Source organism: Sphingobacterium zeae (genome assembly GCF_030818895.1).
Classification (GTDB): Bacteria; Bacteroidota; Bacteroidia; order Sphingobacteriales; family Sphingobacteriaceae; genus Sphingobacterium; species Sphingobacterium zeae.
Map to the genome: position 1 here is coordinate 807,403 of NZ_JAUTBA010000001.1, position 57,671 is coordinate 865,073.

Below are 57,671 nucleotides of genomic sequence, written 5' to 3' on the forward strand. Positions count from 1 at the left end.
GTGTATAATGCTGCAAGTCCAAGCGCGGTATGTTTACTAAAGCCATACAGTGTTGATATTTGTTTAGGACAAAGTTAACGGAATTAATTTTGATTATTATATAAAGGTTGTTAATAAAAGTTTTTAGTTTTACTGTATCGTTCTGTATGTCAGTATTTAAAAGTTTTCCACATTTCAGTAAAGTCCTTACTTTCGCTTAACCTATAAATCGTCATCATGCTGACGAATATATGACAAAATTTATAGTTCGGATCTTGCTATTCTAATTCCTAACGAGTATATTTGTTATGCAAGCATAATAAATAGCTTGAGAGTGCGCTTATGAACCAAAATCAGACAATCGATTATTTTTTAAAAACAGGCTGGCAGACCATAGCCAATAAATACAATCAAATCGCTTCGCAGTATGGATTTACGCAGGCAGCAGGTTATATTTTGATAAATATCCATAAAGAAGGTACTCCTGTTTCTCAGATTGCAAATCTGACGGGAGTTAAAACAACTAGTTTGTCTCGGGTGTTGAATAATTTGGAGTCATTGGGATTTATTTACCGGGAGACTAGCGAAACGGATAAAAGATCTGTCAAAGTATATTTGACAGAACTAGGTCGTGAAAAAAGGAGAATTGCTAAAGATGTCGTGCGCAATTTCAATCAATATCTGGCGGATAATTTTTCAGAAAATGAGCGTGAACAATTGATTGCTTCGCTAGCGAAACTAAATGATCTTGCAAATAACTACAAGGAAGAAGTAATCGTCTAGAATTTAAACCAAATGTACAGAAGTGCATACTAAATATGTTATGATGAACAAAAATATTAGAAAAGTGGCAGTTCTCGGTTCGGGTGTTATGGGCTCGCGAATTGCTTGTCATTTTGCTAACATTGGTGTTGAAGTTTTACTGTTGGATATCGTTCCGCGTGAGCTTCTCCCAGCGGAAGAAGCCAAGGGCCTCACGTTGGAGAGCAAGATCGTCCGAGATCGTATTGTTAATAGTTCTTTAGAAACGGCTTTAAAAACAAATCCATCGCCAATTTATAGCAAGTCTTTTGTAAAACGAATCAAAACAGGAAACTTTGATGATAATCTTAAAGATATTGCCCACGTGGATTGGATTATCGAGGTTGTCGTTGAGCGACTTGATGTTAAACAATCTGTTTTCGAGCGTGTTGAGCAATTTAGAAAACCTGGAACATTAATTACTTCCAATACTTCTGGTATCCCTATTCATTTAATGACAGAAGGGCGAAGTGAGGATTTTAAAGATCATTTCTGCGGCACACACTTCTTCAATCCGCCGCGCTATCTCCCTTTATTGGAAGTTATTCCAACACCGCATACCAAGCCCGAGGTTGTTGACTTTATACTTCACTTTGGTGACAAAATGTTGGGTAAATCGGTTGTGTTATGTAAAGACACTCCGGCGTTTATTGGTAATCGTATCGGTGTTTATTCGATGTTGGCGGTTACTCATTTAGTGGAACCTCTTGGATTGACCGTTGAGGAGGTCGACAAATATACTGGTCCTGCAATGGGGCATCCCAAATCGGCGACTTTTCGTACGGCTGATGTTGTAGGGCTTGATACCCTGGTGAATGTTGCCAATGGCCTGGCGCAAAATGCGCCAGAAGATGAAGCGAAAGGGGTATTCGAACTTCCTCCATTCATCATTAAGATGGTAGAAAATAAATGGTTGGGTGAGAAAACCAAAAAAGGATTCTATGAAAAAGTAAAAGCTGATGATGGTAGTTCAGAGATTTTGTCTCTAAATCTAAAAACACTGGAATTTGGCTCACAGCAAAAAGTGAAATCAGCAACTTTGGAAGCCACAAAACCTGTAGAAGATATCCGTAAGCGGATGAAAGTATACGAACAGGGAACCGATAAAGCCGCAGAACTTTTCCGTGCCATGCATTATCCATTGTTTGAATATGTATCCCGCCGTGTTCCCGAAATTACAGATGACTTCTTCCGCATTGATGATGCTATGCGTGCTGGATTTGGTTGGGAGTTAGGACCATTTGAAGTATGGGATGTGCTAGGTGTCCGGGAGACCTTGGCTAAAATTAAGGCCGAAGAAAAACGACTTCCGGGTCAGGATGGGGAGGTTGCTTCCTGGGTACACGAGATGTTGGAAGCCGGATGTGAATCATTCTATAAAATAGAAAATGGTGTACGTCAATATTATGATATTGCAACCAAATCTTATAAAGCTATTCCCGGAACGGAAGATCTGATCGTATTGGATCACATCCGGGAAAGTAAAACAATCTGGAAAAACACAGGTGTTTCTATTATTGATCTAGGCGACGGTATCATCAACTGTGAATTTCATACCAAGATGAATACCATCGGCGGAGATGTTATCCAGGGCTTGAATAAAGCGATTGATCTCGCTGAAAAGGAATATCGTGGTTTAGTGGTGTCCAATGATGGGAAAAACTTTTCTGCTGGCGCCAACATTGGAATGATTTTCATGATGGCCGTAGAACAGGATTTTGATGAATTGAATATGGCCGTTCGTGCATTTCAAAATACATCCATGAGGTTACGCTATTCGTCAATACCTGTAGTTGTTGCGCCATTTCAAATGACCCTTGGTGGGGGCTGTGAATTCTCCATGCATGCCGATTTTGTTCAGGCTCACGCCGAAACCTATATGGGATTGGTTGAACTGGGGGTTGGTGTTATCCCCGGTGGCGGTGGAACCAAAGAATTTACACTACGGGCCTCGGAGGAATTTAAGGAGGATCAGATTGTTCAGAACACCTTAAAAGATAAATTCCTGACCATTGGGCAAGCGAAAGTTTCGACTTCTGCTTATGAAGCCTATGAACTCGGCTATTTGCAGAAAGATAAATTTGCAATCACCATGAACCGTGCCCGCCTTTTGGCAGATGCCAAAGCAAAGGCACTGGAACTGGCTGATGAGGGTTATGTTCAGCCTGCTCCACGCAATGATATCAAGGTTTTAGGAAACCAAGGATTAGGGATCGTATATGTGGGGGCTTCATCGATGCGTGAAGGTAATTATATTTCTGATTATGATCGAAAGATCTCAGAAAAACTAGGCTGGGTGATGTGTGGTGGAAATTTATCGTCACCGACCGAAGTGTCTGAACAATATCTATTGGATCTAGAGCGTAAAACTTTCCTCGAGCTTTGTGCCGAACGCAAAACGCTTGAAAGAATTCAATTTATGCTGACCAAGGGTAAGCCTTTACGGAACTAAAAATCACTACTCACGAAAAAATTAAAAATAATGGAAGCATATATAGTAGCAGGATTTCGTACAGCAGTAGGCAAAGCGCCGCGGGGAGTATTCCGCTTTATGCGGGCGGATGATTTAGCCACGGATGTTATTAAACATCTTGTATCCACTGTGCCAAATTTAAATAAAGAAGATATAGACGATGTCATCGTTGGGAATGCCATGCCGGAAGCGGAGCAGGGACTCAATATGGCGCGTTTCATTTCACTGATGGGATTGGATACGGATAAGGTCCCGGGAGTAACCGTCAATCGATACTGTGCATCAGGCCTAGAAACGATTGCAACCGCGGTAGCAAAGATTAAGACTGGGATGGCAGATGTTATCATTGCCGGTGGGGTAGAGGTGATGTCCGGAATGCCCTTTGGAGGTTGGAAAATTGTGCCTAATCCTGTCGTGGCAAAAGAGCATCCCGATTGGTATTGGGGTATGGGATTGACTGCCGAAGCTGTAGCCAAAGATTACAATGTGTCACGTGAAGATCAGGATGCTTTTGCCCTTAAATCAAATCAAAAGGCAGTTGCAGCCATTCAAAATGGTCATTTGAAAGATGGTATTGTGCCGATCACTGTAAAAGAAAATTATCTGAAAGACGGTAAGATTGCAACGCGCGAATATATTGTTGATACAGATGAAGGTCCTCGGGCGGATACTTCCCTGGAAGCTTTAGGGAAATTAAAACCAGTTTTTGCAGCGAATGGTTCGGTGACAGCAGGGAATTCCTCACAAACTTCTGATGGAGCAGCATTTGTCTTGGTCATGTCTGAAGCAAAGGTGAAAGAGCTTGGGGTAAAACCGATAGCAAAGCTTGTTAGTTTTGCTGTGGCGGGTGTTCCACCGCGCATTATGGGTATCGGACCTATCTATGCCATACCCAAGGCTTTGGCGAGGGCTGGGCTTAAAAAAGAAGATATTGATCTATTTGAACTGAATGAAGCTTTTGCATCTCAATCGTTAGCCGTTATTCGCGAACTTGGATTGGATGAAGAGAAAGTAAATGTCAATGGCGGTGCCATCGCTTTAGGGCATCCTCTTGGATGTACAGGAGCTAAATTGACGGTCCAAGTCTTAAACGAGTTGAAACGCAGAGGCAAAAGATATGGCATGGTGACGATGTGTGTGGGAACTGGCCAGGGAGCAGCAGGTATTTTTGAGTTACTGGACTAAAATTAGTCGAGTAGAATACCACTGTGAACAGCATATGGATTTCTGATCGCATAGCTGATAGAAGTATTAAAAAAACATGGTGGACCGTAAAATCACTTAACTGGAATTTGCGCGTCCATATAAATCTAAAAGACAATGAGCGAAAATAAAGCAATTAAAGGCGGAGAGTTCGTGATTAGAGAAACTCCCTACACAGCAGTTTTTATTCCGGAAGAGTTTGATGAAGAAGCTAAAATGATTCGACAGACCTGCTTAGATTTCTTGGATACCGAAGTATTAAATAAGCTGGACCGTATCGATGCACAAGAGGAAGGTCTAATGCCCAGTTTGATGGATAAGGCCGGTGAACTTGGCATGCTGGGAGTTTCTATTCCCGAAGAATATGGTGGTTTTGGAAAGAATTTCAACACGTCTATGCTTGTTGCTGATGCGGTAGGTGGCGGGTTTTCTTTTGCTGTCGCATTGTCTGCTCATACGGGTATCGGTACGTTGCCTATATTGTATTATGGTAATGATGCCCAAAAGGCAAAATATATTCCAAAGCTTGCTACTGGTGAATGGAAGGCATCGTATTGTTTGACAGAGCCCAATGCGGGATCGGATGCAAATTCGGGTCGTACCTCCGCAAAATTAAATGCCGAGGGAACACATTATTTGATCAACGGACAAAAAATGTGGATTACAAACGGCGGTTTTGCAGACATCTTCATCGTATTTGCAAAAATCGATGAAGATAAAAACCTAACGGCATTTATTGTCGAGAAAGACTTTGGTGGTATTACGATGAATCCTGAAGAACATAAATTGGGTATTAAGGGATCTTCAACACGTCAGATCTTTTTCAATGATTGCGCCGTTCCTGTAGAGAATATGCTTTCTGATCGTGAAAATGGATTTAAGATTGCTGTAAATATCCTGAATATTGGTCGTATAAAACTAGGCGCTGCCACGATCGGTTCGGCACGAATGGTGATCAACCATGCGGTGCAATATGCCAATGAACGTGTGCAGTTTAATCTGCCGATTTCCAAATTTGGCGCCATTCGTTATAAGCTGGCTGAGATGGCAACACGTTTGTTTGCTGTGGAGTCGGCATCGTATCGTGCCGGTCAAAATATTGATGATGCCTACGATGCATTGATTGCTGGCGGTATGGATGAAGCAAAAGCAAAGTTGAAGTCTGTGGAGCAGTTTGCAATTGAGTGCGCTATCATCAAAGTATGGTGCTCGGAGATGTTGGATTATGTGGTTGACGAAGGCGTGCAGATTTATGGTGGAATGGGTTACTCGGCAGATGCGCCAATGGAACGTGCTTATCGGGATTCACGGATCAACAGGATCTTTGAAGGTACCAATGAAGTGAATCGATTACTTGTGGTTGACATGCTGTTAAAACGGGCCATGAAAGGTGAATTGGATCTAATGGGACCTGCGCAAGCCGTAGCTGGAGAGCTTCTCGCTATTCCAGATTTTGGTGAAGAGGACGACGCACCTTTTGCTGCAGAAAAGAAAATTGTGGCAAACCTTAAAAAAGCAGGCCTATTGATTGCCGGAGCAGCAGTGCAAAAATTGATGATGTCTCTTTCGAAAGAAGAGGAAATCCTCATGAATATTGCGGATATTATCGGGTATGTTTATATCACCGAGTCGGTCTTGTTACGTGCAGAAAAATTGCTGCATACAGGATCAGCTAAAGCAGATTATGCAAAAGATATGGCTAAGATCTACCTGTATGGTGCTATTGATAAAATCAGCGCTGCCGGTAAAGAAGCATTATATTCTTTTGGTGAAGGTGATGAACTGAATATGATGTTGGTTGGTTTGCGCAGATTCACAAAAGCACAGCCATTTAATGTGAAAGATGCCCGTCAGCGAATCGCTAAGAAATTGATAGATGAGAATAAATATTGTTTTTGATTGATAATAGATTATTGGTTTTGGTTAATGGCCGGAGAGAAATCTTCGGCCATTTTTGTGTTACAATCCTAGAAAGTCACTGTAATTATATTAAATTTAACCTTTTAAACCCTAACCATTATATGACATCTTCAAGATCATTTACATTTACAGAAGACTGGGTAGTCGTCATTTTGGGGATCGCTACCATATTTCTCGCACTCTCAGGAGTTGTTGCGCCGGTACCTAGTTTTTCGTGGAGTAATTCCGCCGAACTCGTCGCAACAGTTTTCGAACCGACAAATTTAATGAAGCTTTTTGAGCAATTTATTTTTGTATTCGTTACCGCGATATTGGGCGCCTTTCTTTTGGGGAAATCTATAAAATATTTATTCGTTGTATTTCCTGTTGTATTTATCCTTACCGTATTTGCATTGGTGCTGGCAGGGAATGCAACCGTTAAAGAATACAATCTCGAAGCTGTAATTTTTAGTTTGGTTATCGGTTTAGTCATCAGCAATTGCTTTAAACTGCCTAATTGGTTTAAAGAGGCGCTCAGTACGGAGCTCTATGTCAAGATAGGCCTAATTCTGCTCGGAACCACCGTGATTTTCGGGGATATCCTCAAAGCGGGATCCTTGGGGCTTGTTCAAGCACTGGCTGTCGTACTGTCTGTTTGGTACTTTGCGTTCTGGATCTGTAAAAAGTTAAAGATTGATAAAGAGATGGCCTTGATGTTATCGAGTGCAGTATCCATTTGTGGTGTTTCCGCAGCGATAGCAACTTCGGGAGCAATTAGAGGCGATAGCAAAAAGCTTTCTTATGTCATTTCATTGGTCCTTATTACAGCGATTCCAATGATGATTTTCATGCCTTATATGGCGGAGTGGATGGGCTTGTCGCAAGAAGTTACCGGTGCTTGGCTCGGCGGGAGTATTGATACCACAGGTGCTGTTGTGGCATCGGGTTCCCTGGTAGGAGAAGAAGCGCTAAAAATCAGTACCATTGTGAAATTTTCCCAAAATGTATTGCTGGGGTTAGCTGCTTTTGCTATCAGTATTTATTGGACTTATGCGAAATCTGTTGATGATGAAACAAAACGGGATAAACCTACGCTGAAAATTATATGGGAACGTTTTCCGAAGTTTGTGCTGGGATTTGTATTTGCATCGTTGCTATTTTCTTTCGTAATATCCCCCGAAAAGATTGATGCGGTGAAAGGAAGCTTGAAGAACTTACAAGGACTCTGGTTTACCCTTGCATTTACATCCATTGGTTTGGAAACGAACTTTAAGGACCTATTTGTGCAAGATAATAAGAAGCCACTATATGCCTTTCTGATCGCCCAGACTTTTAATGTTATTATTACCTTATTGATTGCCCTGGTGCTCTTTAGCTAAGTCGGTAAGTGTTTCAATGTAAAATCGACCGTTATATGTGACTATTAAGATGGCCGTCCAAACCAGGACGGCCTTTTTTATGCTTTTCATCTTGAGCTTATGAATAGCGTTTCTTTTTCTGATTCGTAGCACAGATCTTCGTTTTTTATAAAATCGTTTACTTCTTGATTCTCGCTGGATAGTTGGGGAGTAGGGTGGTTACCTTCTTGATTTTTTGATGCTGAAAGAAATTCGAACCGCTTATTTTTGCTTTAACTGTCTTATAATAAAGGTTTAATGGGTTTTTAAAAAAAAAATATTATTAAATCTATCAAATTAGTAGTCTTTTAAAAAATATTTATATATTTGTATCGTTATCTGATTTACAGGTAAATAGCAAGGCGAGCAAAAAGGACTGACTTGATTGTGAATCGAACTAGCAATAGCATTTGATCTTTCAATAGATATAAGTGTTATTCACTTTTTAAAATTGCAGCGCGGTAGGCCTATACAACTCAATCGTGTATGGAAAAGGTAAATAAAAGAAAATAACAAGATAAAAAGAATGGAACAAAATTACTCTTCAAAAACAAGTTTATTGGTTGCTTCGGTAGAAGGATCTGTTGTTGGCCTAGAAAGTTGCCAAAAACGAATGTGTTGTTAAAATTTCTCTCTTACACGCTCTTATATTAGAAAAGGGAAGCCTTGGCTTCCCTTTTACCAAGTTTTAACAATGAAGCAAGTATCGATTGGCGTTGGCACTTGTTTTAAATTCACCATTAAACTGAATAAATTTATGAAAAAAAATGCTATTTTTCGAATTAGCGTCATTTTTAGCTTGCTTTTAACAGGTGCTTACCATACTTATGCGCAAGTAGAAAATCCTAAACCTATTATAAATGCCTCATTAACAGGTACCGTAATTGATGCCGTAACGAAAGAGCCTTTGCAAGGTGTGACCGTTCAACTTGAGGCTGTTACACACCAGGTGAAAACGGACAGTAAAGGCGTTTTTCAGTTTGTAACTGGACAAAAATTACCTTTTTCATTAATTGTATCTATTGTTGGTTATCAAACCCGTCATATTGTTATTGATCAATCTCCTGCAATAATTGAGCTTACCCCGCGGTTGGAAGCATTGGATCAAGTGGTGGTCACTGCACGTCGTCGGAAAGAGCAATTGCAGGACGTGCCTATTCCCGTATCAATTATTCGTGGCGCTGCATTGGAGGATGCAGGGGCATTTAATGTCAATCGACTAAAAGAGCTTGTGCCTACCGTTCAGTTATATGCATCGAATGCACGTAATACAACGCTTAATATCCGGGGACTGGGCTCAACTTATGGCCTCACCAATGATGGGATCGATCCTGGTGTAGGATTTTATCTTGATGGTGTATATATTGCCCGCCCCGCCGCAACTTGGCTGGACTTTATTGATATCGACCAGATAGAGGTATTGCGTGGCCCACAGGGTACGCTGTTTGGAAAAAATACAACCGCAGGTGCATTCAATATAACCTCACGTCTACCACAATTCACACCAGAAGCCAATGTGGAAGTGAGTTATGGAAACCAGGGTTTTATTCAGGCGAAGACTTCAATCTCAGGGCCATTGGCCAAAAACCTGGCTGCTAGAGCTTCTTTCTCTGGCACCCAACGGGATGGAAACTTGTTTAATGTACATACCAATAGGAAGATCAATGATATTAACAACCTGGGGTTTAGGGGACAATTGCTCTTTACTCCATCTGATAATATCAAACTGGTGCTCTCGGGTGATGTGTCATCGCAAAAACCTGATGGTTATGGTTGGGCGGTTGCCGGAGTTGTAAAAACACAGCGTGCAGACTACAGACAATTTGATGCAATTATTAAAGATCTTGGCTACGAGCTACCCTATAAAAGTGCTTTCGAGCGTAAGATAGATTTGGATACACAATCTAAAGCTGATAATAAATTGGGTGGGGTCGCCTTGAATGCCGATATCAAGATTGGAGAAGGGACACTGACCTCAACTTCTGCGTGGCGGACATGGACATGGGTTCCGCTCAATGACCGCGATTACTTGGGACTTCCGGTATACACCGTTTCAGCAGGTAATTCTGTCCATAACCAGTGGTCGCAGGAGTTCAGATATTCTGGAAAAATCAGTGAAAAGGTCAGCGGGGTTGTTGGTTTATTTGGCCTTTGGCAGGATCTAAGTACAGATCCCGTACATACCGAAGAAACAGGATCTGCCTTTTGGCGTTTTCAAAAAAGCTCTACCAGTGCTTTGTGGCAGACACCGGGATTATTTGATAATTTTGGAATCAAGACCGTTTACGGCATCAAGAGTACGAGTTTAGCCGCCTATACGCAGATCGATTGGGCTGTTACGCCTAAATTACACATCCTCCCAGGGCTGCGCTACAATTATGATAAAAAGGTGGCTAACTACGATAGGCAGACCTATGGTGGTTTGCAGACCTCAGACCCCGCACTGCTTGCCTTAAAGAACGGTGTATATACCAATCAGACTTTTGATGTCAATGCGGATGCGGACAATTTCTCTGGTCAACTCTCGGCAAGATATCGTTTCAATCCGAAGATAAATGCTTACGCAACGTATTCCATCAGCTATAAACCTGTCGGTATCAACGTTGGCGGATTGCCGACAGCCAATGGAGCAGTGTTGCTGGATCTCGCTGAAGTAAAACCTGAGGCAGTCCGCCATAAGGAAATTGGTGTGAAGACGAATCCAACACGCAATTCACTGCTCAATCTGACCGTCTACCAAACGGATATCAAAGACTATCAGACCCAAGTGCAGACACCTGAACCGGGGGTAAACCGTGGTTATCTGGCCAATGCCGAAAAGGTGCGTGTAAAGGGAGTTGAATTGGATGGAAACATCAACATCGGACATTTTCTCCGGTTGAATGGAGCACTGGCCTATACAGATGCCAAGTATGTCAAATTTACCAATGCACCTGTCCCTTTAGAAGAGGTTGGCGGAGCTCAGGCTTTTAAAGATATCTCTGGCGGCGCCCTTCCTGGTGTTTCCAAATGGTCTTGGTCGCTGGGTGGCGAAGCGAATAAAAGCGGTAAGCTGATTGGGATTAATGGATCTTACTTTTTGGGTGCAGACCTATTTCACCGTTCTAAATTTTCGTCCAGTTCTTCACCATCCCAATACCTAAATATTGATGCCTATTCGGTCTTGAATGCCAGGCTAGGATTCAGGGGATCGAATGGTATTTCGGTGTTTGTGTGGAGTAGAAATCTAACCAATAAAGATTATTACGAACAGTTGTTGGCAGCACCTGGAAGTTATGGACAGTACGCTGGGGTAGTTGCCGATCCGCGGACTTATGGCGTGACACTGCGATACAATTGGAAACAAGGGAATTAAATCCGTAATTCATAGTATATTCTTATCGACCGTCTCCATTTCATCATGGGGACGGTTTTTGTTTTTTCGGTAATTTTCAATGGCTCCTTTTTTTATATATGGAAATTTGTATATTAAATCATCATTAAGGTGAATGATTTGCGCATGAACGAAAAAGAGCTTTTACAACACTATAAAACAAGCGGTAACTTGTCTACACTGGGGAAACTATATTCGCCCTATATGTCTTTGCTTTATGGTGTGTGCTTTAAATACTTACAGGATCCCGATCGTAGTCAGGATGCGGTGATGCAGATATTTGAAGAACTGATACCGAAGCTTCGTCAATATGAAGTCTATAATTTTAAGAGCTGGTTACACGTTTACAGTAAAAATTATTGCCTTATGCAATTACGTAAGGATAAGCGGACGACGCAGGTTGATATTGAAAACAATTTGTTTGAAAGCGAACAAAAGCTAAATGATACCAGTGAAGCGAAGTGGGAAGAAAAGGATTTCGAGAAACTGGAAGGCTGTATGCAAACTTTAAACCGCGAACAAGAGGAATGTGTACGTTTGTTCTATCTCGAGCAAAAATGTTATAAAGATATTGCAGATTTGACTGGATATGATTTGAATAAGGTCAAAAGTGCTATTCAAAATGGAAAGCGCAATCTGAAAATATGTATGGAAAGGAAAGAAAATGGAAAATAATTATCAATTATCACGGATCCATAATTACATCCATGGTTTGATGAGTAAGGAGGAGATGTTTCAGTTGGAGCGTGAGGCCTTGGAAGACCCCTTTTTACAAGATGCTATCGACGGTTACCGATTGCAAAATGGAGTAGATACGCGTCAATTGAGCCTGCTGCAACAACGTCTCAATCGTAGGGTGGAAGATACCGTTGCAACACGGCACGCCCAATATTTCACATGGCAGCGTTTGGCCATAGGTGCAACCGCAGGTGTACTGTTTGTGACTTTATTGGCCCTGCTCTATTTTAAGCATTTTAGCAGTAAAGCGGAGCGTACAACGTATGTGGAATTAAGTGAACCTGAGAACAAGGTGTCTATTCAACCTTTGCTGGATGGGGGCGACGCAACACCGCGCGAAGGCTGGAAAACTTTTGAACAGTACCTCAATCAGAAGTCTGGAGCGCCTGCAGGAGGAGGCGAAATTATTGTCAATTTTACGATCGACAAAAATGGAATGCCCAATAATATTAGTGCCGAAGGGCAACCTGATCATTCACTCTTTAATGAAACGGTTCGCCTGCTACAGAATGGTCCAAAATGGCAGGGAACAAAAGGACGGCTGAAGATCGCTTTTCCTGTCAAAGATGAAAAAAAGCAAGCAAATGTGATTAAACCACCGCATTGTTTTGGAATTGAAAAGAAATAGAGTGCGATATTTCAAATAACAGCCCATTTTTGTAAGAAATGGGCTGTTATTCTATTGGAAAGGAGTACAGTTTATTCTTCCCAGCGAATTTTTTCCTCAATTGGGGTACGGTTCGGTTCACGTGGCTCAGATTGATGATGCCCTAAATAAAATAGACCGATACATTTTTGATTTTCTTCGAGATTTAAGAATCCACCCAAGTGATTGATTAAACCTGGGGTTGCCCAGTATCCACCGATATTTAGCGAGTGCGCAGCTAACCACATGTTTTCAACTGCAGCAGCGGTACAGGCCAGCTCTTCCCATTCAGGAACTTCTCCCGTATAGTTGACAACAATCGCAATGGCAACGTTTGACTGGGTTGCTTTTTTGCCCATCGTTATTTCTGTTGCTTCCGTATATTTCTCTGTTGGTGTTACCGATTTGTAAATACGTGACAATTCGGCGCCTAAACGTTCTAATCCCTCTTTACGGAAGATTACAAAACGCCAAGGTTGTGTTCTTTTATGTGTTGGAGCAGCATTGGCTGCTTCCAAAATATTCAAGATATCTTCTTTGCTGACTTCTTCTTCGGTAAAGGAAGCTTGAAATACGGATCTTCTGTAATGTATCGCTTGTAATACGTCGTTTTTCATTGTTAATTATTTATGCGTGTCTACTTTTTAACTCTATAAATGAACCTGTTGGACTCAGCTATTTGCTCAGGAATTGATATTGTTTTAGGCATACACAATGCCTTTAGCAGGATGAAGTCCAACTATGCTTTCTCTTCCCATAAAGATACGACATGTAGAATTGTTTTAACAGCTTTTTCCATATCTTGTACAGCTACCCACTCTTGTTTTCCATGGAAAGCATGCCCTCCGGCAAAAATATTTGGACAAGGCAGCCCCATAAACGAAAGACGGGAGCCATCTGTTCCACCGCGGATACTTCTTCTTTCGGCTACCATTCCTGCTCGGTTGATGGCTTCCATCCCGATTTCCATAATTTCAGGATGCTGATCCAGCACTTCTTTCATATTACGATATTGTTCTTTTACAACAAAAGTATAAGTACAGTTTGGATATTTCTCCACGATTGATTTTGAAATACCTTCCAGCTCATCTTCATGTTTCTTGAGATTGGCAGTCACATGATCACGTACGATAAATTGAATTTCTGCTTTTTCTACAGAGCCACTGATATGAACAGGGTGTACAAAGCCGTCTTTTTTGTTGGTACTTTCAGGGGAAAGCCGATCTTTTGGTAATGCATCAATTACTGCACTGGCAATTTTGATAGCACTTTGCATCTTCCCTTTGGCAAAACCCGGGTGCACCGATACACCATGAATAGTCAACGTTGCCCCATCCGCTGAAAATGTCTCATCCTCGATGGTACCCGCTCTTTCACCGTCCATGGTATAGGCAAAATCTGCTGCTAAACGTTTTAGATCTGCTTTATCAACACCTCTACCAATCTCTTCATCGGGCGTAAAAAGTATTTTGATATCACCATGTTTGATTTCAGGATGTTTCATTAATAAACGGGCCGCATCCATAATTTCCGCCACGCCAGCTTTGTCATCTGCACCCAATAACGTGGTTCCGCTGGCAGTAATGATATCATTGCCAATTTGATTGGCTAAGTCTGGATGCTCAGCGTATTTGATGACAATACTATTGTCGTCAGGAAGCACCAAGTCTTGTCCCTGATAGTTTGTGTGTACCAAAGGTTTAACATCTTTCCCCGAAGAGTCCGGAGAAGTATCCATATGAGAACAAAAGCAGATAACAGGAACTTGCTTTGTAGTATTGGAAGGAATGGTTGCATAGATGTAGCCATTTTCATCCATTGCCGCGTCTGAAATACCTAACGCTAACAATTCCTTAACCAGTAACTCTCCCAGGTTTTTTTGCTTTTCCGTAGAAGGGCATGTTGGTGAATTTGCATCAGATTGTGTGTCAATCTGTACATAGCGTTGAAATCTTTCGGATACCGAAAAATCACTTATGTTATTGATCTCAAATGTGCTCATTTTCTAATAGCCTTAATGTGATAAGGGTGGTCAAACTTAGATAAATTGCTTTTTATTTGCAATTTAATTTGGTTGCATTTACAAACAAATTATCCTTTATCGGACTGAGCGGATACTCCTTAGCGGCAAACTGACAATTACTGATAGTTGGATAGCTTTTTTCCCCTTTGGCATAACCGAATACCTGTTTTAAGGTATTTGTTTTTCTGCTGCAACCGATAGAATTTCAGCCAACTACGCAGATTGTCTAGTATCGTTGTAGGTAGGCTACAGCGGTTTGGAGATGTCGTGCGGATGCCATATCCCCAAATCACTTCAATTGACGCAATCTAAACGAAAACAGCAGATCCTCATCGGACCTGCTGTTTTTGCGACAGGTTTTTCTTCATACAATATTATTTCCAGGAGAGTGTGGTTGCCACTGGAAAGTGATCTGAAGGGAATTTATTCATATACGTGTCCGTCAGGATACCATATTTTTTAACCTGAAAAGGTTTGGTAATAAAAATATGATCAATGCGGCCTGTTGGTCTGATGCTTTTGCCCCAGCCATTGAAGGAAGAATTAGGTTCGTATTTGAATGCTGCCAATTCATGTACGTCAGTGACTACCTTGCTGTTTGCTAAGGTGAAATAAGCTTCATCCTTTTCATCCACATTAAAGTCTCCAGTTAAAATCAACGGTAAATCTTTGGCAAACTCTTTTGCTTTTGCCAAAATCAATTTGGCACTTTCGGTACGTGCCGTACGACCAATATGATCAAAGTGTGTGTTCATAAAGATAAAGCGTTTTTTGTTGGCCTTATCCTCAAAAATACCCCAGGTACAGATCCGCGGTAGTGCTGCATCCCAGCCTTTATTCGGGTGTTCGGTGTCGGTTGCTGAAAGCCAGAAAGTTCCACTCTTTATCGCTTTAAAGCGATTTGTATTGTAATAAATCGCCGAGTGCTCGCCCTCTTGTGCACCATCGTCGCGACCTACACCCACGTAATCAAATCCGGGAAGGAGTTTTTTGAGATCTTGAACCTGATCAAAAAAACCTTCTTGGATACCAAAGATATCAAAACCATGGTATTTGATCAGATTGGTAAGCGGGACTTTCCGGTCGTTCCACATATTGTCCACATCGACGGTATTTCTTTGACGGATATTATAACTGCCTGCAATAAATTCCTGGGCATAAGATAGAAAAGAAAGGCAGAGCGCTAAAAATAGAAAAAGACTTTTTTTCATGAATAGTTTCGTTTTTAAATGTTGGTGATTTGGTTATGACCACGAAGCCGGCTTTTTGATTAATCGGCTCATTGTGGGGCATAACGATGTTAAAGCATTCTTATTTCTTTAATATACGGAGTAACAGCTCAGGCTCATCCGTTGTAATAAAATCAATATTCTGATTGATTAAATTGGTCATCTCCTCAGCAGTATTTACTGTCCATGCGTTCACTTTCATACCAAGCTGATGTGCGTCTTTTAACCAAGTGCCATTCTTTTTGAAAACCGAAAAGTGATAATCCAGTCCATTTATTCCAGCAGCCTTTACCTCAGCTGGAGATTTGTCACCCGTAAGGTATTGGATATTGGCCTTAGGCGCGAGTTCGTGAATTTTTTGACAAGCCTCAAAGCTAAAGGAAATATAGTCGGTGACTTTCTCTGCCTTTAAGTTTTTGACCATTTCTACCGTCTTTGTGGTCGCTTCAAGCGTACGCTCGACGCCGAGTTTATTAATTTTCAATTCGAGGATAAGACGCAAGCCTTTCAGTTTTTTTCCAGCGATAAGGTATTCTTCCAAGGTGGGAATGGATTCGCCGTTGGGATGCTTCTTTTCTAGAAGTTCCTTATATGTTGCTGTAGCAATATCAATACCATAGAAATCATTGTCATGGTTGACAACCAATATGTTGTCTTTGGTCAGATGCACATCAAACTCGGAGCCAAAAAGCTTGAGATCGTGCGCAGCAGTTAACGATGCAATTGAATTTTGGGGAAGGTGGCTGTTTTTCCATACGCCACGATGTGCAATGGCTTTAGTTTGTGCAAATAATGCCGAGGATGAGATCACCATGGCTAGCGTAAGGCAGCTAAAAATATGTTTTTTCATGCTATAATTATGTATGAGTGTTTGTTTTAAACGTCATAAAGTCTGCGTTTCACCCGTTGATTTATTCCTGTTTTTGAACACATAATCTTAAAGATTATGTTGTAAGCCGCATAAGAGCACCACTGATCATATCATCATCTTGCGAATAATTTTTAAAGCTGACGTTATAGAAAGCAAAAAAGTGGCACTTTTTATCTCCATGTACAAGATCTAAAGTACCACTTTTATATTTAGTAATTGTTAAGTGTAATTTATTTTTTACCATTCCATTCGGCTATAAACTCATCTAGGAAGCTGAGCATATAATCGTGGCGATGTGCTGCTATTTTCTTCGCAGCCTCTGTATTCATCTTATCCTTTAGCAATAAGAGTTTTTCGTAGAAGTGATTGATTGTAGGAGCTTCCGAATGTTTGTATGCCTCTTTATCCTTATATTCCTGCACAGGAATGTTAGGGTTATACATCTCACGTCCCTTATTTCCGCCAAAGCTGAATGCGCGGGCAATACCAATGGCTCCGATGGCATCCAGGCGATCAGCATCTTGTACGATCTCCATCTCTTTCGAATGGAATGACACTTCGCCCAGGCTGGCTTTGAAAGACATGTTGAAGATAATTTTTTTAACATGGTCAATGATCTCAGGCGAAATTTCTAGACTTGCCAAAAATTCTCCGGCAACACGAGGGCCTACAGTTTCGTCGCCATCATGAAACTTACTGTCAGCAATGTCATGTAATAGCGCGGCCAATTCGCAGACCATGACATCCGCCGTTTCATTTTCTAAAATTAACTTCGTATTGTTCCATACGCGTTGAATATGCGACCAATCGTGGCCTGCTTCTGCAAATTTCAATCGGTCTTGCACAAATGCTACTGTGCGCTCAATAATGTTATTCATACAATACTTTTGTTTTTTCGCGAGTACCCTCGTATAATTCGTATTCTAATAATCTACAATCTAATTTACCATTATAAAACTCTATCCTTCGGGATGCACGCAGCCCAATTTTCTTTGCCAAATCTGGGTTCCCTGTAAATATATAGCCTCTATACCCCTTGCACTCCTGCTTCATGAAATCCCCCATACGCTTGTAGGTAATTTCCAGTTTGCTGTGCGTGCCTAGACGTTCACCGTATTCAGGATTGAATAAAATAACGCCACCTTCCTCTTTAGGAACGTGCGTTTCGGCAAAATCGCATACTTCAAATGAAATTAATTGTTCCACACCAGCAGTTCTGGCATTCATCTTGGAAACATTGATCGCTTCTTCCGAAATATCACTTGCAATAATTTGTGGGGCCGCTTTTTTATTGATCTGATCTTTCAGTAGTCTGCGCTCCTGGAAGAAAATAGTTTCATCATAACCGATGAAATGCATAAAAGAGTAATTCATGCGCAGCAAACCCGGTTTCCTGTTTGTTGCAATCAGAGCGGCTTCAATCGCTAACGTTCCGGAACCGCACATCGGATTTACAAATGGCGCATTGCCATCCCATTTGGAGGCCATAATTGTTGAGGCAGCAAGAGCTTCCAGCATCGGCGCTTTTCCAGGGATCTTGCGATAACCATGTTTTGCTAGGGTCTCACCGGAAGTATCGATGAAAATTTCTGCGCGGTCATCTTTCCAATACAGGTGTACAACAGCTTTATTGTTGTCTGGACCTGAATTAGGGCGCATACCCTTTTTTTCCTTAATGCGATCCACGATGGCATCTTTAACCTTTACGTTTGCAAATAAAGGCGTGCTGATTGTTTCATTATCCACATTGGAACTGACCGAGAAGTATCCGTCAAATTGAATGAGTTCTTCCCAGGCAATTTGACTTAATTGTTCATAAAGCTCCGTGGGATTATTGGCTGTAAACTCTTTTAACGAATACAAAATCTGAGATGCTGTACGTAGGTTCAGATTCAGCTTGATCGTATCATTTATACTGACCTTTAATTCTACTCCAGTAGGAAATGCTCTGACAATGTCAAAACCTAACTCTTTAACTTCCTGCTGCAAATAAGGAGATAAGCGCTTATTGCACGTTATAATAACTTTATTGGGGGTGTTGAAAACTTCCATCATATTTTGTACAAAGTTAATTAAACTCTTCCTCAAAAATTGCTTAATTTTACGCTTTAATATTTATTTTTTTGATTATGGAAATTAGAGGAAAAGTACACGAGATAGGAGCGACACAACAAGTGACAGAATCATTCAAAAAACGCGATATGATTGTAGCTTATGCCGAAAACCCACAATTTGTTGAATATATCCGTTTTGAAGCTACACAAGACAGAACGTCAATTTTTGATAACTTAGCGATTGGTGAAGAGGTAGAAGTATCTTTTAATCTTCGTGGTCGTCCCTGGACGAATAAAGATGGCGTAACAACTTATTTTAACTCATTGGTTGCATGGCGTGTAACAAAATTAGGTAATGCTGCTCCGGCACCATCTTCTCCAGGTTACGCAGATATGCCTGCTCCTGTAGATTTGGCGGGTTCATCAGATGATGATGATCTACCATTCTAATCGGAATAGAACTTATGCAACACCCGCGTTAGCGGTAAAATAGATTGTTTAAACTGTAAGCAATATAGTTATCTACAATAAAAAAGGCTTCTTTAAGAAGCCTTTTTTATATTACAGATAGCCTAATACCAACCGCTACTTTTCTTGGCGCTGAAATTGCTTGCTGTTGGATGTTTTTAAATCAAAAAATTACAGCTATGAAATTACCCGTATTCTATTTTTGCTTAGCAGCGATTTCGCTAAGTGCTTGCAATCAAACTTCAAAAAATAGCCAGCATACAGCTGCAGATTCTACTGCACATGAGACTGCGGCAGCAGATAATGCCCATACATCGCAAAATTCGCTGGATTGGCCCGGTACCTACGAAGCTACTATTCCCTGTGCCGATTGTGAAGGAATAAAAACCAACATTACCTTAAAAAGTAACAACACATTCACTATTGTGAGTGAATATATAAATAAAAATTCCAAAGTCGAGGACAGTGGCAAAGTCATGTGGCACAACAACGGGTCTGTCGTTCATCTGACAGGGAAAGAAACCGATATAAAATTAAAGGTAGGGGAAAATAAGTTGATTGGACTGGATCAGGAAGGTCATGAAATCGATGGTCCCAACGCACATCTTTATGTTTACAATAAGGTTGAAGGAGAAAAATTATAAAGTAAAGCGGCGATAACCGAATTAGCCACTGACATATTTGCCATACGGAACTTTTCGGAGAAGATACGTCAGTAAGGCACTCGCCAACAGGGTGAGAACCGTTGCTGCCGGGATTTTCCACAGAATGGATAATGGAAGCAAAGGATGAATATAATTCAGCAATAAAATATGGCATAAGTAAATGCCAAAGCTGTGAATGTCGATAAATTCCCAGAAAGCGTTGAGCTGTTCTGGGAGTTTAAGACCTTGAACGAAGATAAATAAAAAGCCGGCGCTTAAGGCGATATTCGGCGAAAGATAATTGTAGAGTGTCGGATCAAATTCCCCTCGTGACACACTCAGATAATATGTTCCTACAGTAGTCGTCAGACAGCACATCAGAAAAAATGTAAAACTCGACAATTTTACCATTGGGATAGGGTAATTACGTAAGTAATGGCCCAAGACCAAATAGCCTGCATAACCCGAGAAAAAGGTCAGGTCAAAATTAGGTAAGACACTATTAAACCATTTATTCATGAAAAACAACGCTGCAAACCACAATCCCAAAAAGATCTCAAGCTCTCTTTTACTGCAGTTGCCCACAATTTTACGGATAAATGGAACTGCGAGGTAAAGCCCAAGTATCATATATAGATACCAAAGGTGCGCATTCGTTCCTGACTTTAAGCGAATTAACACAATGTTGATAACTTGTGGAAAACCGATGTAGTCAAAATCAATGTAACGAATGAAATAATAGACAAGATAGACGACAGTCCAAAAAAGAAAAGGCGGGACAATTTTTAACAGACGCTTTCGGTAAAACTGTCCCGTGCTTTCGTCTTTCTGTAGCAGCAGTGCGCCTGAGATGATGACAAATAGGGGTACTGAAAAGCGCGCAAAGCCATTGAGCCAATTGGCATAATTCCAATCGAATGACTCCAATTCATTGCTATTCAGATAACCTGAAGAAGAATGGATCAAGAGGACGAGCGCAATCGCCACAATACGTAGTACACTGATATAACTGGTCCTGGTCATTCGATTTTGTTAACTTTTATTGTCGTAAACTTTTAGATATAGGAAGGTTAAAAGTGCTCCAATGGTAGCCATGCCTACGCCGACAAGTGAAGGCGCATTATACGCCAAGCCCAAGGTTATCGGAATTCCACCTAGGAATGCCCCCAAGGTATTTCCCAGGTTGAAGGCAGCCTGACCCCCTGCCGCTGCTAACGTTGCGGCCTCTTTGGAAGCACGGATCAACATCAGTTGTGTCGGCGAACCAATCGTGAAGGACACCAGTCCGGTAATAAAGGCTAAAGGGTACGCTGTCCAGCCCAATGGCGAAATAAAGTAAACCATTACAAGGCATAGCGCCATGGCGGAAAAACTCGCGATTGCAGCTTTGGTCGGGGAGATTGTATCCGCCAATTTTCCGCCGATAAGATTCCCGAAAAACATACCAACACCGATCAGGATCATAATTAGCGGTACCCGATCAGCAGCGATGCCCGATACATTGGTCACTAATGGTGCAATGTAACTGATCCAGGCGAAAAGACCTCCGGTACCGATGGCGATGATCGCCATTAACAGCCAGGCGATTTTTTTATTAAAGAAGTTGAGTTGGCTAAAGATATTATTCCCTTTGGAGGCTTCAATTTTTGGCATCCAGGCATAAATTGCGGCAAAAGTAATTAATCCCAGTATGCTGATGATACCATACGTCAAACGCCAGGAATAATGATGACCGAGGTATGTGCCCAATGGAACTCCGGCTAGATTGGCAATCGTCATTCCCGTAAACATGATGGAAATAGCCTGTGCTTCCTTTCCTTTTGGAGCCAGCCGAGCTGCAACAACAGAACCAACACCGAAAAATGCACCATGCGGAAGCCCCGCCATAAATCGGGAAAGACTGATCAAAAACTGTCCGGGTGCGATACTAAAAAGGCCATTGAAAATAAAAAACAACAGCATTAAGAACAGCAATACCTTTTTTGGAGGATATTTCCCCGTAAATAGGACTAATGTGGGCGCACCGACAACGACTCCTAGGGCATAGAGTGCAATCAGATGCGCGGCTGTAGGGATCTCGATACGAAGATTTTGGGCAATATCCGGCAAAATCCCCATCATCGTGAATTCGGTCATTCCGATGGCGAGCCCGCCAAATGCCAAAGAAATAATTCCTTTGTTCATTGTGTTTTAAGGTTGAGGTTGTACGATAATGGTACGAAGATAATAAATAGATTGTACTAAAAACTACTGATACCTTTTTTGAGGGATACAGGTAATATTTTTAGTTTTTCTTAAAGATGATCTGACGTTGATCTAACCTGCTTTCCAGTACGACCGAATCAGCAGCATGGTATACGACTTTAAACCGGGGGATATACTGGCCGGAAAGATAGCAGCCAGAAATCTTCTGCTTGCCGTTTTCTTTTGTGTAAATACCATCAACAAGGATAGAGTCGCCACGCAAAACATAAATTCCTTTCGCATGTTCTGTCCAGGAACCATTTTTGTAACAGCTATCCGGAATGGTTTGTACTTTATTGTTGACGTGCATGGTGGCATAGACAGAGTCGCAAGTGAACTTGAAATCGGTCAACGTATATTGCATCATCTGTTGCTGTCCTGGAATACTGTCTTGGACCCATTCTCCCTGCAAAAAGGGTGCGCCTTCGCTTTGCATATCCGAATTGAATTTGCAGGCTGTAAAAAAGAAAAACATACCTATGGCAAGTGCCAATAGGTATGTCTTCGTTCGTATATTTTTTATTGAAGTAAAAGTCACAGCTTATTTTAAACTTCCAACCATATCTTCTGGTTTTACCCAAGCATCGAAGTCTTCAGGAGTCACATAACCCAAGCGTACGGCTTCTTCTTTAAGCGTAGTCCCATTTTTATGTGCTGTTTGCGCGATTTCTGCTGATTTGTAGTAACCAATTTTTGTGTTTAGCGCTGTTACTAACATCAATGAGTTGTCTACCAATTCTTTGATGCGTTTGTAATTCGGTTCAATACCTGCAGCACAGTGTTCTTCAAATGAAACACAAGCATCCCCCAAAAGGCGAGCAGACTGCAAGAAGTTTGCCGCCATCAATGGTTTAAATACGTTCAGCTCATAATGGCCCTGTGTTCCACCAATGGTGATCGCAACGTCATTACCCATTACTTGTGCCGCAACCATCGTCAAGGCTTCACATTGTGTCGGATTAACTTTACCTGGCATAATTGACGATCCTGGTTCGTTCTCAGGGATCAAGATTTCACCGATACCTGAACGTGGGCCAGAAGCCAACATACGGATATCGTTTGCTATTTTATTTAAGGCTACAGCCAATTGCTTTAATGCGCCGTGTGTTTCAACGATTGCGTCATGAGCAGCCAATGCCTCGAATTTGTTTTCAGCGGTGACGAAAGGAAGTCCTGTAAATTCAGCAATATATTTGGCAACCAGTACATCATAACCGTTTGGCGTATTCAATCCTGTACCTACAGCAGTACCTCCCAGTGCAAGTTCAGATAAATGCGAAAGTGTATTTCTCAAAGCTTTCAAACCGTGGTTCAATTGAGCAACATAACCTGAAATCTCCTGACCTAAAGTTAATGGAGTAGCATCCATTAAGTGTGTACGGCCAATTTTAACGACATTTTTAAACTCCTCCGCTTTTTTAGCCAAGGTGTCACGCAATTTTTCTACGCCTGGAATGGTCACTTCTGCCACAGCTTTGTAAGCCGCGATATGCATTCCAGTAGGGAAAGTGTCATTCGATGATTGTGATTTGTTTACGTCATCGTTTGCTTTTAACACAGGCTCACCCTCACCAATTTTATGTCCAGCCAGCACTTGCGCACGGTTTGCCACAACTTCATTCACGTTCATATTGGATTGCGTGCCCGAACCTGTCTGCCAGATAACCAATGGAAATTGATCATCCAATTTGCCCGCTAAGATCTCATCACATACTGCAGCGATTGCATCCCGTTTCTCCACAGATAATACACCCAGCTCGTGGTTAGCATAAGCGGCTGCTTTCTTTAAATAGGCAAAGCCTGCGACGATTTCGTGTGGCATGGACGCTGCTGGTCCAATTTTAAAGTTGTTGCGTGAACGCTCTGTCTGTGCACCCCAGTATTTGTCTGCAGGTACTTGAACTTCACCCATCGTGTCTTTTTCAATTCTGAATGACATAGTATGTAAGTATAAGTAAAACGTAAAATTAAAAGTACATGCGCAAAGCACATCATACATCAATCACAAAGTTACAGGATAATACAGTAAAGAACAAGGATTAAGAATAAAACACCCAATAAGCAGATCTTAAAAACCAAGACGTTTTGTCAAGGATTCATTCACATGGTAGAATACCTGTTTCGGTTTTAATGTCCGCCAAGCAAGCGTATTTAAACCACCACCAAAATTAATGTAATAATCTATATTCTGTTGTTGGAACTCTTCGATCACATGTTCACGGAAACCAATGCCTGCAATCCAGCCATCCTCAATATCCTGAAACCATTCCTCATAGTATGAGTCGTCTGAAGCATGAAAATTCAGCACATTCTCGCCGATTACAATAAAATATTTAATGCCTTGACTGATCAAAACATCAATAATTTCTCGCTTGAATAACATAATATCATTGTAGATGGCATCATTCCATTCACCAATCAGTTCGATAATACAATAGTGTTTCTCATAGTCCACAAACAGTATTTTTAAATATAAAGTAAGCGAACCAAATTCATCCCATTGTGGGTGCAAAAGAAAATTATAGACCTGTTTGTCAAAATCGAATTCACTATAGATCGTGCCATAAAAGGGCGATTGTTCATCATCAGCAGCAATGTAATAATCCCGCCAATTGTAATAAGGTTCGATTTCGTGCATACCAGTTGAATCTTTTTCGATTCAAACTAAGATAAATTTACGCGGATTTGCAAGTTAAATTGAGGCATAATACTGTTTTGAGCAAAATATCGGGAAAAAGTCCTACGGCTTGCTCTTCAAGCCATCGAAAGTTTGTGGGGGTGGAATTGAACGGACGCATGGCACGGACAGGCTGTTCTACACCACACAATGGATTTTTTATTTTTAATGTAAAAATATGGTTCACGTACTCGTTTAACCGAATAAACTTATTATTTTTGATCAGGTAATGAATGTTGAATAATTTTTCTCTTCTTCGATAATTCAGGAAGATTTCCCATGCAGAAAAGTATTAAAAGAAATATTTTTGTAGCCGCTACATATGCTGCGGTATTGCTTCTCGGCTTGCTGTTGGGACAAAATTATGCTGAAGAGCAAGGAAGTAACCAAAAAACAACCTTTTCAAGTTTACGCTCCAACGGTAATTCGGATAAACTGCAGTATCTCATTCAATTAATTGCTGAAAATTATGTCGATAACGTCAGTATAGATACCGTTCAGGACGAAGCCATTGAGCATGTAGTTTCTCGCTTAGACCCTTTTTCCTCATTTTTGAAACCAAATCAAGTGCAGGCCAAGCAGGAGACACTTGAAGGAACATTTGACGGTATTGGAGTAGAATATTTTCGTTTGAAAGATACCCTCCTCGTTGTTGGAATGGTTGCTGCAGGCCCTGCTGAGAAAGCAGGAATGCGTATTGGTGACCGCATTTTAAAGATCGGAAATAAGGACCTTGTCGGAAGAAAAGTGACCGAAAATGAAATAGAAAAACTGATCCGTGGAAAGAAAGGAACAGCGGTATTGATTTCCATTCAGCGTAATGGAGTGGTATTGAGCAATCCAATAAAAGTGATCCGTGATCAGGTCAATGTTTCAAGCTTAGATGCATCCTATATGATCGCTCCCAAAACAGCTTATGTTAAAATTCGAAGGTTTGGACATAAGACAGCAGACGAATTCAGGCAGTCACTCATTGACTTACGAAAAAGTGGAGCGCAGGATCTTATTTTAGATTTACGTAATAATGGTGGTGGGTTTGTGCACACTGCAATTGATCTAGCGGGGCAATTTTTTCAGGAAAAAAGACTCCTGATGTATACCGAAGGGGCCAATGAGCCACGTCAAGATTTCTATTCCGAAAAACCTGGCGAGTTTGGTGATGGCCGTGTCATTGTGCTGATTAACGAAAGCACTGCCTCAGCAAGTGAAATTGTGAGCGGCGCTCTTCAAGACCTCGATCGGGCAACAATCGTCGGCCGGCGGTCGTATGGCAAAGGTTTGGTACAAGAGCAATTTGATTTTTCAGACGGTTCGGCAATCAATTTGACCGTGGCACGTTACTATACGCCACTTGGAAGATGTATTCAGCGAAAATATACACGTGCCAATTTTGATGCATCAAAATACATGACAGGTTTCGATCTTTGGACCATGGATACTGAATTTAGTCAAAAAGAAATGTTTACAACCAGCAAAGGGAAGCTTGTGTTTGGTGGTGGCGGTATTCTTCCCGATGTGACTATCCCCATTGATACCAATGAGACCAGTGCCAAATACCGCGAAATTTTTCATTCCAATGCAATCGAAGAGTTTGTTTATGATCGATTCACAAAACAGCTGCCCGCATATTCTATCGAGAATTTTATAAGCGGCTACCATTTGCCAGCGGCAGAATTTGATCTATTTATTTCATATCTCAATAGCCAAAAGCGTATTTCGGTGACGTCCAGAGAAGCTAAAAATTTACATGATATCATTCAATCCGATATCGAAGCATTAGTAGGACGCTATTATTTCGGCCGTGAAGCCTACTATAAAATCAAAAATAGAAGAGATAAATTTATTGAAATAGGACTTAAAACATTAGGTTATCAGATGCCTAAGGTTTAAGCCTAAGATCAGACCATACCGGGTAGTGATCTGATAATTTCTTTTTGACGATCTGATAGTTCATCACCTCAAATTTCTGACTTGCAAAAATATAATCAATCTGAAAGATCGGTAAAAGGGCATGATGCGTCACACCCCAACCATTGCCTTTCTCCTTAAACGCATTGTACAAACCATCTCCAATCAGATTGACCGAGTAGCTCATTGGTGTATCATTGAAATCACCTACGGCAATATAAGGATATTGACATTCATTCATATGCTTCTTTAACGAATGTGCCTGTTCACTCCTCAGTTCGAAGGCATTCTTCAGTTTGCGACTCAGTCTACGTGTTCTTGAATTATCCAACTCATTAGTATTGGATAAATTCTGAATAAACTCTTTGTCTTCATTTTGAAGCGCAAAAGAACGGAGATGTATATTGTAGATGCGAATCAAAGTATCCTGTTTTTTAACATCGACATAACTGATTCGATTGATCCCGTAATCGTTGTCTCTTATAGTGCCTGAATCATAAATCGGGAATCGTGAAAGGACAGCCATTCCATAGGCCTCGTAATCATTTTTAGAGCTTGGTTCAAAGAAAAAGTAATCGTAGCCGAGCTTATCTTTAAACTCTTCCGAGAAAACGTGCTTTCCCTTAATTTTACTTATATATTCCTGAAAACAGATCACATCTGGAGATATACTGTCGATAATGCGAACAACATCGGCTTTAAAGTTTTTTTTCTCATCGTTTACCTTTTTGAATAAATGTGCATTGAAGGTCATGATGCGCAGTGTACGTGTTTCCGACGAGACGGGTGCATTCTCTTTGCGAATATTCCAGTGTTTAGTTAGAAAAGGCCATCCAATGAGGATCGTTACGAGTGAATAAAAAGCGATTTTTCGCTTCCGCAGTAGCCAATAGAAAATAAAACAAATGTTTATAATAAGTATAGGAAAGTAGCCTAACCCCATAAAGGCTATAGGCCAAAAGGATTTAGGATTGATGAAAGTCGCCGAATAGCTCATCAGCAAGGCAATGATCGCAAGCATATTTGCCAGGAACATTGTTTTACTTATAAACCCCAGTTTTCTCCTTAAAAATGTCCTTCTATCCATCAACCTTATCGCCACTATTGCTCGCCCTAAAGAGCGTTTCTTTTTCGGGATTCGTTAGACTGTCGTAGCCAGAAACAGAAATTTTATCTAAAATAGCATCGATTTCGGCCTGATTGGGCAAGTCATAACGATGTTTCCGATTTGTATGTATGTTAGTACCTACAACGACTTTCATTTTTGTAGGTTTATTTTGCTTTTTCTGGAATATTGTGGACCAGTCCATCCCCGATTTTAATGCATAGGTGAATCCCATCCCAAATAGGATGACGGCGAAGTATGAAATGGCCGCGGGCCGGTTTGTCAGGGTGAGGGCCAGGAATTCTAACCCAAAATAAATGATGGCTATTAATTTTAATTTAATATTACCAATAAGCAGTAAGCGTAATTCGTACTTGGGAACTAACGTAACAATAGCGGCCAATACCGCTGCCAGAGGGAGCGATCCGCCCATGAGCTGTAGATCGCTGGACATTGGAAGAAGCGATCCGAATCCCACGTAGAGGATTCCGCCGAATAGCCAAGAGGTGATATAAATAAATAAAAATTGCCTTTTGTTTAAGAAAGTAAAAAAAATCTGACCGACCCAATAGAGCCATAAGCTATCGAAGAGTATAGTCCAAAGTTTTACATAAACAAAATTCGATGTAAACAAAGACAATGGCTGTTCAAAAAAACTTGAAAAGCTACTTGGTAGGCTCAATTCTCTTACTAAAGGGTCCAAAAGGCTGTGCGAAATGATCTTTAACTCAAAGAGCAGATCCAAAAAATAAATGAGGACAAACAAACAAGCCTGAATACTGATCACTAATGGTACTGGTGATCCAGTTTTATAGGTTTGTCTCCAAAAATCTTTTAGCCCAATGTTATTCATTTTACACGATATTAATAAATTCCCTTTCTAACCTTCCACAGTTTAAGGAGTAGATAGCCGAATAGCGCTCCTCCGACGTGAGCCAGGTGAGCCACAGAATCTCCGGGCCGCGACAAGCTCATATAGATTTCGATAAGGATAAATCCACCGATCATGTACTTCGCTTTGACTGGTACAGGAATAAACAAAAATTGCAGCGGGATGTTTGGGAAAAGGTAGGCAAATGCCAATAGCACACCATAGATAGCCCCTGAAGCACCTAGCATGGGAATAAGGTATGTCAAAGCTTCGTTATTCCCGGTATTTGCCAAGGAGATAAGCTCGTTCCCATTCATACCATGGAGAGGAGCAAAAGAACCCGTCGCATTGTAGAGCTGTAAACCATTCACGGCGGTATAAAGAAACCAGGCGCCGATTCCTGATACCATATAGAAATTTAAAAAACGTTTCGATCCAAGTACCTGCTCAATCATTGGTCCAAACATAACCAGCGAAAACATATTGAAGAAGATATGGCTAATATTGTTTTTATCATGCATAAACATATGCGTGATGACCTGCCAGATTTTAAAATAAGGCGAGTCTGGATAATAGACCGCAAGATAATCATATGCTACAGGTACAATTTGCGATCCAATATAAAATACAATATTGATGATCAATAAATTCTTGATAACAGGTGTTAATTGTGGAAACATATATTTTATCTTCTAGTTTTTACCAAATTTTTCAGCTAACTCCTGCAATGTAAATGTTACAATGACAGGATTTCCATAAATGGAGATATTGGGCGAGTGACAAGCGAAAAGCTTATCTACCAGCTCTGCCATAGCCGTGTTGTCCAATACAGTACCCGGTTTAATGGCTGCATTGCGGGCAAGGCTCTTGGCAAGATTTTCACGCTTAGCGAGCTTATACTCAGATTGATTGTTTTTATAATCTTCCAATATTTTCTCAATCATCTTTATCTCATCGAATCCTGTGCCTAAATCGGCTGGGATTCCGTCAATAATATAGGAATTTTTTCCAAATTCACGAATTTGAAAGCCCAAGCCATTGATGTCCTCCAGGAGATCTCTCATTAATTCATTATCTGCAGCATTCAGATCTAACGTCTGCGGAAATAAACTTTGCTGACTCAGTCCTCTATGTTGATCCAGCTGTGTAAGAAACTGTTCAAAAAGAATACGTTCGTGCGCAGCCTGCTGATCGATCAGAATAAATCCAGAATGAATCTGCGAAACAATATATTTATTGTGCAGCTGGAAAAAGAGCTTCGAAGAGGATTTATCTTCGACTTGAATAACTTGTGGACCATCGGCATCCAACTCAGATTTCCTATGCAGAGGTAGCTGAACGGACTCCTCTTTTTCGACGATTTGATAGAGGGAATCCCAATTGCTCGGAATCCCGCCCGTTTTCTTGGTAAGTCCTTCCGCATAGCTTTCTGATCGGGTATAGCTTGAATTGGATTTTGACTTGTCCGTATCGAACGGGTTAAAGTCCGGATTGAAAGTTACCGTTGGAACGATAATTTCATCCAATGCCTTTTTTGTAATGAGATTGGTGAAACTTGTTTCCTGTTCAAAATCCAAAGATGGCATGATATTGTACCGCCCCAGTGATCTTTTTACGGCTGAACGTATAATGGCGTAAATGGCCTTATCGTCTTCATACTTGATTTCGGTTTTCGTGGGGTGTACATTGATATCGATTCGCGCAGGATCTATGTCGATAAATAAGACATAGAAAGGGAATGTTTCGGCTTGTAAAATATCCTCATAAGCATTCATCACAGCATGATGCAGATAAGGATCACGTACAAAGCGTTTGTTGACAAAGAAAAACTGTTCACCACGAGTTTTCTTTGCAAACTCGGGTTTCCCGACAAAACCTTCTACCTTGATGATGGATGTATCCTCTTCGACAGGAACAAGGCGCTGATTGTAATTGTTTCCGAAAATATGGACAACACGCTGTTTGAGCGTCTCCGCGGGCAAATGATAAATTTCATTTCCGTCGCTGTGCAAGGTCAGGAAAATCTGTGGATTGGATAAGGCTATACGTTGAAATTCATCAATAATATGACGCATTTCTACGGAGTTACTCTTTAAGAAGTTCCGCCGTGCAGGAATATTGTAAAAAAGATTTTTTACTAAAATATTTGTTCCAGCAGCAACAGCTTCCGGGTATTGGTTGACAACTTTTGATCCTTCTATCTCAACAACTGTCCCTAGTTCATCTTCGACGCGGCGTGTTTTGAGTTCGACCTGCGCTATCGCAGCAATGGATGCCATTGCTTCACCGCGGAAACCCATGGTGCGGATTGCAAATAAGTCTTCAGCCTTACGAATTTTTGATGTTGCGTGCCGTTCAAAGCAAAGGCGGGCATCAGTCACACTCATGCCACAGCCATTGTCAATGACCTGAATCAATGACTTGCCTGCGTCTTTAACAATAAGTTTTATTTTGTCAGCTCCAGCATCAATAGCATTCTCAATCAATTCTTTAATGGCAGACGCTGGTCGCTGCACCACTTCTCCCGCCGCAATCTGATTAGCAACATTATCTGGAAGTAATTGAATAATATCCGACATATAATACAAAGTTACGAAATATCCATATTTACAGCGTATAAACACAGATGAAAATCAAATGGACATTCCACTTGTTCCTTTAAAATAAAAGCCTTTAAAGCGCTCACTTATACCAATTAACTGGCTGCAAATGATACCTTATTGCATACTAAAACAAACTGCAAAACCGACATAATTATTGCATATGTGCTACTGAATTGCTTATGCACAATTTAACGGCGGTCTGATACGGCGTGCATTACCCATGTTCGGAGTAAAAACAAGGGTTCTCCGTTTCAATGATAGGACATCTCCAGCGACATTACATCTCCAGCTTTAAGAAACGTGCCGTTTCGCTTTTATTATTTTTAATTAAGTTTTCAGGCGTTCCCTCAAATAAGACCTGGCCCCCTTCTTTACCACCCTCAGGACCAATATCAATGACCCAGTCTGCCGATTTAACCACATCAAGATTGTGCTCGATGATCAATACCGTATTTCCACGGTCCACTAAACGATTGATAACACCCATCAGTACATTCACATCTTCAAAGTGAAGGCCGGTAGTCGGTTCGTCAAGGATATAAAATGTATTTCCAGTATCTTTTTTAGAAAGTTCAGTAGCCAATTTTACCCGCTGAGCCTCACCTCCCGATAAGGTTGTCGACGACTGACCTAAGGTGATGTAACCCAAACCGACATCCTGCAGTGTTTTAATCTTTCGGTAGATACTCGGTACATTTTCGAAGAAATCTACCGCATCGTTGATGCTCATATCGAGAACATCGGAAATGGATTTTCCTTTATAGCGTACCTCCAAAGTTTCTCGGTTATAGCGTTTTCCGTGACAGGTTTCACAAGGAACCTGCACATCAGGAAGGAAATTCATCTCGATGACCTTTAGTCCGGCTCCCTGACAGGTTTCACAACGGCCACCTTTCACATTGAAGGAGAATCTCCCGGGCTTATAGCCCCTGATTTTTGCTTCAGGCAACTGGACAAACAAGGTTCTGATATCCGAGAATACACCTGTGTACGTTGACGGGTTAGATCGCGGTGTACGACCGATAGGACTTTGATCGATCTCGATAACTTTGTCAATATGTTCTAACCCTTCAATTTTTTTGAAGGGAAGTGGAGTTGCTTTTGCCCTGAAAAAATGTTTATTCAAAATCGGGTACAACGTGCCTGTAATCAAGCTGGATTTGCCCGAACCCGAAACACCGGACACCACAATAAGCTTTCCTAAAGGAAAAGAGACCGAGAGATTCTTCAAGTTATGCCCTGTTGCTCCTCGTAACGACAAAGTTTTTCCATTGCCCGTACGCCGTTTTTCAGGGATTTTTACCGCTTTTGTTCCGTTGAGATAAGCCGCCGTGAGGGAGTCTGATTTTAAGATTTCCTTAGGTGTGCCTTCGGCAACCACCGTACCACCATGAACTCCCGCAGCAGGTCCCATGTCGATAACATGGTCGGCATGTAGGATCATGTCTTTATCATGTTCTACCACAAGCACCGAATTACCAATATCTCGTAGGTTTTTGAGTGCATTGATCAGTCGCTCATTGTCCCGCTGATGCAGTCCGATACTCGGCTCATCAAGAATGTAAAGTACATTGACTAATTGCGAACCAATCTGTGTGGCCAGACGAATGCGTTGTGCCTCACCACCTGAAAGCGTCTTCGCTGTACGGTCCAGGGTCAGGTAATTTAAGCCTACATCCAGCAAGAAACCCAAACGCGCACGGATTTCCTTTAAGATCTCTGTTGCAATAATAAGCTGGCGTTCGTCAAGTTTACTTTCTACCTGGTCAAACCATTCTTTGATGGAAGTAATATCCATCGTAGCAAGTTCATGAATATTCTTATCGGCAATTTTGAAATGTAAAGATTCTTTTTTCAATCGTGCGCCCGCACAGGTCGGACAGGTAACTTTTGTTCTGAAATCATCTAACGATGGGGCTTCATCGGACGATTTGCCCGAAAATTCCTCCAGCATCTTAAAGATGCCTTCAAATTCAACGCGATATTCACGCGTGCCATAACTGCCATAAGAAACCGTGACAACGATAGGTTCTTCTTTATTTCCAAACAAAAGCTGATCAATCTGTGCTTCATTGAGCTTTTCAAGCGGCGTGGAAATGGTAAAATCCAATTTTTTAGCGACAGCTTTCAAGACTTCCGAAGTCCAGTTTTCACGCGTGGGCCCCAGCGGCGCTAAACCGCCTTTTTGAATGCTTAGCTTTTTGTCCGGAATAACCGCTTGCTTATCAATTTCAAAAATATAGCCTAAACCATCACACGTGGGACAAGCACCATAAGGCGAATTGAATGAAAACGTATTTGGCTGCGGCTCATCATACGAAATACCCGATTCCGCATCCATGAGGTACCGGCTATAAAATTGCTCCTGATTGTCCTTGTTAGATACTTTGATGATTCCTTTTGCTGTTTTCATCGCCTGCATGACCGAAGTCTGTAAGCGCTTTTTATCTTCACGCTCTACTTTCAGACGATCTACTACGATTTCAATATCGTGTATTTTATACCGGTCAACCTGCATTTTTGGCACAAGATCCAATATTTCCCCATCCACACGCACCTTCACATAACCTTGCTTGCGGATTTGTTCGAACAATTCCCGATAATGCCCCTTACGTCCTTTGACCACAGGTGCCAGGATATTTAAAGCCTGTCCTTCAAATTCTGTCAGAATACGTTCAATGACCTGATCGTCCGACATGCGCTCCATCTTTTTTCCGGTCACATAAGAGTAGGCTTCTCCAGCACGGGCAAAAAGTAAGCGCATAAAATCATACACCTCAGTGATCGTTCCAACAGTAGACCTGGGGTTCTTGCTGGTGGTTTTCTGTTCAATGGAGATTACCGGACTTAAGCCCGATATCTTATCCACATCCGGACGTTCCATACCACCCAAAAAACTGGCGGCTATACGCACTGAATGTCTCCATATAGCGGCGTTGCCCCTCGGCATAAATGGTGTCAAAAGCCAACGATGACTTTCCACTTCCACTTAGCCCTGTAATTACAACCAATTCATTTCTTGGAAAAGAAACATCTATATTTTTTAAATTGTGCGCACGCGCTCCAAATACCTGAACTTCACTCTGTTCGCCCAAATCTGGACTTCTTTTTATTGCCATGAAAACTCCTTAAGGTCCCTTTGTGAGGGATTAAATGCAAAACATGCAAAATTACAGATTTTAAAGGAATTATGCGAGCCGATCTGACTTTTGGAACAAAATGTGATATACAAGTGATTTAAAAAAATAATGTACCTTGCACCACAAATCTAAATTTATGCGAAAATACGACGTCAGCAAACAAGAAAAGCAATCGATCGATGATATTGTCCAATTCTGGAAGAAAGAGAATTTATTGGATGAGCAAAAAGCGAACGAGCTGATGGAGAGTTTGGACGTGAAAAGTTTTGATTGGGGACAACTGGCTCGGTATGCCTTTTGGATTGCACTGGCATCCTTGGTGTTCGCCGTTTTTTCGCTGTTTACCGATGCGTCATTCCTAGCCTTTGTGGATACCCTTTACGAAGCGCCAAATATCTTATTTTGTTTCTTTTTTGCTGCCGTGGCCGTATTGTTCTATACCTTGGGGTTGCGCTATAAGAAACGTTATCCATATAAAAACTTATCCACCGAAACCATGATGCTGATTGGAGTTTTTGCTACAGCAGCCTGTATCGGATTCATGGGTAAGGTATTGGATAAAGATACCATGCACTACTCGCTTTTATTTTTGCTTTCCGTGGCGATTTATGGCTTCCTAGCTGTTAAGCTTGATAGTAAGCTCATCTGGACATTTATGCTTTTGGCCCTAGGGGTCTGGTTTGCAACCGAAACGGCGTACCATAGCAATTGGGGATTCAAGTTTTGGGGAATGAATTATCCCCTTCGGTTCACCATTTTTGGGACACTGATCACTGCCCTGGCCGTTTGGGCTCAACCCCGGTTCGCACAGCTGCAAGTCTTTCAGCCCATCAGTTATATTGTCGGATTGATCTACCTGATGGTATCCTTATGGACACTCTCTATTTTTGGGAATTATGCTGATTTTTATGAATGGACCACCGTACGTCAATACCATATGTTCTATTGGGGGATATTGTCAACTGCGGTATCTGTATTTTTGGTCGTCTATGGTTTAAAGGCGAAAGACAATGTGAGCAGAGAAGTTGGGTTTGTATTTTTAGTGCTCAATATCTACACACGTTATGTGGAATACCTCTGGGACAACATCAATCGAGCAGTGTTCTTTTTAATTTTGGCCGTGTCCTTCTGGTTCGTCGGCCGTTGGGCAGAGAAATTATGGAACAAAAGGAAAGACGAAATAGCCGAATAACTTTCACAAATGGATGGTAAATCCAACACCTCTATTGGAATTAATGCTCAGATTGGGATCGAGGCTTAAGTATTTGCGGATCCGGGTAATAAATACGTCCATGCTCCTTCCAGTAAAGAAATCTGCATTTCCCCATACCTTTTCAAGAATATCTTCACGGGTGACAAGCTGGCCCCTATGTTGCCATAGAAATAGGAGCAGTTGTGCTTCGCGCTCGGTGAGCTTAAACTGACCTTGTGCATGGCTTAATACTAACTGTTCAGGGTGAAATACATACGTCCCGAGGACAATCGATTTTGGCGTACTATTTTTCTGATTCCGTTTTAATATATTCTGTATGCGAAGCAAGAGTTCTTCAGGATCGCAAGGTTTAGTGACATAATCATCAGCACCGATTTTTAGTCCCGTAAGCTTGTCGATCTTTTGTTCTTTGGCGGTTAAAAAGATAAATGGTAATGCGGGATGCAGGGCATTAATTTCTTTGGCCAGACTAAAACCGCTGATTTGAGGAAGCATCACATCCAGTATAACCAGGTCGTAGCCGGCTAGCTGCTGAAAATTTTCCATAAGATCCTGAGGCTGCGCCATCCAATCTACGACAAATGCAGATAGCTCAAGGTATTGCTTGAGCATAAAACCAAAATCAGGATCATCTTCAACGAGGAGTAATTTGTTCATTTTTTATTATTCAGTCGTTCATCTAAACTACTTTTCTATGCTTGCTATATTGGCTTTGTCGCGGGGCTTATTTCCTATTTCTTTGCCGCAGGTGATTACACTTACCTTATGATGGAATAGCAAGGAGCGGCAATTGAATTTTAAACGTAGTACCTACACCAAGCGTACTAATTACTGTAAGCTGTCCCTGATAACGATCCACGATTTTTTTAACGAGGAAAAGGCCAATTCCCAATCCCTTGGTGTCGTGTATATTGTTTTTTTGGATGCGGTAAAACTTGTCGAAAATATAAGGGAGTTCGCACTCCTCCATGCCATCACCATTGTCTTGTACGTAAATTGAAAGCTTATTTTTCTTTTGCTCAAAATGAACTTTAAGCCATTTTGCGCCATACTTTACAGCATTGTTCATGAGATTCTGAAATAATGTTGTTGCATCGCTGAGGCCCAAGCACAATTTCCCTTCAGGCAATGGGCTTGTTTCAAATGCAATGGTCGGGTTCGTCAATTTAAAATCATCGAAAATCGCTTGGAGTTCCATCGTGGTAACAGGAGGATGATCCGATGGTTTAAGGTCTTCGGTCAGCGGGGCAAGGGTGTGTTCCAGGCGATTGACTTGCCGCTCAATGACCGTTATAATATTTTCATCTGTCGATTTTCGAAGTGTCTTAGCTGCAATTTTTAAGGTCGCAATAGGGGTTTTAAGTTCATGCGATACATTGTCAACCACGTCGTGAAGCACGGTGATCTGCTTCTGCTGTTTTTTGAGATTTTGAATGGTTCTATAAAAAAGCCAAAGAAAGGCGGCCAATATAAATAAGGTGCTCAACAGGAGGGATGTGAGTTCTTTGAATAATATCCAGTGGAGATTGGTTACCTCAAAAGAACTTTTCCTGTGGACTAAAAAGGTGTATAAGATTTCCTTGCTTTGGATGCTCTCTTCAATTTTCTGTGTTTCGGTTTTTTCCGTTATCCATTCACTGGAAGAAAGTTCAACAGGTCGTCGGAAATTTCCCTGTGTGGTGTAAACCGTAATGGGGCCATCAGCAATCTGCTTGTTAAAGTTTCTAAAATAAATACCCAAGATCTCCTTTTTTAGGATAACATCCATACCCAGTGGTTGAAATAGACTGTCGACATAGCGTGTGAGCTTCCCGGATGTTTTATGCGCATTGGCATGATATAGTCCTTTAAGCTGTTGAGCTGTTATCTGATTTTTAACCAATTTGATGTAGTAGTCTCTGGCGATGTCCTTGCTCATTAAATCATCATCAAAAAGACTGTCAATTTTGGGAGATTTGTTCAGTTTGCTTTTTACTGTTGCAAAAATATCGCGCTGTTTGAGCTGATAGGTGTTGTACAATTGATAGCCCTGAATGCCGATCAGTACAGCAAAAAATAATGTAAAGAGAACACTATAATTTTTGGGTTTCAATTCCATACACAAATATAACTGCTGAAGGCCAATATAATATACTTTAACGCAGTATTAACCCTTCATTAACCATTATTTACTACGGAGATGGACAATTTTGGGACATCGGAAGCGTGTAAAAGGTCAGTGACTGTCATATACGATAACCACAAAAAAGGCATGCGTTTGACAGCACAGCTAATAGATATAATAATCCCGGTATGCGCTAATGAAATTAAAAGACTAATTATTTGTACATGAAATCGAGCCTATTTTTTCTAGCTTTCCCTTTAGCGCTTTCAGCACAGACAAAGATCGGGGGACAAGTGCAGGATACAAACAAAATTGTATTAGCAGGTGCAACCGTTATGCTATTGGATAGTAACTATCAAGCAATTCGTGAAGTGAAAACTGACCATCTTGGAACGTTTATGCTGTCGCTGGATCATTCTGGCAGCTATTATCTACGGTCCACTTATCTTAACTTTAGACCTCAGGAGCACTTTTTCCGTAGCGACACCATTGCTCGCCCTCTGATACTTGAACTTATTCCCGAATCAAAAGTACTCGAAGAAGCACAGGTTGTCGGGCGGGCGCCGAGATTGATCCGCAAGTTGGACCGCCTGGAATTTAACGTGCAGCATTCTAATCTTTCGGCACTCAACAGTTGGGACATTTTGAAACGGACGCCATTGGTGATGGCAAATGGCTCAGATTTAATGGTCCGTGGAAGTAAAAATATTGTTGTAATGATTAATGAACGAAAAGTTATGCTCACAGGGGAGGAATTGAAAACCTATCTTGAGAATACGTCGGGCAGCGATGTCCAATCGATCGAGGTCATTACCAACCCCCCTGCAAAATATGAAGCGGAGGGCAGTACCATCATCAATATTAAACTTTCCAAATCGAACCTCTTTGGATATCGGGGCTCGGCGGTTGCGTTGGCCGAAAAAAGCAGCACCTGGAAGCAATTGTTTGGGCTGACCCAGTATTACAGAAATGAAAAAATCAACGTTCGTGGCACCTATAATTTCGGAAGGGGAACTTATGCACGTTACGAAACGAATTATGTGTATTATCCCAATGAGCAAACCTCGTGGGAAGGTGTGATGGATCGATTTGATACCAATAACAGTCAGAACAGCTATGTGCTTTCGATGGAATACACACCCGATTCAACCTGGACTGTTAGCGGAGGTCTAAACGGATATTATGGCCCCAAAACCTATGGTACCTACGTGGTGCCAACTGTCATTTACGATAGCAACCGTATTCAACAATCGAGCTACCTCACGACAAACGATCATGAGTCATCTTCAGAAACAAAAAACATGTATCTTCAGGTCATTAAGAAGCTTAACGCCAGCTGGAGTATAAATTGGTCTTCTTACTTTACAGACCATCATTCGACAAATAATCAGGATGTGCTCACCGCGCTGAGATTTAAGGATCAACAACCCAGGGATACACGATTTATTAGCAACAACGGAAATAAAAATAGGCTCTTTTCTTCACAGGTCGATTTTTCCGGTAAAGTAAAGCAGCTTGGGATGGAATTTGGAGGGAAATTTAGCGATGTTACAACGACAAACAGTCTTGTGTTCACTGACGATGAATCGGGCAAGTTGGAGTATAGGCCGGATAAGAGCAGTGAGTTTGATTACAAAGAACGGAACGTAGCTCTTTATGGTTCATTGGACTATACCTGGAAAAAATGGAGCTGGAAAGCAGGATTAAGAGGAGAATATACCAACTTAAAGGGCATTGTATCAGAACCAGAAGATATCAATAAACAGGATTATTTTGTGCTCTTCCCGACATTTTATATGCAATATGCCTTGACGGAAAATCAGCAGTTAGGTTTTTCCTATGGAAAGCGGATCAGTCGTCCTTCCTACTCTTGGCTCAATCCCGCAAAATCCTACTACAATCGTTTTTCATACTTTCAGGGAGATCCCCGTTTAAGGGCTACGATCGTGCATAACCTGAATCTGACGTGGACCAAAAACAACTGGAATATTGATCTATTCTACCGATTTGAAAAGTGGCCTAATATGGAAATAGCCTTGCAGGATAATGTTAACCACCAGCTGATTTATCATTATACCAATATCAAAAAGGGGCAGGGAGCAGGGATAGACCTGGGTAAGAGTTTTCAGTTTACTGAACGTTGGGGAATGAACCTGCAGCTAGAGGGAATGTACAATGAGAATTACTTTATGGGGACCGATGATGTGCTGCACAAGAACGATGTATACATTGGCAACGGAAATATAAGTAGCAGCTATGTCTTGAGCAAAGAAACAGGCTGGAATCTTGAGCTCGGCAATACGTTTACATCGCCCACCATACAGGGGCCATTTAAAATAACTGGGTATTCCAGTACCTATGTAATGACAAATCGAAAATTCTTTAAAAACAAGTTTGAGGTAAATCTATCGTTTATGGACATCTTTAAAACGGAAAAAATGACCATATCCTCCAAATATGCCGATCAAAATAACTTTTATAAAGATTATCGGGATACCAGAAAGGTAAATCTGACGCTGCGGTACCATTTTGGAAATCAGAAAGTCAAAAGTAACAATCAGCCCGCAAAAACAGAAGAGCAGAACCGCCTGTAAATCTGTTGAATTCTTAAAAAATCAAATTCTTCATATCACTGTAACTTTATATCCATAATATCCATAAAGAAAATGAATACGTCAAGAATTAAAAGCAAGCGTCGTCCACGTCTGATGTGGAGGACAATCAGATGTCAGAAAAGTATTTTCTCAGTTTATTTTCAAAGAATACGTAATATTGATACCGCCCGCAGCAAGCATATCATGTACGGAGCAATATTTTTTAACGGCCAGTTCAGCCGCTTTAGCTGCTTTTACCTCATCAATATCACCTTTTAAGAAGAAATTGATGTGTATAGCTGTAAATACCTGTGGTATTTCTTCCTGGCGTTTACCTTCCACTTCGACCTGGATATCGTCAATTTGTTGGCGTTGTTTTACCAGTATGCTATGGAGATCGAAGACACTACAAGAACCCAGTGCCATTAACACCAATTCCATGGGACGAACACCTTTACCTTCGCCGCCGATCGCTTCCGAACCATCGATGTTGACTTTGACCGAAGATAATTCACTGCTGGCTTCGAAATGCACAGCTTGGTTGACGCGGTTTAATTTGATTTTCATCTTAACATATTTTATTCATTTTTTGCACACCAATTTTAGCGAATAGGCCATCATTGGTAATAAAAGATCTAACTGGAATCTGTGCAACACAAATATACAAAAAAGGCAGACGATTATTCGTCTGCCTTTTGTCAGTATGTTGGTCACTGTTTATTTTGTGACGGTATCTGGCAATTTAACACCGCGATATTTGGCGACGTCAACTTGTGGGATCTTCGATCCATATTTAGAATTGATCGCACTGATAAAGATGTTGGCCATGAGGGCATTACCTATTGGCGTGAGATGGATGCCATCCAAAGAGAACGCATTTCCAGTGATGTATTTGGCACTAACGGCTAATCCATTGATACGAACACCACCTTTTACATTGTTTAGGAAGGCATTTACGTCTGCTAAAGCGAGGTCTTTTGAAGCTGCAGCAGCTTTGATGGCTGCATTGTACTCGTTGATCCGCTTCACAACTGTTGCTGTTTCGCTTACATCAAGCACGTATTTGTCTTCAACAGGATTTTCGGGACGTAAACCATAAGGTATCTGTGCTGCGTTTGGCTTACCCAATAGTCCTGCAGACAAGAAAGGAAGTACAAAATAATCTTGATCAGTCGCTGCACGAGTTCCAGATTTCGTAGCGATATAAATATTTGTTACCGGCGCAGGGGGATTTGTTGCGTTGACAGCTGCCAGCAGGGCTGCACGGGTAACCGTTGTAAAATAAGGTGTTGCGGTTACATCTGGAATGGTGGCCAGTACACCTTTTTTCCCGCCGGTAGTCAGCGCCTGCACATAACCATTGAGAATTGCTGTAAATTGGGCAGTTTCAGTCAATACGGTTGTTGGATCGGGCTGATTCGTTGTTGGATTCATATTGACCACTCCACCATTAGTTGCCCAACCCAATGCATCGTTGTTGCCTAGTGCAAAACTAAAAAAGGTGTGGTTTTGTGTCGTTGAATAGGTGAAATACGTTTTCGAGGCGTCCCCGTCGGGCAATAAGCGCTCGAAATACGGATTGCCGGCAGTTGAGCCCATGCCTGCTACCATAGAAAGATCCATCCGCATACCCGGTACACCGAGGTTATTGACCGGATCAGTATATTTCGTCAATAGTTTTGTTGAACCAGGTCTGTAGGCCAGTTTATCTGTAACAGGTGCCGTCACAGGCTGTCCATTGACAAGTGCTGTTAGGGTAATGTAGCCAGAACCGTTGGCTTGATCTTCACTGAAAAACGGCGATTTAAATTCCCCACCACCCACTTGTTTTAACTGCTCGGCAATTAAGTTGGGGTAAGCAACCTTTTGGCCCTCCAGATAAAGTCCCCCATCTGCGTATCCTGCCGTCAATGAATTCCCGATGGCAACATATTTTGAAAAATTAAGCGATCCTGCCGAAGGTGTATACTCCTCCAAAGAAGGTTTGCACGAAGCAATAGCGACAAGTGCTAACGCTGCGGCTATGTAAAGTTTGTTTTTTTTCATCTTAGTCAAATTTGGCTGTTAATTACCATTTATAGCTTACACCAATGCCTGGAGCAAAAATGTTAGTCGCATAAGTCCCCGAAAGACGGCTCTCAATATTGGTTGACTGGCGAGCCATGATGCGCTGATAAGCAAAAGAACCTGTGACGTCAAATTTTGGTGATGGTTTTATTGTAAAACCCCCAGAGATTAAATATCGGGTGTTATCTGGTGTCTCTGGATAAACATAGGCGCTCTGTTGTACTGGAGTGGCGATATAGCCCCCTCCTACACGCAATTGCAAACGGTCGGAGGCAATATACTCCAAACCTGCTTTGATCGATCCTGCTTTATCATAATTTTTTGGTGAATGCGTATCTTGTAAGACAGGCGTATTTTCTTTGTAGTCAAAATCCAGTGCCTTATAAATGTCGTAATTGATTAGTGTTGCATCGATCGCCATTTTTAGCTTTTCCGAAAGCGGGAAGGCTATTCCAGCAGCAAAAGTGGATGGAAGAGGTAACTCAGCACTGAATTTGTTACCCGCAGGAAAATTACTTGCCACCGATTCCGGCACGTCGAAAGTTGCATCCCCATTTTTAAGTTTAGTGACAACTTTCGAGCGGTAACTTAAAGAGATGGAAAATTCATCTTCTAAATTGTAGTGGATACCTACGTTATAGCCTGTACCTGTACCGGTCCCCTTTAAGGTTGCAAGTCCTGCATGACCATCCGGATAGAATACCGGAACTGAATTTTCCAGGTCTACCGTACCGACGTTATAGACGAAACCACCACCGACACTAAAATTTTCAGTCAGTTTGAAACTTAATGTAGGTTGAATATAGATTGCGCGTAGCGAAAGGCTAACTAAACTGAATTTACCAACCCAATTCTTTCCCCAATCGACAGCCCCACCATATGGTGTATAAACTCCAATACCGGCTTTCCACCAGGAATTTTTAGGCCCAAATGCAGCAAATACTGAAAAAGGAGTGGATATTTGATTTCTAGTATTGTAAACAACGGTGCTTCCAACCTCTTGAAAGGCAGATTTGTACATGACAGCATTCCCAGCAACGGAAATGGCGTTATGATCCATTTTTGCTAAAGCACCCGGACTATAAAAAATGGAAGACTCATCTAAAAAGTAAGCAGAACCTGCTCCCCCCATTCCCACAGCTTTGGGACTTTGTAGATTCACTTGAGATCCTTGTGCAAACAGGAGTGACGGGCTTGCACAAAGTATTGAGAATAGTAGTTTCTTCATACTAGTGTTTATTTTTGGTTAACATTCCTCTTTCAAATACAATGCTAACATAATAAATGTTTGACTAAAATTAATAAATGTTGTGTAATATTTTTTTTGCTCGTACCTTTAAGTGCAAGGATAATAAAATTAAACGATCATAATTATATGGCTACAATCACATTTAAAGGCACTCCAGTAAATACAAAAGGCAGTTTACCTCAGGTTGGCGAGCAAGCACCTGATTTTAAATTAACTGCAGGCGATCTTTCCGATAAGTCTCTTGCAGACTTTAAAGGAAAAAAAATTGTGTTAAATATTTTTCCTAGTGTCGATACAGGAACTTGTGCTGCTTCTGTACGTGCATTTAATCAAGAGGCTTCTCAGTTGGATAACACGGTCGTGTTGTGTATATCCAAAGACTTACCTTTTGCGCAAGGACGTTTTTGTGCAGCAGAAGGTTTAAATAATGTCGTGACATTATCAGAATATAAAGATTCAAACTTTTCTGATGCTTATCAATTGACTATCGCCGATGGTCCTTTGGCAGGTCTGTTGAGCCGTGTGGTCATCACATTGGATGAAAACGGAAAGGTATTGTATGAAGAGCAAGTTGCGGAAATTGCAGACGAGCCCAATTATGCAGCAGCCATTGCTTCTTTGAATTAAAGGCGATGGCAGAACGAATCAAAAAGCGCCTTCGCATATTGCGAAGGCGCTTTTTGATTTTAAGTGGAGCTTGTTCGCTGTTATCTTGTTTTCTCCAAAGCCTGCAAGATATCGTTGATAATATCTTGTTGATCTTCCAAGCCCACCGATAGACGGATACTGCCGGGTTTGATGCCTAAATTGAGGCGTTCATCTTCGGATAGTTTAGAGTGTGTGGTGGAAGCAGGATGCGTAGCGATCGATCTTGAGTCGCCTAGATTGGACGTGTATAAGATCATCTCCAACTGGTCCACAAAAGCTTTCGCGCGCTCGAAGCCGCCTTTGACAACCAACGTTACAATGCCGCCACCGGCTTTCATCTGTTTCTTGGCCAGTTCATATTGTGGATGGCTGGGCAAGAATGGATATTTGACATCTTCAATCTCTGGATGATTTTCCAAAGCTTCAGCCAAAGCCAATGCGTTGGAACAATGGCGGTCCATACGGATGCCCAAAGTGTCCAAACTTTTTGATATGATCCAGGCATTGAATGGGGATAACGCCGGACCTGTATGACGGATGAAGAACATCAGTTTGTCGATAAGCGCTTGTTTGCCGACAACAATCCCACCCAAAACACGGCCTTGCCCATCCATATACTTCGTCGCCGAATGGATAACCAGGTCAAATCCATACTGAATGGGTTTCTGAAGATAAGGTGTGGCAAAACAATTGTCGATAGAAAGGATAATATGGGGATATTTCTCTTTGAATTTACCCAACCATTCCAGATCCACCAATTCCAACCCGGGGTTAGAGGGAGATTCTAGAAAGATAATTTTTGTATTGGGCTGGATCGCTTTTTCCCATTCTTCGGGATTTGCTGCATCCACATAAGTCGTGGTCACTCCCCAGCGGGGGAATAGCTCCGTAAATAACTGGTGAGTAGACCCGAATATTGCGCGTGAAGAAACGATATGGTCTCCACTTTCAATAATTCCCGCAAAGGAAGCAAATACGGCCGCCATACCGGACGCAAATGATAAGCCTGCTTCTGCACCTTCCAGAATACACACTTTATTGATGAATTCTGAAGTATTTGGGTTGGCATAACGGGAGTATATCATCGCATCCTCTTCGCCAGCAAAGACCGCCCGACCTTGTTCAGCGCTGTCGAAGATAAAACTTGATGTAAGGTATAAGGGGGTCGAATGTTCGCGAAGTGCAGAACGATCGACCTGTTCACGTATGATTTTAGATTGATCTTGTTTCATGATATGTAAAGGTACGAGATGAAAATTTTATATCCACATTTTTAAGTAGTGAAATCATTTATTTTCATCAGATTTCCAACGGTATTTTTCTGCATGTTAAACTTGTTTGCCTGCTCACAGTGGATCATAGTTGCTATTGAATTGCCACAGTTTCAGTCGGACCAAGCGATTTTCGGGTATGCTTAGCGGTATTAACATTCAAGACTTTTTATCCGCGAAGTGATTTTGGGGTTACAATCGTACGCAAATGTTACATACAGCATTTTGTAAAAACTTCTTATCTTAGGGCTTTACAACCTAATTTTCTAGCACATAAATAAAGACTATGTTGACAATCTTGTTATCTTCCATTTTACTTTCCAGCGGAACTGTAGCCAAGTCAGATACTTTAAAAGCTTATGGGGCTTTGCCGACCGAGCGTCAATTAAAGTGGCAGGAGATGGAAACGTATTGTTTGATCCATTATACACCAACAACTTTCCAAAACAAAGAATGGGGTTACGGTGATGCACAGCCTGCGTTGTTTAATCCTTCGGCTTTTGATGCGAACCAAATTGCGCAAGCTGCAGCGGCCGGTGGTTTCCGGGGGCTAATTAGTGTGGCAAAACACCACGATGGATTCTGTTTATGGCCAACCAAGACGACATCTTACAGTATTGCCGCTTCACCATGGAAAAATGGAAAAGGTGATATGGTCAAAGACTTTATGGAGGCGACCCACCGGAATGGGATGAAATTTGGTGTATATCTTTCTGCTTGGGACCGTCACGATGAACGTTACGGTACTCCAGCCTATGCCGATGCGTACAGGCAACAGCTCACTGAACTAATGAGCAATTATGGTCCATTGTTTACCTCTTGGCATGATGGCGCAAATGGTGGGGATGGCTTCTATGGTGGACATGAAGGGAAGCGCATCATCGATCGCACAACTTACTATGAGTGGCATGAAAAAACTTGGCCTATCGTACGTAAATTACAGCCCCAGGCGGTGATTTTTTCAGATATCGGTCCGGATATGCGTTGGGTTGGCAATGAAAGAGGATATGCGGCCGAAACATCATGGGCAACTTTTACGCCCATTGGGTTAAACGGAAAAGTCGCTGTTCCGGGTGCAACAGAATCACACAATGCCGAAACGGGCGACCGTAATGGTAAATATTGGATACCTGCTGAATGTGATGTGCCTCAACGCCCCGGATGGTTTTACCATGAGGAGCAAAATAGCCGCGTAAAAACACCGAACGAACTGTTTGAAATCTACCTGAAATCTGTAGGTAGGGGAGCCTGCATGAACCTGGGCTTAGCACCGATGCCTTCCGGTACATTACATGAGCACGATGTGAAGTCGTTGCAGGCTTTTGGAAAAAAAGTGAAGGAAACTTTCCGTACAAATCTAGCCAAAGGGGCAAGCATTACAGCATCGAATACACGTAATCACGACAGTACAACCTACAGTACAGCGTTTATTATCGATGACGACCGCTATAGCTATTGGGCAACAGACGATGCCAAAACATCGGCTACGCTAGAAATTAAATTACAATCACCGGCTAAATTTGATCTTATCCAGTTAAGGGAGAATATTAAGCTAGGGCAACGTATCGATAGTGTTTCCGTTGAACAATGGGAAAATAACAGCTGGAAGCCCTTAGCCAAAGCAACAAGCATTGGTGCAAACCGCCTGATCAAATTGGAACAGCCGCAGACTGCAAGTCGATTAAGGCTACATGTTTATGCGCCTGTAGCGATTACGCTCAGTGATTTTGGATTGTTTAAGGAATATGATGAGCCATTTGCCTTTCGCACAGAAGAAGTCAAAAAGCTACGCGGTTTTCAGATTAAAACCGGCAGATCTAATGCCAATGCCTATATGTTGGATGGAAAGGCGAATACTTTCGCTACAGTTGCCGACCAGGGCGTAATTGTTGTCTCCACAGACAAACCTGTTTCTGGTATCGGCTTCCTTCCTCGTCAAGATGGAAAGCATGTTGGCACACCAACACAGTATCGCATATCTACCAGTGCCGACGGTAAAAAATGGACTGTCGCCAAAGAAGGAGAGTTCTCTAATATTAAAGCAAACCCAATTTTACAACAGGTGTTTTTTGATACCAATAGCGCAACCAAGTTTATCAAATTTGAGCCCAAGCAATTTATAGAAGGCAGCGAATTAGCCATAGCAGAATTTGAATTGTATGGTAAATAGAATTTTAATGCTCATCGTGGTATGTGCCAGTCATACCACGATGCTTTTTGCTCAGCAACAGCCGCTTGTACTTTGGTATAATAAGCCCGCTAAAGTCTGGGAAGAAACTTTACCACTGGGAAACGGACTTATCGGCATGATGCCGGATGGCAATCCCCATCAGGAAAAAATTGTACTCAATGAGATCAGCATGTGGTCGGGTAGCCCCGAGGATCCCAATAAGGATGAGGCCTATAAAAATGTCGACGCCATTCAGGCACTACTTAAAGCGGGCAAAAATGATGAGGCCGAAAAGCTGGTCAACGAAACTTTTGTTACGAAAGGAAAGGGTTCTGGATTTGGCAACGGAGCAAATGTACCCTATGGCTGTTATCAACTGTTCGGCAACCTATTACTGGATTATAAATTGCCAGCCGGAACAGTGGAAGACTACAAACGCTCATTGGACTTAGCGACAGCGTCTGCGCAAACTTCATTTAAAATAAACGGGCAGCAGTTCCAACGAAACTATTATACTTCCTTTGATAAAAATGTTGGACTTATCCAACTGAACCAACCGAAAGATAAGGTACAGAAGGTTGACCTATCGTTCCAGCGCCAAGAAAATATCGACCGGTACACCCTACTGAATGATGGAATTCTAATTGAAGGATCATTACCCGATGGAAAAGGTGGTAAAAACCTGAAGTTTGTCGGCTTAATTCGGGTAAAAGGTGAAAATCTGCAGATCAGCAAAATGGATCAGGTTTTGCAAGTATCGGTAAAGGGCAATCTCACAATCTATTTTTCCGCAAGTACTTCCTATTATGGAAAGAATCCACTACCTGTTGTCAAGGCAAATGTGGAAGCGGCAAAAATCGCTGATGAACAAAAAATATACCGCAACCATCTTGCTGCGTACCAAAAGATCTTCAATCGGGTAAAACTCAACCTATTTGGCAATGCAGCCAATGATACTATTCCTACGAATGAACGGATAGCAAATTTCTACAAAAATCCAGTACAGGATCCAGATCTGGTGACGATTTATTACCAATTTGGGAGATATTTGAATATTTCAAGTGCTGCTCCGAAAAATACAAATTCACTTCCCCCTAATTTGCAGGGCCTATGGGCAAATGAGATCAATACACCGTGGAATGGTGACTATCATCTCAACATCAATGCACAGATGAATCATTGGGGAGTAGAGGTCAACAACCTGACTGAATATCATCGGCCTTTTATCGAGATGATTAAACGTATTGCTAAGACGGGTGAACAGACCGCAAAGGCTTACTATAATGCGCCGGGATGGGTGGTTTATATGATGACCAATGTATGGGGATATTCTGCTCCGGGCGAGCAAGCTTCCTGGGGAGCGAGTACGGCTTCGGGCTGGCTATGTAACCATCTTTGGGAACATTATCTCTTTACCGGGGATAAAAGTTACCTCAGCGAGATTTATCCGATATTAAAAGGAGCTGCCGTATTTTACGATCACACACTTGTTCAAGACCCTAAAACAGGGTGGTGGGTGACGTCGCCGTCGGTATCGCCAGAAAATGCATTTCGGATGCCCAATGGGAAAGTCGCTGCGGTGGTGATGGGACCTACAATTGATAACCAGATCGTGCGGGAATTGTATCAGGCGTTGATTCAGGCAGATGCTATTCTTAAAAAGAAAGATACTTTTGTTGATAGCCTTAAAAAGAAGCTAACGAATATTCCACCACCTGTGGTCGTTAGCGCATCTGGGCGCGTGATGGAGTGGCTGGAGGACTATGAGGAAGTTGAGCCTAAACATCGGCATGTATCGCATTTATATGGCCTATATCCAGCAGCATTTATATCGCCACAAACAACGCCCGAATGGGCTGAAGCGGCGCGTCAGACACTCGCTGTACGTGGGGATGAGGGAACAGGCTGGTCTAGAGCCTGGAAGATATTGTTCTGGGCAAGACTGCAGGATGGAGATCATGCGCTCGAGATTTTAAGACAGCTACTCAAACCGGCATATCACAATGAAACGACTTACCAAGGTGTCGGAGCGGGCACTTACCCCAATTTGTTCTGCGCGCATCCACCTTTCCAGATAGACGGAAACTTTGGTGGAGCAGCAGGGATTGCCGAGATGCTCATTCAGAGCCACAATGGGTATATCCACCTATTGCCGGCCTTACCCAAAGCTTGGTCAAAAGGGGAAGTTAAAGGTCTCAAGGCCCGAGGAAATTATACAGTAGATATCACATGGGAGAATGGGAAAGTCTCCGCATTTCAGATTAAAGGAAAAAAAGGAAAGATTAGACTATTTGAAAATGGAAATTACAGGGATTATGAAGTGCATTAACTATTTGTGTTTGGTAGCAGTGTTGGCCTTGGGAACAACAAGCTGTTCCCAACGCACAGAATCGGAAAAGAAAGCGGCAATAGCGAAGAGTTTCAGTTACACGATCACCGGAAAAACCACTGCACCAAATGGGACGCAGGTAAGCCTCGTGGATCACGACAATACATTGCAGCAATTTGTAAAAACGCAGGTCACTAATGAACAATTTGTTCTGGAAGGCGAATTGGCTATGGCGGGATTTTACGATATCCAGATAAAGGGAATGGAACCCTACACGTTAGTTCTAGAAGGTGGAAGCGACTACGAGCTGAACGAAGAACATGGGAAATTTACGTTGACGACATCTTCTTCCAATGCTAAAGATTTTATGCTGTTCAATGCGAAATATCAACAGCGTGAACAGGAAGAAAAAAGCAAAAGCACCAATAAAAGTCAACGGGTAAGGCAGCTGGAGAGTCAGTTGCCTTCGATGGCAGCAAGAAACGACGGTTCTTATGAAAAAGCCGTAGATGAAATACAGCGGTTGAGTGGCACTGAAGCATTTAACCCACGCACACTTTATACCGATTTTATTCTCGACAGTACCCACCGTTCCTCTTTGCTATTGCCTTATTTTTTTAAGTACGTATCGCTCGACCAGACAAATTATAAGAAATTTGATGCGGCATTGCAGGGCTTTGATGTTGAACTACAGAAACACCCTTATTTCAAATTTGCCAGGGAAAAGGTCGATAAGGTGAAAGATTTTTATGAAAATATGCCTGTGTTTCCATCAATAACGCCTATGAATGTGCAAAGGGATACGCTGAACCTGAACGATGTGTCAAAATCGAAAATGCTGATTGCCGCTTTTTGGAAGGCATCGAATAGCAATAGTCAAGCTGATATCAAGATGCTACGGACAAAGGAAGCGCAACTGAATGCCCTAGGGGTACAGGTTATTTACTTTTCGCTGGATAAGGATCTGGACAAATGGACGAAAGCAAGCAAAGATCTTACCCTGGGAAAACAGAGTTACTTTTTAAACTACAACGATCAGGCTACGATGGAAAATAATTTTGGGATAGACCGCACACCGAGCTATCTTTGGATTAATCCGGAAACACTGGAGATCTTATCGTTAAGCGGTGAAGATCCTGCCATGCCGAAGTTTGTGGCGAAGGTGAAGGAATATATCGCCAAAAATTAACGTTTATTGTCTTAAAAAATCCTATATTTGAAATAACTGTTTAATATTTGTTATTTCAATATATAATGAAAGTTGTTCAATTTACAGTTCCGGTAGTTTACCAGGGATCTATTTGTGTGCAGGAAGACATTCTGCCTTCATTCTACAGCAATTACCACCGGCACAAGGAAATCCAGCTGACCTATATTTTAAAAGGCCGGGGAACCTTTATGATCGGCAACTTTACGCACAGTTTCGAACAGGATGAAATCTATATTGTGGACGCGGATGAACCGCATATGTTCAAAACGGGAGAGGATGTAAAGGATGGCATACATGCGATCCATATTTTTTTCGACTATGAACATTTTAGATCTTTCTTGGACTTCCCCGAATTTGATGATGTTAAGTATTTTTTGGAACACATCAATGTCAGTAAAAAATTGGATGCGGAACATGCTGTAGCATTAAAAGAAAAGTTTGTACACATCAATTCCAGCGCGGGCATCGATCGGCTGCTGTCGTTGGTAAAGCTGATTAATTTTTTGAGTAAAAAAGTAGATCAATGGACTTCGCTGTATACTGGTATCCCACAAAAGAAGTTTTCAGATGCCGAAGGATTGCGGATCAATGAGATATTCCAATATACTTTTCAGCACTTTGGAGACAAGATTTCCCTGGAAGATATCGCTGCGGTAGCACACATGACACCACATGCGTTTTGTAAGTATTTTAAGAAGCATACCCGGAAAACCTATGTTACTTTTCTCAATGAAATCCGAATTGAACGCGCCTGCAAAATGTTGATTGATGAATCTTCGGAGAGCGTTTCAAACATCGCATTTAAGACGGGATTCAATAATGTTGTGAATTTTAATCGGGTATTCAAAAAAATAACCAAACTCTCGCCGAGCGAATACCTGCAGGAACACCGCATGCGCGACTAGTGCGTTTGATGTTTCAGCGAGTGGTTCGCAATTGCAGACACGCATCATGTCCCATTGGAAGTGCAGTTAAACGCGAAAGATGATGTCGATCTCCTCTGTACGAATACTCCATCCAAACTTTGTAAATCAATAGCCGTAATCTCAAAAACCGAAAATTAGTTGTAACATTTTGGTTACTGTTTTGGATTTAAATAATTTATGAGTTAATTTTATTCTGCCGGTTAATTAACTTATAAATCATTTATATTTATGAAAAGAGCATCCAAGTCAACTTGGGGAATTCTTTCGGGTGTATTCATCCTGGTTTTAGCGGCATTGCCTTCGTGCAAAAAGCATGCAAAACTTCCCGGTGAAAACAATGAAACAATTCATGCCGTAAAATTCAAAATCAAGGATTTTGAAGCGATTGTTACTCCGCTAAAAAAACAATCAGCAAGACCAAATCGAGCTGCCTTAAACAGAGCCGCTTCCCAAAACGAGTTGCTACTGTATCATTGGACCTTTGACAACAGCAACACCATTCCTGAGACTGCGCTAGATGAGGGTAGCTCAATCGATTACAACGATGGAAAGACAGATTATGATTTTCTGGCCGGCTGGCCCACCACGGGGAAAGCCATTAGCTTCAAAGGTGTTAGAGAGATCTTGATTAAAATTCCAACGCAAGGTATTCGTTCCATAGGCAGCTGGGCATTTGATGGAAATAGCTCAAGTACAGGGCCAAGAGCGCTCCTATTGAGTTATTCCTTGGATAAAGGGAATAGTTTTTCGCTGCTCTCAGATACCATTAAGTACCCCTCAAATCTATCATTGTCAGGAAAAATCGCCGTGAACACCTCTTTGGCAGATATTCCCCTCGGTTACAGTAAGGAGCTTTGGTTAAAAATCTCACTATTGGCTGGAAGTAGAGATGGTGGATCGGGTTACAGCTCAACGACAGGCACCTTTAAGATGGATAATTTGATGATTTATGGTCAAGTTAATCCGGAAGCGCTACCCAGCAAATTCTATTACCATGTTTTCGATGCCAATTCGAAGGCGATGGTTACCTCAGGGGTGCTTAACTCGCAGGACGCTTTTGATTTAGAATTGCCGAACGGCACCTACTATCTGAGCCTGATTGCTAAAAATTCAACATTGCCACTGGTTATGTCGGAGGCTGCTGATTTTGAACACTTTTATGCTACGAATCCTTTTTCTGAACGGTCTGCAGAGTTATTTGCCTGTCGTGATACCTTTGAAGTGAAAGGTGTTACCGAGCGGGTATTGAACTTAAACCGGATTTATAGCGAGGTTAAACTGACATTTACCGACACGGAGGATCTCAGTGTAATTGATAGTATTCAAGTACAGCAGCTTCATCCTGTATTTCATTATTACCCCTTTATAGCGCGAAGTAGTGATCAGGTTGATAAAAGTATGTTGACGATAATGCCACAATTTACAGCAGAAAATCGAAGCTTTTCGTTTAATCAATTTATGGGCTATTATTTAGAAAACAAGGTTATTAAATATCAATTCCGCGTTTTCAGAGCAGACCAGTTACTACGTACATTTGAATTAGGCAGCGAAATCCGAAACAATGTTCAGCTACAATTTAAGGGTAAATTGTTGGAATCTGCTCATGGAGAATTGGGGTTTCAGATCTTCAAGAACGAGCGTTGGGATGAGGAGATCGTGATCGAATACTAACTAAACTATTTTCATATAGCATCTAGCCTCCCTACATCTATAACAAAAAAGGTGTCCAACAGCGGACACCTTTTTTCTGTTATAGCATTTTGGCTATATTAATTTTTTTAGCATGGTATTCCAACCAGCTAGGTCGTTTATTATTTTTTCAAGATCGGCAATGGCAACACGTTCTTGTGCCATCGTATCGCGATGGCGGATCGTGACAGTGTTGTCTTGCAAAGAATCGTAATCAACTGTGATACAAATCGGCGTTCCGATAGCATCCTGACGGCGATAACGTTTTCCGATAGCATCTTTTTCGTCGTACTGAACATTGTAATCCAGTTTTAGCGTATTCAATATTTCTCGTGCTTTCTCTGGCAAACCATCTTTTTTGGTTAATGGTAAAATTGCAGCTTTTACCGGAGCCAATGCTGGAGGAAATTTCAATACAACGCGCGAATCTTGTTTTTCTTCCGTCGAAAGGTCTTCCGTTACCAGCGCGTTACACAATACAGTTAAGAAAAGGCGGTCCAATCCGATGGACGTTTCAATCACATACGGAATGTAGTTTTGATTGATCTCTGGATCAAAATATTGCATTTTCTTTTTAGAAAATTCCTGATGTTGTTTCAGGTCAAAATCCGTACGCGAGTGGATACCTTCCACTTCTTTAAAGCCGAATGGGAAGTTGAATTCGATATCAACAGCCGCATTGGCGTAGTGTGCTAGTTTATCGTGGTCGTGGTAACGGTAGTTGGAAGGATCGAAGCCCAATGCCAAATGCCATTTCAGGCGAGTTTCTTTCCATTTGTTATACCATTCCAATTCCGTGCCTGGGCGGCAGAAAAATTGCATTTCCATTTGCTCGAATTCGCGCATACGCATAATAAACTGACGTGCGATTACTTCATTCCGGAAAGCTTTACCAATTTGGGCAATACCAAAAGGAATTTTCATACGTCCTGTTTTTTGTACGTTCAGGAAGTTTACGAAAATACCCTGTGCAGTTTCAGGACGAAGGTACACTTGATCTGCACCGTCAGCCATAGCACCCATTTGGGTTGCAAACATCAAATTAAATTGGCGTACTTCAGTCCAGTTTTTGGTGCCTGAGACTGGGCATACAATGTTATGTTCTTCAATGATACTTTTCAGAGCGGCTAGATCGTCTGCATTCAATGCGGTATTCAACGACTCTAATAGTGCTGTTGCTTCAGTCGTTTTGCCATCAGCTTCATAACGCGCAATTTTATCTTCGATCAATTGATCTGCACGGTAACGTTTTTTTGAATCTTTATTGTCGATCATCGGATCGTTGAAACCATCGACGTGACCCGAGGCTTTCCATGTTGTGGGGTGCATAAAAATTGCGGCATCGATACCAACAATGTTCTCGTTCAACTGCACCATGGATTTCCACCAATAAGTTTTGAGGTTGTTTTTTAGTTCCGAACCCAATTGACCATAATCGTAGACGGCGCTTAATCCGTCATATATTTCGCTCGATTGAAATACAAAACCGTATTCCTTCGCGTGTGATACTACACTTTTGAAAAAGTCGTCTGTCTGTTTGCTCATAAGTGGCAAATATAGATATAAGTATTTAGATTTTAAACGCCTAAATCACGGATCTGCTGAGACGCATTTTTGTTATCTACTTTTTTGATAATATGTTGGATAATACCATCTGCGTCAATCACAAAGGTAGTACGTGCTGTGCCCATATACTTTTTGCCATACATATTCTTTTCGACCCATACACCATAGGCCTCGACGAGTTTCATGTCTTCATCCACAAGCAACTGAAAAGGTAGCTCATGTTTACTGATGAATTTTTGATGTGATGCCTCATTGTCCACACTTACACCTATGATCTCAAAGCCATCTTTTTTTAACGACTGATAATTATCCCTGAAGTTGCAGGCTTCTGTCGTACAGCCAGGTGTATTGTCTTTGGGATAAAAATATAAAATAACTTTTTGCCCTTTAAAATCGGAAAGATGGACAGTCTCGCCATGTTGATTTTTTGCACTGAAATCCGGTGCTTTCTGTCCTGCTTCTAGTGTTGCCATAATACGTTGTATTTAGTCATTTAAGATACGATTAATCTCTTAAAACCGCTGATTTATTGCCGAAAATTAGGACGCTATTTCATAAACGAAGCTTCGTATGTCTTTACATTTCCTTTGTTGTCTTTTACTTCGAGTTCAAAGTCGTGTCTGCCGCTGCTCAGTTCCGGTTCGAAGTCATGCCAAATATGTCTTGTTTTCGGGTCATATTTCATCAAAGCCCATTTCTCATCAATGTAAGCATTAAAAGTATCTATTCCAGAGAGATTGTCGCTGATGGTAAAATCGATGGAGCGTTGATTGGATACATTCTTGCCGTCGGTCAGGTTCCGCGCAGTGATATTGGGCGCAATGGTATCGACAGCGATGTAAAAACCACCAAATTCGCGTACGTTGGCTACCACCCAGCCGTTCTCATATTTACCCCCTTGTGCACCGCCATCAGAAGAAACGATCAAGGCTTTGTCATACAGGTTTTCAGACAGGGTGTAGTCGGGTTTGATCATGAGCTTGTAGTATCCAAAAACCGGTGTATACATGTTGTGGATATAGTGCATTGCCGAATAACCCCTTGCCGGTTTTGCTCCTTGTGTATAATTGAAATAAAGGTCGTCATACAATATGTTTTTGCCCATGTAAATACGCGCATTCTCCGCTTCATATTTGTTTTCCTCGGCATAGTGAAACATTTTAAGCCCCTTCGCATTTGGGCGGCTGATTGACAGGGACGGATTGTTTTGTACCTTAAAATTCAATTCACTCGTATTTCCTTGGACATCTTTAACCACATATTTTACATCATGAACCTCGTTGTCTTTCAATGTTATTTTACCGAGGTTATCCAAGTTTTTGAAGATGTTGATCGGGTTGTTTGGATCTTTGAAGCTTTTTTGTACGCGTACCCCTGACTTTTTTAAATAAGGGTAGTCTACGTAAGACTGTATCGCACGGGTCTGATCAAAAGGAATGGATTCGAACAGTACCGTGCTGATGTTTTTATTATCCAAAAATAGTTCAATCGAATACACGCCATACGTAAAGGAGATGCCTCTCCGTTTATCAACGGTGTTAATTCCTAATCCAAAGGTGCCATTCACGGGTATCGGCGCTGTACTCGCTAAGCTATAGGTACCATTGCCGGCCGACTTGATCGTTTGATGTCTTCGAGGAGTATTTTCGTCGAATATTTCGGAACCTAAATCGTAGACCGTCATACCGCGGATAATCGGTTTTACACCGTCTGGAAACAGCAGGCCAAACAATTGCGGATTAAGCGGCAATTGTGCTTTTGTATCCCGGATCTCGAAATGAAGATGTGGGCCAGCTGAACCACCGGTATTTCCTGAATTGGCAATAAATTCACCTTTTCTTACAGGAACTTGGTTGGGTTTGAGAAATACATCGACATCAAAACGTCTTTGTTTGTACTGCTCATCTTTGACGATTTTTGCAAGATCCGAATTGAAACTTTCGAGGTGCATGTACACCGAAGTATAACCATTCGGATGATCAATGTAAACATAATTGCCCCCACCACCGATTTGTACCCGTACACGGGATACAAAACCTTCTGCTGCCGCGTGTACAGGTATATTTATACGTTGTTGTGTACGGTAATCGTCTCCGCCATGAAAATGCGTCGCGCGCAATTCGCCAAACGATCCCGAAGCCTGCGGAGGAATATCCATGGGTCGTATAAAATAATTCTGTGGATAATTGCGGCTTTTGATAATATCTTGTCCCTTGATTAGACCTGTCATGCAGGCCAGCAGGGAGAGCATTGCTATCGTTTTTTTTATCATGCTATTTCCCAGCTATT

45 protein-coding genes and 1 pseudogene (2 of these 46 only partly in view) are annotated in these 57,671 nt (G+C 41.6%); 19 read left to right on the plus strand and 27 right to left on the minus strand.

Annotation, left to right across the window (positions count from 1 at the left end):
* Positions 1-46, minus strand: partial view of an isopenicillin N synthase family dioxygenase gene (locus tag QE382_RS03435; RefSeq protein ID WP_307184694.1) — the start only. The gene continues 917 nt to the left of window position 1, outside the view; 46 of the gene's 963 nt are visible here — the first part of the coding sequence; its start codon is at positions 44-46; its stop codon lies beyond the left edge, outside the window.
* Between the two features lie 275 nt (positions 47-321).
* Here QE382_RS03435 and QE382_RS03440 point away from each other — a divergent pair, with 275 nt between their 5' ends.
* From QE382_RS03440 to QE382_RS03475, 8 genes are all read left to right on the plus strand, one after another.
* Complete coding sequence (locus tag QE382_RS03440) at positions 322-762, plus strand: MarR family winged helix-turn-helix transcriptional regulator (protein ID WP_293957087.1); 441 nt, start codon at positions 322-324, stop codon at positions 760-762.
* 40 nt (positions 763-802) lie between these two features.
* Positions 803-3,232, plus strand: coding sequence for a 3-hydroxyacyl-CoA dehydrogenase/enoyl-CoA hydratase family protein (locus QE382_RS03445; RefSeq protein WP_307184695.1), 2,430 nt, complete (start codon positions 803-805; stop codon positions 3,230-3,232).
* Between the two features lie 30 nt (positions 3,233-3,262).
* On the plus strand, positions 3,263-4,438 hold the full coding sequence (locus QE382_RS03450) for an acetyl-CoA C-acyltransferase (RefSeq protein ID WP_307184696.1): 1,176 nt from the start codon (positions 3,263-3,265) through the stop codon (positions 4,436-4,438).
* Between the two features lie 135 nt (positions 4,439-4,573).
* A complete protein-coding gene (locus tag QE382_RS03455; protein ID WP_307184697.1) occupies positions 4,574-6,355 on the plus strand; it encodes an acyl-CoA dehydrogenase FadE in 1,782 nt (593 codons plus the stop codon).
* A gap of 122 nt (positions 6,356-6,477) precedes the next feature.
* The gene (locus QE382_RS03460; RefSeq protein ID WP_307184698.1) at positions 6,478-7,734 is read left to right on the plus strand and encodes a YeiH family protein; all 1,257 of its coding nucleotides are present in this window, start codon (positions 6,478-6,480) and stop codon (positions 7,732-7,734) included.
* A 775-nt stretch (positions 7,735-8,509) separates the two neighbouring features.
* Entirely contained in the window at positions 8,510-11,107 is a 2,598-nt protein-coding gene (locus QE382_RS03465; RefSeq protein WP_307184699.1) for a TonB-dependent receptor, read from the plus strand.
* Positions 11,108-11,251: 144 nt separating this feature from the next.
* On the plus strand, positions 11,252-11,800 hold the full coding sequence (locus QE382_RS03470) for an RNA polymerase sigma factor (RefSeq protein ID WP_307184700.1): 549 nt from the start codon (positions 11,252-11,254) through the stop codon (positions 11,798-11,800).
* Positions 11,790-12,491, plus strand: a complete 702-nt coding sequence (locus QE382_RS03475; RefSeq protein ID WP_307184701.1) for a hypothetical protein — start codon at positions 11,790-11,792, stop codon at positions 12,489-12,491. The genes QE382_RS03470 and QE382_RS03475 overlap by 11 nt, the downstream gene beginning before the upstream one ends.
* Before the next feature lie 71 nt (positions 12,492-12,562).
* Here the strand turns inward: QE382_RS03475 and QE382_RS03480 are convergent, their stop codons facing one another.
* From QE382_RS03480 to QE382_RS03505, 6 genes are all read right to left on the minus strand, one after another.
* Complete coding sequence (locus tag QE382_RS03480; protein ID WP_307184702.1) at positions 12,563-13,126, minus strand: nitroreductase family protein; 564 nt, start codon at positions 13,124-13,126, stop codon at positions 12,563-12,565.
* Positions 13,127-13,248: 122 nt separating this feature from the next.
* Complete coding sequence (pepT, locus tag QE382_RS03485) at positions 13,249-14,511, minus strand: peptidase T (protein WP_307184703.1); 1,263 nt, start codon at positions 14,509-14,511, stop codon at positions 13,249-13,251.
* Between the two features lie 395 nt (positions 14,512-14,906).
* Positions 14,907-15,743: an endonuclease/exonuclease/phosphatase family protein gene (locus QE382_RS03490; protein ID WP_307184704.1), complete on the minus strand. Its 837-nt coding sequence runs from the start codon at positions 15,741-15,743 to the stop codon at positions 14,907-14,909.
* Between the two features lie 100 nt (positions 15,744-15,843).
* The gene (locus tag QE382_RS03495; protein ID WP_307184705.1) at positions 15,844-16,611 is read right to left on the minus strand and encodes a glycerophosphodiester phosphodiesterase; all 768 of its coding nucleotides are present in this window, start codon (positions 16,609-16,611) and stop codon (positions 15,844-15,846) included.
* Between the two features lie 251 nt (positions 16,612-16,862).
* Entirely contained in the window at positions 16,863-17,510 is a 648-nt protein-coding gene (locus QE382_RS03500; RefSeq protein WP_293957070.1) for an HD domain-containing protein, read from the minus strand.
* A complete protein-coding gene (locus QE382_RS03505) occupies positions 17,503-18,684 on the minus strand; it encodes a THUMP domain-containing class I SAM-dependent RNA methyltransferase (RefSeq protein WP_307188010.1) in 1,182 nt (393 codons plus the stop codon). The genes QE382_RS03500 and QE382_RS03505 overlap by 8 nt, the downstream gene beginning before the upstream one ends.
* 77 nt (positions 18,685-18,761) lie before the next feature.
* Between QE382_RS03505 and QE382_RS03510 the strand changes: the two genes are divergently transcribed.
* Positions 18,762-19,136 (plus strand): DUF3127 domain-containing protein, encoded by a 375-nt coding sequence (locus tag QE382_RS03510; protein ID WP_070570272.1) that lies wholly within the window; start codon positions 18,762-18,764, stop codon positions 19,134-19,136.
* A gap of 197 nt (positions 19,137-19,333) precedes the next feature.
* Positions 19,334-19,798, plus strand: a complete 465-nt coding sequence (locus tag QE382_RS03515) for a copper resistance protein NlpE (RefSeq protein WP_307184706.1) — start codon at positions 19,334-19,336, stop codon at positions 19,796-19,798.
* A gap of 21 nt (positions 19,799-19,819) precedes the next feature.
* On the opposite strand, the gene QE382_RS03520 is transcribed toward QE382_RS03515, so the two are convergent.
* The 5 genes from QE382_RS03520 to QE382_RS03540 all read right to left on the minus strand — a co-directional run bounded on the left by QE382_RS03520 (position 19,820) and on the right by QE382_RS03540 (position 24,680).
* Positions 19,820-20,821 carry an acyltransferase gene (locus QE382_RS03520; RefSeq protein WP_307184707.1) on the minus strand — a complete coding sequence of 334 codons (1,002 nt, stop codon included), beginning with the start codon at positions 20,819-20,821 and terminating at the stop codon, positions 19,820-19,822.
* Positions 20,822-20,830: 9 nt separating this feature from the next.
* Positions 20,831-21,982, minus strand: coding sequence for an MFS transporter (locus QE382_RS03525; RefSeq protein ID WP_307184708.1), 1,152 nt, complete (start codon positions 21,980-21,982; stop codon positions 20,831-20,833).
* A 100-nt stretch (positions 21,983-22,082) separates the two neighbouring features.
* On the minus strand, positions 22,083-22,580 hold the full coding sequence (locus QE382_RS03530) for a fumarate hydratase (RefSeq protein WP_307184709.1): 498 nt from the start codon (positions 22,578-22,580) through the stop codon (positions 22,083-22,085).
* A 3-nt stretch (positions 22,581-22,583) separates the two neighbouring features.
* Positions 22,584-23,981: a class II fumarate hydratase gene (gene fumC, locus QE382_RS03535; protein WP_307184710.1), complete on the minus strand. Its 1,398-nt coding sequence runs from the start codon at positions 23,979-23,981 to the stop codon at positions 22,584-22,586.
* Between the two features lie 129 nt (positions 23,982-24,110).
* Positions 24,111-24,680 carry a hypothetical protein gene (locus QE382_RS03540; RefSeq protein ID WP_294348249.1) on the minus strand — a complete coding sequence of 190 codons (570 nt, stop codon included), beginning with the start codon at positions 24,678-24,680 and terminating at the stop codon, positions 24,111-24,113.
* Between the two features lie 318 nt (positions 24,681-24,998).
* On the opposite strand from QE382_RS03540, the gene QE382_RS03545 reads away from it, so the two are divergent.
* Positions 24,999-26,609: a S41 family peptidase gene (locus tag QE382_RS03545; RefSeq protein WP_293884019.1), complete on the plus strand. Its 1,611-nt coding sequence runs from the start codon at positions 24,999-25,001 to the stop codon at positions 26,607-26,609.
* Here QE382_RS03545 and QE382_RS03550 read toward each other — a convergent pair.
* The 5 genes and pseudogenes from QE382_RS03550 to uvrA form a co-directional block, all read right to left on the minus strand.
* Positions 26,599-27,663 (minus strand): endonuclease/exonuclease/phosphatase family protein, encoded by a 1,065-nt coding sequence (locus QE382_RS03550; protein WP_293884017.1) that lies wholly within the window; start codon positions 27,661-27,663, stop codon positions 26,599-26,601. The genes QE382_RS03545 and QE382_RS03550 overlap by 11 nt on opposite strands.
* Before the next feature lie 43 nt (positions 27,664-27,706).
* Positions 27,707-28,585, minus strand: a complete 879-nt coding sequence (locus QE382_RS03555; RefSeq protein ID WP_307184711.1) for a rhomboid family intramembrane serine protease — start codon at positions 28,583-28,585, stop codon at positions 27,707-27,709.
* A gap of 11 nt (positions 28,586-28,596) precedes the next feature.
* Complete coding sequence (locus tag QE382_RS03560; RefSeq protein WP_294185316.1) at positions 28,597-29,283, minus strand: rhomboid family intramembrane serine protease; 687 nt, start codon at positions 29,281-29,283, stop codon at positions 28,597-28,599.
* 12 nt (positions 29,284-29,295) lie between these two features.
* Positions 29,296-31,182 carry a DNA mismatch repair endonuclease MutL gene (mutL, locus tag QE382_RS03565; protein WP_307184712.1) on the minus strand — a complete coding sequence of 629 codons (1,887 nt, stop codon included), beginning with the start codon at positions 31,180-31,182 and terminating at the stop codon, positions 29,296-29,298.
* Positions 31,183-31,483: 301 nt separating this feature from the next.
* A pseudogene (gene uvrA / locus QE382_RS03570) lies at positions 31,484-34,325 on the minus strand (excinuclease ABC subunit UvrA).
* A 157-nt stretch (positions 34,326-34,482) separates the two neighbouring features.
* On the opposite strand from uvrA, the gene QE382_RS03575 reads away from it, so the two are divergent.
* Positions 34,483-35,538 carry a DUF2157 domain-containing protein gene (locus QE382_RS03575; protein WP_293889388.1) on the plus strand — a complete coding sequence of 352 codons (1,056 nt, stop codon included), beginning with the start codon at positions 34,483-34,485 and terminating at the stop codon, positions 35,536-35,538.
* A gap of 3 nt (positions 35,539-35,541) precedes the next feature.
* Here the strand turns inward: QE382_RS03575 and QE382_RS03580 are convergent, their stop codons facing one another.
* Entirely contained in the window at positions 35,542-36,216 is a 675-nt protein-coding gene (locus tag QE382_RS03580; RefSeq protein ID WP_307184713.1) for a response regulator transcription factor, read from the minus strand.
* 106 nt (positions 36,217-36,322) lie between these two features.
* A complete protein-coding gene (locus QE382_RS03585; RefSeq protein WP_307184714.1) occupies positions 36,323-37,657 on the minus strand; it encodes a sensor histidine kinase in 1,335 nt (444 codons plus the stop codon).
* A 230-nt stretch (positions 37,658-37,887) separates the two neighbouring features.
* Between QE382_RS03585 and QE382_RS03590 the strand changes: the two genes are divergently transcribed.
* A complete protein-coding gene (locus tag QE382_RS03590) occupies positions 37,888-40,257 on the plus strand; it encodes an outer membrane beta-barrel family protein (protein WP_307184715.1) in 2,370 nt (789 codons plus the stop codon).
* Between the two features lie 150 nt (positions 40,258-40,407).
* On the opposite strand, the gene QE382_RS03595 is transcribed toward QE382_RS03590, so the two are convergent.
* The 3 genes from QE382_RS03595 to QE382_RS03605 form a co-directional block, all read right to left on the minus strand.
* Positions 40,408-40,824, minus strand: a complete 417-nt coding sequence (locus tag QE382_RS03595) for an OsmC family protein (RefSeq protein ID WP_307184716.1) — start codon at positions 40,822-40,824, stop codon at positions 40,408-40,410.
* Positions 40,825-40,974: 150 nt separating this feature from the next.
* Complete coding sequence (locus tag QE382_RS03600; RefSeq protein WP_307184717.1) at positions 40,975-42,303, minus strand: SGNH/GDSL hydrolase family protein; 1,329 nt, start codon at positions 42,301-42,303, stop codon at positions 40,975-40,977.
* A gap of 22 nt (positions 42,304-42,325) precedes the next feature.
* Positions 42,326-43,552 (minus strand): OmpP1/FadL family transporter, encoded by a 1,227-nt coding sequence (locus QE382_RS03605; RefSeq protein WP_307184718.1) that lies wholly within the window; start codon positions 43,550-43,552, stop codon positions 42,326-42,328.
* A gap of 147 nt (positions 43,553-43,699) precedes the next feature.
* On the opposite strand from QE382_RS03605, the gene tpx reads away from it, so the two are divergent.
* Positions 43,700-44,200: a thiol peroxidase gene (gene tpx, locus QE382_RS03610; protein WP_293883993.1), complete on the plus strand. Its 501-nt coding sequence runs from the start codon at positions 43,700-43,702 to the stop codon at positions 44,198-44,200.
* An 80-nt stretch (positions 44,201-44,280) separates the two neighbouring features.
* On the opposite strand, the gene QE382_RS03615 is transcribed toward tpx, so the two are convergent.
* Entirely contained in the window at positions 44,281-45,453 is a 1,173-nt protein-coding gene (locus QE382_RS03615; protein WP_293889390.1) for a trans-sulfuration enzyme family protein, read from the minus strand.
* Between the two features lie 325 nt (positions 45,454-45,778).
* Between QE382_RS03615 and QE382_RS03620 the strand changes: the two genes are divergently transcribed.
* The 5 genes from QE382_RS03620 (at position 45,779) to QE382_RS03640 (ending at position 53,798) form a co-directional block, all read left to right on the plus strand.
* Positions 45,779-47,662 (plus strand): alpha-L-fucosidase, encoded by a 1,884-nt coding sequence (locus QE382_RS03620; RefSeq protein WP_307184719.1) that lies wholly within the window; start codon positions 45,779-45,781, stop codon positions 47,660-47,662.
* Positions 47,652-49,991: a glycoside hydrolase family 95 protein gene (locus QE382_RS03625; RefSeq protein ID WP_307184720.1), complete on the plus strand. Its 2,340-nt coding sequence runs from the start codon at positions 47,652-47,654 to the stop codon at positions 49,989-49,991. Before QE382_RS03620 ends, QE382_RS03625 begins: the two co-directional genes overlap by 11 nt.
* A complete protein-coding gene (locus QE382_RS03630; RefSeq protein WP_307184721.1) occupies positions 49,978-51,180 on the plus strand; it encodes a hypothetical protein in 1,203 nt (400 codons plus the stop codon). The genes QE382_RS03625 and QE382_RS03630 overlap by 14 nt, the downstream gene beginning before the upstream one ends.
* 65 nt (positions 51,181-51,245) lie before the next feature.
* A complete protein-coding gene (locus tag QE382_RS03635; protein ID WP_293889394.1) occupies positions 51,246-52,106 on the plus strand; it encodes a helix-turn-helix domain-containing protein in 861 nt (286 codons plus the stop codon).
* A gap of 249 nt (positions 52,107-52,355) precedes the next feature.
* Positions 52,356-53,798, plus strand: a complete 1,443-nt coding sequence (locus QE382_RS03640; RefSeq protein WP_307184722.1) for a hypothetical protein — start codon at positions 52,356-52,358, stop codon at positions 53,796-53,798.
* Between the two features lie 93 nt (positions 53,799-53,891).
* Here the strand turns inward: QE382_RS03640 and QE382_RS03645 are convergent, their stop codons facing one another.
* From QE382_RS03645 to QE382_RS03660, 4 genes are all read right to left on the minus strand, one after another.
* On the minus strand, positions 53,892-55,361 hold the full coding sequence (locus QE382_RS03645; RefSeq protein WP_307184723.1) for a glycine--tRNA ligase: 1,470 nt from the start codon (positions 55,359-55,361) through the stop codon (positions 53,892-53,894).
* A 32-nt stretch (positions 55,362-55,393) separates the two neighbouring features.
* A complete protein-coding gene (gene bcp / locus QE382_RS03650; protein ID WP_293883980.1) occupies positions 55,394-55,855 on the minus strand; it encodes a thioredoxin-dependent thiol peroxidase in 462 nt (153 codons plus the stop codon).
* A gap of 74 nt (positions 55,856-55,929) precedes the next feature.
* On the minus strand, positions 55,930-57,654 hold the full coding sequence (locus tag QE382_RS03655; protein ID WP_307184724.1) for a M23 family metallopeptidase: 1,725 nt from the start codon (positions 57,652-57,654) through the stop codon (positions 55,930-55,932).
* Between the two features lie 12 nt (positions 57,655-57,666).
* Positions 57,667-57,671 carry the 3' portion of a fumarylacetoacetate hydrolase family protein gene (locus tag QE382_RS03660; RefSeq protein ID WP_293883978.1) on the minus strand. Its footprint extends 607 nt past the window's final position, so the window shows 5 of its 612 coding nt (coding positions 608-612); its start codon lies off the right edge, out of view; it ends in the stop codon at positions 57,667-57,669.

Coding starts and splice junctions, on each gene's coding strand:
- QE382_RS03585 (WP_307184714.1), bottom strand. CDS start 37,657: ATGGAATTGAAACCCAAAAATTATAGTGTTCTCTTTACATTATTTTTT.
- QE382_RS03600 (WP_307184717.1), bottom strand. CDS start 42,303: ATGAAAAAAAACAAACTTTACATAGCCGCAGCGTTAGCACTTGTCGCT.
- QE382_RS03640 (WP_307184722.1), top strand. CDS start 52,356: ATGAAAAGAGCATCCAAGTCAACTTGGGGAATTCTTTCGGGTGTATTC.
- QE382_RS03445 (WP_307184695.1), top strand. CDS start 803: ATGATGAACAAAAATATTAGAAAAGTGGCAGTTCTCGGTTCGGGTGTT.
- bcp (WP_293883980.1), bottom strand. CDS start 55,855: ATGGCAACACTAGAAGCAGGACAGAAAGCACCGGATTTCAGTGCAAAA.
- QE382_RS03470 (WP_307184700.1), top strand. CDS start 11,252: ATGAACGAAAAAGAGCTTTTACAACACTATAAAACAAGCGGTAACTTG.
- QE382_RS03550 (WP_293884017.1), bottom strand. CDS start 27,663: ATGTTCCTGGCAAATATGCTTGCGATCATTGCCTTGCTGATGAGCTAT.
- QE382_RS03460 (WP_307184698.1), top strand. CDS start 6,478: ATGACATCTTCAAGATCATTTACATTTACAGAAGACTGGGTAGTCGTC.
- QE382_RS03440 (WP_293957087.1), top strand. CDS start 322: ATGAACCAAAATCAGACAATCGATTATTTTTTAAAAACAGGCTGGCAG.
- QE382_RS03605 (WP_307184718.1), bottom strand. CDS start 43,552: ATGAAGAAACTACTATTCTCAATACTTTGTGCAAGCCCGTCACTCCTG.
- QE382_RS03510 (WP_070570272.1), top strand. CDS start 18,762: ATGGAAATTAGAGGAAAAGTACACGAGATAGGAGCGACACAACAAGTG.
- QE382_RS03515 (WP_307184706.1), top strand. CDS start 19,334: ATGAAATTACCCGTATTCTATTTTTGCTTAGCAGCGATTTCGCTAAGT.
- QE382_RS03555 (WP_307184711.1), bottom strand. CDS start 28,585: ATGAATAACATTGGGCTAAAAGATTTTTGGAGACAAACCTATAAAACT.
- QE382_RS03615 (WP_293889390.1), bottom strand. CDS start 45,453: ATGAAACAAGATCAATCTAAAATCATACGTGAACAGGTCGATCGTTCT.
- QE382_RS03495 (WP_307184705.1), bottom strand. CDS start 16,611: ATGAAAAAACATATTTTTAGCTGCCTTACGCTAGCCATGGTGATCTCA.
- QE382_RS03645 (WP_307184723.1), bottom strand. CDS start 55,361: ATGAGCAAACAGACAGACGACTTTTTCAAAAGTGTAGTATCACACGCG.
- QE382_RS03480 (WP_307184702.1), bottom strand. CDS start 13,126: ATGAAAAACGACGTATTACAAGCGATACATTACAGAAGATCCGTATTT.
- QE382_RS03525 (WP_307184708.1), bottom strand. CDS start 21,982: ATGAACAAAGGAATTATTTCTTTGGCATTTGGCGGGCTCGCCATCGGA.
- QE382_RS03505 (WP_307188010.1), bottom strand. CDS start 18,684: ATGGAAGTTTTCAACACCCCCAATAAAGTTATTATAACGTGCAATAAG.
- QE382_RS03450 (WP_307184696.1), top strand. CDS start 3,263: ATGGAAGCATATATAGTAGCAGGATTTCGTACAGCAGTAGGCAAAGCG.
- QE382_RS03655 (WP_307184724.1), bottom strand. CDS start 57,654: ATGATAAAAAAAACGATAGCAATGCTCTCCCTGCTGGCCTGCATGACA.
- QE382_RS03465 (WP_307184699.1), top strand. CDS start 8,510: ATGAAAAAAAATGCTATTTTTCGAATTAGCGTCATTTTTAGCTTGCTT.
- QE382_RS03490 (WP_307184704.1), bottom strand. CDS start 15,743: ATGAAAAAAAGTCTTTTTCTATTTTTAGCGCTCTGCCTTTCTTTTCTA.
- QE382_RS03520 (WP_307184707.1), bottom strand. CDS start 20,821: ATGACCAGGACCAGTTATATCAGTGTACTACGTATTGTGGCGATTGCG.
- QE382_RS03455 (WP_307184697.1), top strand. CDS start 4,574: ATGAGCGAAAATAAAGCAATTAAAGGCGGAGAGTTCGTGATTAGAGAA.
- QE382_RS03595 (WP_307184716.1), bottom strand. CDS start 40,824: ATGAAAATCAAATTAAACCGCGTCAACCAAGCTGTGCATTTCGAAGCC.
- QE382_RS03635 (WP_293889394.1), top strand. CDS start 51,246: ATGAAAGTTGTTCAATTTACAGTTCCGGTAGTTTACCAGGGATCTATT.
- QE382_RS03545 (WP_293884019.1), top strand. CDS start 24,999: ATGCAGAAAAGTATTAAAAGAAATATTTTTGTAGCCGCTACATATGCT.
- QE382_RS03590 (WP_307184715.1), top strand. CDS start 37,888: ATGAAATCGAGCCTATTTTTTCTAGCTTTCCCTTTAGCGCTTTCAGCA.
- QE382_RS03560 (WP_294185316.1), bottom strand. CDS start 29,283: ATGTTTCCACAATTAACACCTGTTATCAAGAATTTATTGATCATCAAT.
- pepT (WP_307184703.1), bottom strand. CDS start 14,511: ATGAGCACATTTGAGATCAATAACATAAGTGATTTTTCGGTATCCGAA.
- QE382_RS03630 (WP_307184721.1), top strand. CDS start 49,978: ATGAAGTGCATTAACTATTTGTGTTTGGTAGCAGTGTTGGCCTTGGGA.
- QE382_RS03625 (WP_307184720.1), top strand. CDS start 47,652: ATGGTAAATAGAATTTTAATGCTCATCGTGGTATGTGCCAGTCATACC.
- QE382_RS03575 (WP_293889388.1), top strand. CDS start 34,483: ATGCGAAAATACGACGTCAGCAAACAAGAAAAGCAATCGATCGATGAT.
- QE382_RS03500 (WP_293957070.1), bottom strand. CDS start 17,510: ATGAATAACATTATTGAGCGCACAGTAGCATTTGTGCAAGACCGATTG.
- mutL (WP_307184712.1), bottom strand. CDS start 31,182: ATGTCGGATATTATTCAATTACTTCCAGATAATGTTGCTAATCAGATT.
- tpx (WP_293883993.1), top strand. CDS start 43,700: ATGGCTACAATCACATTTAAAGGCACTCCAGTAAATACAAAAGGCAGT.
- QE382_RS03620 (WP_307184719.1), top strand. CDS start 45,779: ATGTTGACAATCTTGTTATCTTCCATTTTACTTTCCAGCGGAACTGTA.
- QE382_RS03475 (WP_307184701.1), top strand. CDS start 11,790: ATGGAAAATAATTATCAATTATCACGGATCCATAATTACATCCATGGT.
- QE382_RS03580 (WP_307184713.1), bottom strand. CDS start 36,216: ATGAACAAATTACTCCTCGTTGAAGATGATCCTGATTTTGGTTTTATG.
- QE382_RS03540 (WP_294348249.1), bottom strand. CDS start 24,680: ATGCACGAAATCGAACCTTATTACAATTGGCGGGATTATTACATTGCT.
- fumC (WP_307184710.1), bottom strand. CDS start 23,981: ATGTCATTCAGAATTGAAAAAGACACGATGGGTGAAGTTCAAGTACCT.